The sequence below is a fragment of the Streptomyces scopuliridis genome, assembly GCF_042790125.1.
Taxonomy (GTDB): Bacteria; Actinomycetota; Actinomycetes; order Streptomycetales; family Streptomycetaceae; genus Streptomyces; species Streptomyces scopuliridis_A.
Genome location: NZ_JBHTZS010000010.1, coordinates 164,073 through 221,743 on the forward strand (window position 1 = coordinate 164,073; position 57,671 = coordinate 221,743).

Consider the following 57,671-nt stretch of genomic DNA (forward strand, 5'->3'; position numbering starts at 1 on the left):
GACGCCGCCGCCTACGACCAGGAGGAAAAAGACGGCAAACCGCACCACCCGCAGAAACTGACCATCACCACCAGCCAGGAATCCGGCGACGGCCCCGGTATCCAGACCGGCGCCGGAGCCAACGCCGGACCCGTCACCATCGACGTCGGCGGCGGCGGCGGAACCATCGAGTCCCAGATCCACACCGAATCCGCCGAGGTCACCCTCGACAACGACACCGACAGCACCGCCGTCGAGGACTGGCTGCGCGGACGCGGCGACGCCCCCGCCACCAACCCCCTGCCCACCCCCTCCGACGCCGCCGAAGCACTCGACGACGACGCCGGACCCATCGAACGCCTCCTCCACGACAAGGGCAAACTCACCCGCCTCGACTACAAAGCCAACACCGACTGGTGGAACGCCTCACTCGGCATCGGCTTCGGCATCTCCGCCGGACAAGTCAGCCTCGGCTTCAAACTCTTCGGCATCGACATCACCCACGAAGAGAAGAACCAGACCATCACCGGCGACCCGACCTACGCCACCGGCCCCAAAAGCGGCGGCGCCCGCCCCTGGGTGGAGTGGAAGAACTGCACACGGACCAAGCCGATCCCGACCTGATCGGTGACAGAGTGCCCGGGGGCCGTTCGTGAGCCGTTCGTGAGCTGTTCGTGGGCTGTTCGTGGGGTACTGGGGGCCCATGAACAGCCCCCTTTCAGGGCAGTACGGCGATACCGTCCAGCTCGACCAGCGCCTGTTCGTCCCAGAGCCGTACGACCCCGATGACCGCCATCGCGGGATAGTCGCGCCCGGCAAGCCGGCGCCAGATCCGGCCGAGTTCGGCGGCGTGGGCGCGGTAGTCCGCGACATCGGTCGCGTACACGGTCACCCGGGCGAGGTCCCCCGGTGCGCCGCCCGCCGCCGCGAGCGCGGTGAGGAGATTGCCGAGCGCGGTCTCGAACTGGGCGGGAAGGGTCTCCCCCACGACGGCGCCGGTCCCGTCGAGCGCGGTCTGTCCGGCCAGCAGGACCAGCCGCCCGCCGGTGGCCGTGACGGCGTGCGAGAAGCCGGTGGCGGGCGAGAGCCCGGCGGGGTTGAGGCGCTCCAGGCTCATCGCTCCCGCCCCCGCTCCCGCGCCTGCTCGCGTTCGCGCGCCCGCTCGCCGCGCGAGGGCCCGTACAACTCCCTGGCGATGATGGTGCGCTGGACCTCGGTGGCACCCTCGTAGATGCGCGGCGCCCGGACCTCGCGGTAGAGATGCTCCAGCGGATGCCCGCGCTGGAGGGCGCGGGCGCCGTGCAACTGGACGGCGGCGTCGACGACGTACTGCGCGGTCTCGGTGGCGAACAGCTTCGCCATGGCCGAGCGCCGGGGTACGTCGGGCGCGCCCGTGTCGTACGCCGTGGCCGCCGCGTACACCAGCAGGCGCGCCGCCTCGGTGCGAGTCGCCATCTCGGCGATCTGGTGTGCCACGGACTGGAGTTGGCTGAGCGGACCGCCGAACGCCCGGCGTTCCTCGGTGTGTTCCAGGGCCGCGTCCAGCGCGGCCTGTGCCATGCCGACGGCGAAGGCGCCGACGCTGGGCCGGAACAGGTTCAGGGTGCGCATGGCCACCCGGAAGCCGTGGTCCACCTCGCCCAGCACATCGTCGCCGGTCACGGGTACGGAGTCGAAGGCGAGGGCGCCGATGGGGTGCGGCGAGAGCATCTCGATCGGGGTGCCGGTGAGCCCGGGGCGGTCGGCGGGGACGAGGAAGGCCGTGACCCCGCGGGCGCCGGTCCCGGCTCCCGTTCCGCTCCCGGCGCCGGCTTCCGTGTCCGTGCGGGCGAAGACGGTGTAGAAGTCGGCCTCGGGGGCGTTCGAGATCCAGCGTTTCTCGCCGGTCAGCAGCCAGCCTTCGCCGTCCGGAACGGCCCGCAGGGCGAGCGCGGCGGCATCGGATCCGGCGCCCGGCTCACTGAGCGCGAAGGCCGCCACGGCGCGCCCCGCGCGCACCTCGGGCAGCCAGCGTGCGCGCTGCCCGCCGGTGCCCGCCAGGACGAGCGGGTACGTGCCGAGGCCCTGGAGCGCGAGCGCGGTCTCGGCCTCCGTACAGCCCTGGGCGAGGGATTCGCGCAGCAGACAGAGTTCCAGTGCTCCGGCTTCGAACAGCCGCTCCAGTAGGCCGAGTTCACCGAGGGCGGCGATCAACGGACGGTTCACCGCGCCGGGTTCGCCCTTCTCGGCGATCGGACGAAGCCGTTCCACGGCGAGGGCGCGCAGCCGCGCGCACCAGTCGGTCTGTACCGGATCGAGCGAGAATACGGGCATCCGGGCCCCCACTTCCAGCGCGTCTATCGCGGACCGTTGACTGTCGTCACCATCACGATACGCTCGATGCACGACCCCACCACCACAAGGGGGCGCACCATGGAGCTGACACCCTCGGCCCACCGGGACACTTTCGCGCGCGACCAGCTGCCGCCCGCGGACCAGTGGCCCCTGCTCCTTCCCGTCCCGCCCCCGCCGGACTCCGCCGGTGGCCCCGGCTGTCCTGGCTCCTCCGGTGGCCCCGGCCGTCCCGGCTCCTCCGGCTATCCCGACCGGCTGAACTGCGCGGCCGAGTTGCTGGACCGTACGGTCGACCGCTTCGGCCCGCACCGGCCCGCCTTCCGCGGGCCCGGCGGGGAGGTCTGGACGTACGGGGAGTTACGCGGGCGCGTCGACCGGATCGCCCATGTCCTCACCACTGATCTGGGCGTGGTGCCGGGCAACCGGGTGCTGTTGCGCGGACCGACCACGCCGTGGCTCGCGGCCTGCTGGCTGGCGGTGCTCAAGGCGGGCGCGGTGGCCGTGACCGTGCTGGCCCAGCAGCGGGCGGCGGAACTGGCCACCATGGGCGAGATGGCACGGATCGGCCATGCCCTGTGCGACATCAGGTCGGTGGACGAGCTGGTCCGGGCGGAGATACCGGGGCTGCGGATCACGACCTATGGAGGAGACGCACCGGACGATCTTCTGCGGCTGACGGACGACAAGCCGGCGCGATACACCGCGGTGGAGACGGCGGCGGACGATGTGGCGCTGATCGCCTTCACCTCGGGGACGACGGGCCGGCCCAAGGGGTGCATGCACTTCCACCGTGACGTTCTCGCCATCGCCGACACCTTCTCGCGACAGGTGCTGCGCCCCGGCCCCGACGATCTCTTCGCGGGCAGCCCGCCGCTCGGCTTCACCTTCGGCCTCGGCGGCCTGGTGATCTTTCCGATGCGGGCCGGGGCCTCCGCGCTCCTGCTCGAACAGGCCCGGCCCGCCCAGCTGTTGGCGGCGGTCGCCCGGCACCGGGTGTCGGTCCTGTTCACGGCGCCGACCGCCTACCGACTGATGCTGGACGAGCTGACCACGCACCCGTACGACATCTCCTCCCTGCGCCGCTGTGTCTCGGCGGGCGAGAACCTGCCGGCTGCCACCTGGCAGGCGTGGCGCGAGCGCACCGGGCTCCGGGTCATCAACGGCATCGGGGCGACCGAGCTGCTCCATATCTTCATCTCCGCGGCGGACGAGGCGATCCGGCCCGGCACCACGGGGGTTCCGGTGCCGGGGTGGCAGGCGCGCGTCGTGGACGGCTCGGGCGCGCCGGTACCCGACGGGGAGCCGGGACTGCTGGCCGTGCGCGGCCCGGTGGGCTGCCGGTATCTGGCCGATCCACGCCAGCGGGAGTATGTACGGGGCGGCTGGAATCTGACCGGGGACACATATGTACGGGAGCCCGACGGCTACTTCCGCTATGTGGCCCGCGCGGACGACATGATCATCTCGGCCGGGTACAACATCGCGGGCCCCCAGGTCGAGGAGGCGCTGCTGGCCCATCCCGATGTGGTCGAGGCGGCCGTGGTCGGGCTGCCCGACGAACTGCGCGGCCAGATCGTCGCGGCGTATGTCGTGGTCCGTGACGGCGTGGAGCGCGGCGAGACGACCGCGGCGGCGCTGCGGGAGTTCGTCAGGGCGCGGCTGGTGCCGTACAAATGCCCGCGCGAAGTGGTCTTCCTGGACGCGCTCCCCCGTACCCCCACCGGCAAACTCCAGCGCTTCCGGCTGCGAGTGCCGGGACCGGCACCGGCACCGGCGCCCGACGGAGCCGAGGCCCTCACCGACAGGGCCTAAAGTGATCACGTGGCCGAGCAGCACACCCCCCGATCCCTGATCGTCACTCTGTACGGCGCGTACGGGCGCACACCGGAGGACACCCCTCTCGCCGTGGCGGAGCTGATCCGTCTGCTGGGCGCCCTCGGTGTGGACGCGCCGTCCGTGCGCTCCTCGGTCTCCCGGCTCAAACGCCGTGGCCTGCTGGTCCCGGAGCGTACGGCGCGGGGCGCGGCCGGTTACACGCTGTCGGCCGAGGCGCGCCAGCTGCTCGACGACGGGGACCGCAGGATCTACGCTGGGCCCGCGCCCGAGCTGTCCGACGGCTGGGTCCTCGCGGTCTTCACCGTCCCGGAGTCCGAGCGCCACAAGCGCCATCTGCTGCGCTCCCGGCTGGGCCGGCTGGGTTTCGGAACGGCGGCGCCCGGCGTCTGGATCGCCCCGGGCCGACTGTACGAGGAGACCCGGCACACCCTGCGGCGGCTGGGGCTCGACTCGTACGTCGATCTGTTCAGCGGCCGGCACCTCGGCTTCGAGGCGACGGCCGACGCCGTGGCCCGCTGGTGGGATCTGGACGCGATCGCCACCCAGCACGAGGAGTTCCTCGACGCGCACGAGCCCGTGCTGCGCGCCTGGGACGGCCGGGGCGCGGGCTCGGACGGGGGCCCGGGAGTGGCGGAGGACGCGTACCGCGACTATCTGCTGGCCCTGGACTCCTGGCGGCAGCTGCCGTACGCGGACCCCGGTCTGCCCGCCGAACTGCTCCCGGAGAACTGGCCCGGCGAGCGGTCCGCGGAGGTCTTCGGCCGCCTGCACACCCGGCTGCGGGACCTGGGTCTGGCGTTCGTGGAACGGCCGGTCACCGAAGAGTGAGGCGCGGCTTGGGGTCGTCGGCGCGGCCGGCCGGGGGCGGGCGGCTGCCCGCGCGGTACGGCAGCGGCCAGGGCGCGGCCTGACCCTCGTACCCCTGGGCCCCGGCGGCGTGCAGCGTCCACTGCGGATCGTGGAGATGCGGGCGGGCGAGCGCGCACAGGTCGGTACGGCCCGCGAGCAGCAGGGAGTTGACATCGTCCCAGGAGGAGATGGCCCCCACGGCGATGACCGGCACGGACAGGGTGTTACGGATCAGATCGGCGAACGGGGTCTGGTACGAGCGGCCGAACTCGGGCCGTTCGTCGGCGACGACCTGACCGGTGGAGACATCGATCGCGTCGGCGCCGTGCGCGACGAAGGCGCGGGCGATCTCCACGGCGTCCTCCGGGGTCGTACCGCCGGGTGCCCAGTCGGTGGCGGAGATCCGGACCGTCATGGGCCGGTCGTCGGGCCAGTCCGCGCGGACGGCGTCGAAGACTTCGAGCGGGAAGCGCAGCCGGGCGGCGAGCGAGCCGCCATAGGCGTCGGTACGCCGGTTGGTCAGCGGGGAGAGGAAGCCGGACAGCAGGTAGCCATGGGCGCAGTGCAGCTCCAGCAGGTCGAAGCCGCTGCGCTGGGCCCGCCGGGCGGCGGCCGTGAACTGTTCGCGGATCGCGTCGAGTTGACGGCGGTCGAGCTGATGCGGGACCTCGCTGACGCCGGGCCGGTACGGCAGCGGTGAGGCGGCGACCAGCGGCCAGCCGCCCACGGGCAGCGGCTCGTCCGCGCCCTCCCACATCACGCGCGTGGCGCCTTTGCGCCCGGCGTGGCCGAGCTGGACGCCGATGGCCGTCCCCGGTGACCGCGTGTGCACGAAGTCGGTGACCCGTCGCCAGCTGTCGCCCTGTTCGCGGCTGTAGAGACCGGCGCAGCCCGGGGTGATACGGCCCTCCGGGCTGACGCACACCATCTCGGTCATGACGAGTCCCGCGCCGCCCAGGGCGCGCGCGCCGAGATGGACGAGATGGAAGTCGCCGGGGACGCCGTCCACGGCGGAGTACATGTCCATCGGCGAGACGACCACGCGGTTGCGCAGGGTCAGCCCGCGCAGCCGGAAGGGCGTGAACATCGGCGGGGTGCCGGGCGGGCAGCCGAAGTCCCGCTCCACCGCCCGGGTGAAGGCGGGGTCGCGCAGCCGCAGATTGTCATGGGTGACCCGGCGGCTGCGGGTGAGCAGCCCGAAGGCGAACTGGCGCGGCGGCTGATCCGTATAGGTGGCCAGCTCCTCGAACCAGCGCAGGCTCGCGGCGGCGGCGCGCTGGGTGGACTCCACGACCGGGCGGCGCTCGCTCTCGTACGCCGCGAGCGCCTCCGGCAGCTCCGGCCGCTCCTCGATACAGGCGGCGAGCGCGAGGGCGTCCTCGACGGCGAGCTTGGTGCCGGAGCCGATGGAGAAGTGGGCGGTGTGGGCGGCGTCGCCGATCAGGACCGTATTGCCGTGGCTCCAGCGGTCGTTGACCACGGTGCGGAACGCGGTCCAGGACGAGGCGTTGGCACGCAGCGGACGCCCGCCGAGCGCGTCCGCGAAGATCTCGGCGCAGCGTTCGGCGGACCGCCGTTCGTCGAGATCCTCGAATCCGGCCGCCCGCCAGACCTCTTCGCGCATCTCGACGATGACCGTGCTGCGCGCGCCGGAGGCCCCGTTCGCGCCGGCGGTCCCCTTCGCGTAGGGGTAGCCGTGGAGTTGCATCACGCCGTGCTCGGTCTCGGCGATCTCGAAGCGGAACGCGTCGAGGGCGAAGTCGGCCGCGAGCCAGACATAGCGGCAGCGGTGGGTGGTGATCGTGGGGGCGAAGACCCCGGCGTGGGCGGCGCGGGTGAGGCTGTGGACCCCGTCCGCGGCGATCACCAGGTCGTACGCGGTGGCGAGTCGGGCGGCGGGCGGCGCTTCGGTGCGGAACCGCAGCCGTACGCCGAGGGACGCGCAGCGCTGGTGCAGGATCTCCAGCAGCCGGCGCCGGCCGAGCGCCGCGAAACCATGGCCGCCGGAGGTGAGGGTACGGCCGCGGTGGACGATGTCGATGGTGTCCCAGCGCACGAACTCGGCCTGGAGCGCCCGGTGGACGACGGGATCCGCGTGCTCGATACCGCCGAGCGTCTCGTCGGAGAGCACGACGCCGAAGCCGAAGGTGTCGTCGGGTGCGCTGCGCTCCCAGACGGTGATCTCGCGGGCGGGGTCGAGCCGCTTGAGCAGGGCGGCGGCGTAGAGCCCGCCGGGTCCGCCGCCGATGACCGCGACGCGCGGGACGCGGGCCATCAGCGGCCCTGCCACTTCGGGGGCCGCTTCTCGGTGAAGGCGGCGTGGAACTCCCGGTAGTCCGCGCCGTTCATCAGCAGCGCCTGGGTGGCGGCGTCCAGTTCCACGGCGGCGGCGAGCGGCATGTCAAGCTCGGCGGTGAGCAGGGCCTTGGTCTGCGCGTACGCGAGCGCCGGGCCTTCCGCGAGCCGGCGGGCCAGCTCGGCGGCGCGCGCGTCGGCCAGGCCGTCGCCGGTGAGTTCGCTGATCAGCCCGATACGTTCGGCCTCGGCGGCGGCCACCGGCTCACCGAGCATCAGCAGCCGGGTGGCATGCCCGAGCCCGACCACGCGGGGCAGCAGATAGGCCGCGCCCATGTCGCCCCCGGAGAGGCCGACCCGGGTGAAGAGGAAGGCGAAGCGCGCGGAGGGGTCGGCGATCCGGAAGTCCGCGGCGAGCGCGAGGACGGCGCCGGCGCCCGCGGCGACCCCGTGCACGGCGGCGATCACCGGGAAGGGGCACTCCCGGATGGCCCGGACCACCTGGCCGGTCATCCGGTTGAAGTCGAGGAGCCGGGCGGTGTCCAGGGCGAGGGTGGCGCCGATGATCTCGTCGACATCCCCGCCGGAGCAGAAGCCTCGGCCCTCGCCGGCCAGTACGAGGGCGCGTACGGAGCGCTCCCGGGACAGCTCGGCGAGGAGATCGCGCAGATCGGCGTAGGCACCGAAGGTGAGCGCGTTGAGTTTCGCGGGGCGGGCGAGGGTGACGGTCGCGACGCCGACGTCATGGTCCCGGGTCAGCCGCAGATGGCGCCACTCCTCGGTGCGGGGCGCGGAACCGGTGAACGGGCTCATGGAGTGCGACCTCCTTCAGCGAACCTCAGCGGCCTCAGTGGCCTCCGTGGCCTCTGCGACCTGAGAGCCGGAGCGGCCTCGGCGAGCTTCAGCGTCCAGAAAACGTATCACCCAAATATGACTGCCGTCACGAGTACGCGATACGCCCGTGACAGGCCCGCGACGCGCCCGCGTCCCTTCCGTGACAATTCCGCGAGATACCGCCCGTAAGCCGCTAAAGGTCCCGGCAGGCAAGTGCCATTGGTCCCGTGCCCGGCAGGCAGGCGCCTCTTGTTAACCCGCTCACGCTCCGTATGTTTGAACGTGATAGCAATGACCCCCGCACCCCCCGGCCGCACTTGTGCCTTGATCGGACCGCCCGCCATGCCAGAAGCCGCAGACTCCTGCCCCCGGAGAGTCACGCTGCCCCACTCGGTCGAAGCCGTGCCCATCGCGCGCGCCCTCGTCCGTGACGCTCTGGCACATCTGGAGGAGCGGACGCACAGCGACACGGCGGAGCTGCTGACCGCCGAACTGGTCGCCAACGCCATTCAGCACACCCTGGGGGGCGAGCCGATCGAGCTGGTGGTGGAGCTGCTGCCGACCGGCTGCCAGGTCGAGGTGCACGACTGCGATCCGGCCCCGCCGGGCGATCTGTCGCATCCGGGGACGATGCCGGACCCCTGGCAGGAGGGCGGCCGCGGCCTGCCGCTGATCAGTACGCTCAGCTCGGCCTGCGGCCACCGCACCACGGACCAGGGCAAGGCGGTCTGGTTCACGCTTCCGGCGGTCTGACGCCACGCGCCCCCGGTCCTGGCGATCCGAGTCCCGGCGGCCCCGGTCCTGACGGTCCGAGGCCCGGCGGCCCGAGTCCCGGCGATCCGGGGCCTCGCCGCCCTACCGAGCGGTGCCGCTCGCGGCCAGCGTCGCCACCAGCACCGCCTTGATGGTGTGCAGCCGGTTCTCGGCCTCGTCGAAGACGACCGAGTGCTTCGATTCGAAGACCTCGTCGGTGACTTCCAGCTCCGTCAGCCCGTGCCGCTCATGGATCTCCCGGCCCACCTCCGTGTCCAGGTCGTGGAAGGCCGGAAGGCAGTGCAGGAACCTCACGTCGGGGTTGCCCGTCGCGCGCAGCACGTCCATCGTCACGGCGTACGGAGCGAGCGCCTCGATCCGCTCGTCCCAGACCTCCTTGGCCTCACCCATCGACACCCAGACGTCGGTGGCCACGAAGTCCGCGCCCGCCACACCCTCGGCGATCTCCTCGGTCAGCGTGATCCGGGCCCCGCTGCCCGCGGCGGCCTCGCGGGCCAGGGCGAGGATGTCGTCCGCCGGCCAGTAGGCACGCGGCGCGACGATCCGTACGTCCATGCCGAGCAGGGCGCCGGTGACCAGATACGAGTTGCCCATGTTGAAGCGGGCGTCCCCGAGATAGGCGAAGGCGATCTCCGTCAGCGGCTTGTCGGTGTGCTCGGTCATCGTCAGCACATCGGCGAGCATCTGGGTGGGGTGCCACGCGTCGGTGAGGCCGTTGAAGACGGGGACGCCGGCGTACGCGGCCAGTTCCTCGACGGTCTCCTGGGCGTCCCCGCGGAACTCGATTCCGTCGAACATCCGCCCGAGCACCCGGGCCGTGTCCTTCGCGGACTCCTTCTTCCCGATATGCGAGCCGGCCGGGTCGATATAGGTGGTGGAGGCGCCCTGGTCCGCCGCCGCGACCTCGAAGGCACAGCGGGTGCGGGTGGAGGACTTCTCGAAGATCAGGGCGATGTTCCTGCCGCGCAGCCGCTGGACCTCGGTGCCCGCCTTCTTCGCGGCCTTGAGTTCCGCGGCCAGTTCGATCAGACCGCGGAACTCACCGGCCGTGAAGTCCAGCTCCTTGAGGAAGTGGCGGCCTTCGAGGTGTATGGCCATGGGGCTGCTCCTGGGGCGCGAGTCGCGAAGTGTGGGGACGATACCGGATACTGGAACCATATACGATGACCTGCATCGCTATACAGCGTCACGTTCCACCGGACAGCTCATACAGCGCGGCCCGCCCCGGCCCCGGCCCAGCTCGCCGCCCGGGATCTCCAGCACCTCGATGCCCTGTTTCCGCAGATGCGTGTTGGTGGTGACATTGCGCTCGTAGGCGACGACGACGCCCGGCTCGACGGCGAGCACATTGCAGCCGTCGTCCCACTGCTCGCGCGCCGCGGAGTGCACATCCTGGGTGGCGGTCAGCACCCGGATGTCCGCCAGGCCGAGGGCCGCCGCGATGGCACGGTGCATATGCTCCGGCGGGTGGTCGGTGACCTTGAGTTCGCGGCCGTCGCCGCCCGGTTCGATGGTGTACGAGCGGAGCATGCCGAGGCCCGCGTACTGCGTGAAGGTGTCGCTGTCGACCATCGTCATCACGGTGTCGAGATGCATGAACGCCCGCCGCTTGGGCATGTCGAGCGCCACGATCGTGGTGGCGGAGCCGGCCGCGAAGAGCCCGCGTGCCAGCATCTCGACGGCCTGCGGGGTGGTGCGCTCGCTCATCCCGATCAGTACGGCCCCCTTGCCGATGACCAGGACGTCGCCGCCCTCGATGGTGGACGGGTAGTCGTCCTGCCCCTCCGACCAGTGGTGGAACGCCCCGGCGGCGGGCCCGGTGAACAGGGGATGGTGTTTGTAGATCGCCTCGAAGTGCACGGTCTCGCGCTGCCGGGCGGGCCAGCGCATCGCGTTGATGCTCACGCCGTCATAGATCCACGCCGAGGTGTCCCTGGTGAAGAGATGGTTCGGCAGCGGGTCGAGCAGGAAGTCGTCCAGCTCCATCGCGTGGAAGCGTACGGACACCGGCTCCGCGTGCTGCTCCAGGAACTCGCGCTTGGTCATCCCGCCGACCAGCGCCTCGACCAGCCGGTCCGTGGGCTGTTCGTCGAAGATCGCCCGGAGATGGCCGGTGGCGAGCGGGCCGTACTCCTTCTCGTCGAAGACCCGGTCCAGCACGAGCCGCCGGGCCGCCGGGAGGTCCAGGGACTCCCTCAGCAGATCGCCGAAGAGATGTACCTGGACTCCCCGGTCGCGCAGGAGCGCGGCGAACGCGTCGTGCTCCTCCTGGGCGCGGCGTACCCAGAGCACGTCGTCGAAGAGCAGTGTGTCCTTGTTGCCGGGCGTGAGGCGTTTCAGCTCCAGATCCGGGCGGTGCAGTATGACGCGGCGCAGCCGCCCGGTCTCGGAGTCGACATGGAATCCCATGTCTTCCATCCTCACCGCATGGAGCGCGGTTGACGCGGCGAACGACGGAGTTGGCCGTCAGAGCCGGGGGTCGACCGGTTCCGACTCCAGGGCCAGTACCGCGAAGACCGCCTCATGGACCCGCCACAGCGGTTCGCCGTCCGCCAGCCGGTCCAGGGCCTCCAGACCGAGGGCGTACTCCCGCAGCGCCAGCGAGCGCTTGTGGCCGAGGAAGCGGTCGCGCAGCCGCTGGAGATTGTCCGGGCGGGTGTACTCGGGACCGTAGATGATCCGCAGATACTCCCGGCCCCGTACCTTGACGCCCGGCTGCACGAGCCGGTCCTTGCCGTCCCGTACGAGCGCCTGGAGCGGCTTGACGACCATGCCCTCGCCGCCACGTCCGGTCATCTCCAGCCACCAGTCGACTCCGCCGCGCACCGACTCCTCGTCGCCGGTGTCCACGATCAGCCGGCGGGTGACCTGGAGCAGACCGGTCGGGTCGTGCTCGACCAGCCGGTCCAGCCAGGCCAGCTGCTGGTCGTGCGGGACTCCGGCGAGGTTGCGGCCCTGGACGGCGAGCAGCTGGAACGGTGCCAGGCGCACGCCCGCCAGCCCCTCCGTCGGCCAGCAGTAGCGCCGGTACGCCTCGGTGAACGCGGCGGCGTCGGCGGCGCGTTCACGCTGGGTGGCGAGCAGTCCCGCGGTCTCGACGCCCCGGGACGCGGCGGCTTCGAGCGCCTTCGTGACGGCGGGGAAAGCCGCCCCGGCGGCGGCGCCCACCGCGGCGTACTGGGTGCGCAGCAGACCGGTGGCCTTCAGCGACCACGGCATCAGCTCGGCGTCCAGCAGCACCCAGTCGGTGTCGAGTTCCCGCCACAGCCCGGCAGCGGTGACGGCGGTGCGCAGCCGGTCCAGGATCTCCTCGGTGACGGCCTCGTCGTCGAAGAAGGGCCTGCCGGTACGGGTGTGCAGCGCGCCGGTCGGGCCGGTCACGCCGAAGCGTTCGCGCGCCGCCGCCGCGTCACGGCAGACCAGCGCGACCGCGCGCGAACCCATGTGCTTCTCCTCGCACACGACCTGTCCGACGCCGTCCGCCCGGTACTGCGCGAACGCCTCGGCCGGGTGCTCCAGATAGCCGTCCCGCTCCGAGGTGGCGGTGGGCGCCATGGTGGGCGGGAGATAGGCGAGCAGCCGCGGGTCGACCGCGAACCGGCTCATCACCTCCAGGGCCGCCGCCGCGTTCTCCTCACGTACCGCGAGCCGTGCCATATGGCGGGTCTCCACGATCCGCTTGCCCCGCACATCCGCGAGGTCCAGCGGGCGGGCCTCCCTGCCGCCGGGCGCCTCCGTGACGAGCGGTCTGGCCGGCTCGTACCAGACCCGCTCGGCCGGTATGTCGACGATCTCGCGCTCGGGCCAGCGCAGCGCGGTCATCCCGCCGCCGAAGACCGCTCCGGTGTCCAGGCAGAGGGTGTTGTTGATCCATGAGGTCTTCGGTACGGGGGTATGGCCGTACACCACAGCCGCCCGGCCCCGGTACTCCTCGGCCCATGGGTAGCGCACGGGCAGACCGAACTCGTCCGTCTCCCCTGTGGTGTCGCCATACAGCGCATGGGAGCGGACCCGGCCCGAGGTGCGGCCGTGGTACTTCTCGGGCAGCCCGGCGTGACAGACGACCAGCTTGCCGCCGTCCAGGACGTAGTGGCTGACCAGGCCCTCGATGAACTCCCGCACCTGGGTGCGGAACGCGTCGTCCTCGCGTTCCAGCTGCTCGATGGTCTCGGCGAGTCCGTGGGTGTGCTGGACCTTCTTTCCCTTCAGCCAGCGGGCGAGCTTGTTCTCATGGTTGCCGGGCACACACAGGGCGGTGCCCGCCGCGACCATGCCCATCACGCGGCGCAGTACCCCGGGGCTGTCGGGGCCGCGGTCGACGAGGTCGCCGACGAAGACGGCCGTACGGCCCTCGGGGTGCGCGCCGTCCTCGTAGCCGAGCTTGCCGAGCAGGGTCTCCAGCTCGGAGCGGCAGCCGTGGATGTCTCCGATGATGTCGAAGGGGCCGGTGAGATGGGCGAGATCGTTGTAGCGGCGTTCGAGAACGATCTCGGCGCTCTCCACTTCCCGCTCGCCGCGCAGGATATGCACCTTGCGGAAGCCCTCGCGCTCCAGACCGCGCAGCGAGCGGCGCAGTTCACCGCGGTGCCGCTTGATCACATGGCGGGGCATCCCGGCCCGGTCGGGGCGGCCGGCGTTGCGCGCGGCGCACACCTCCTCGGGCAGGTCGAGGACTATCGCGACGGGCAGTACGTCATGCTCGCGGGCGAGTCGCACCAGCCGCTTGCGGCTCTCGGGCTGGACGTTGGTGGCGTCCACGACCGTGAGCCGGCCGGCCGCGAGCCGCTTGCCGACGATGTAGTGGAGTACGTCGAAGGCGTCGCCGGTGGCGCTCTGGTCGTTCTCGTCGTCCGAGACGAGACCGCGGCAGAAGTCGGAGGAGACGACCTCGGTGGGCTTGAACCGGCTTCGGGCGAAGGTGGACTTGCCGGAGCCGGTGGCGCCGATCAGCACCACGAGGGAGAGATCGGGCACGGGCAGGGGGCGCCGGGCCGCGGCGCCGTCGGTGGCAGTGGTGCTGGTGTTGGCGGTGGTGGTGGTGCTGGTACTGGTGCCGGTCATGCGGCCTTCTCCTCCTTCTGTGTGGTCAGCGGGTCGGTGACGGTGAACACCGCCATCTGCGTGGGCGGTCCCACCTCGGGATCATCGGGGCCGACCGGCCGGTACGCCACCTCGTAGCCATGGCACCGTCCCACCTCCTCGGCCCAGCCGCGGAACTCCGCGCGGGTCCACTCGAAGCGGTGGTCGCCATGGCGTACGTGGCCGGCGGGAAGCGTCTCCCAGCGCACGTTGTACTCGACATTGGGCGTGGTCACGATGACGGTCCCGGGGCGGGCCGAGCCGAAGACCGCGTACTCCAGCGCGGGCAGCCGGGGCGGGTCGAGATGCTCGATGACCTCGCTCAGCACGGCGGCGTCGTATCCCTTCAGCCGCTTGTCGGTGTACGTGAGCGCGCCCTGTGTGAGCGTGACGCGGTCGGCCTGGCGCTCGCTCAACCGGTCGAGCTTGAGCCGTCGCGAGGCGATCGTGAGCGCCCGTACGGACACGTCCACACCGACGACGCGCCGGAAGCGCGCGTCCTTCAGCAACGCCTGCACCAACTGGCCCTGGCCACAGCCCAGGTCGAGCACCGAGCTCGCGCCGGCGTCGCGCAGGGCGGTGAGGATCGCCTCGCGTCGCCGGACGGCGAGCGAGACCTCCGTGGACCGCGCGTCCTCGGCACCTTCCGCGCCCTCAACGCCGTCAACACCCTCGGCGCTCTCGGCGCCCGCGCCGCTTTCCGGGCCTTCGGGGGTCTCCTCGACCGCGTTGTCGATCGCCTCGACCTCGATGTCGTCGGCCTCGGCGAGCCTGACCAGCTCAAGCCGCTCCATGGCCTGCCGGGTCAGCCCCCAGCGACGGGCCAGATAGCGGCTGGTGATCAGCTTCTGCTCGGGGTGCTCGGCCAGCCAGCCGTCGCCCGCCCGCAGCAGCTTGTCCACCTCGTCGGGCGCGACCCAGTAGTGCTTCGCGTCATCGAGCACCGGCAGCAGGATGTAGAGGTGGCGCAGCGCGTCGGCGAGCCGCAGCTCGCCCTCCAGGACGAGCTGCACATAGCGCGAATCGCCCCACTGCGGGAAGCCCTCGTCCAGCGGCACCGGCTCCGCCTGTACCGAGGCCCAGCCCAGCGGTCCGAAGAGCGCCCGGACCAGCTCGGCTCCGCCGCGCGCGGGCACCGCCGGGATCTCGATCCGCAGCGGCAGCGGGCTCGCGGCCCGCTCCGGGAGCGCGGCGCACACACCGCGCAGGGCACTCTTGAAGACGGTGCTCAGCGCGACCGCGAGCAGTGAGGACGCGGCGTAGGGGCGGTCGTTGACATACCGCGCGAGGGCCGCGTCGGGGGCGCCGCCCCGGCCCTTCCCCTTGGTCCGTCGCACCAGCGCCACCGGATCGATCTCCAGCAGCAGGGCCGCCGTACAGCGTTCGGTGGACGCCTCGGGATAGAGCACATGGGCGGTGCCATGCGACGTGGAGAACGTCTGCGCCCGGTCGGGATGCTTGTGCAGCAGGAATCCGAGGTCGGTCGCGGGACGCTCCGGGGTGCCGGTCGTACTGATCGTGAGGAACACCTGACCGAGTATTGCCCGCCGGATCCACCACGACCAGGGGTTTTCCCGATAACTCAGCGCTCGGTCAGCGCGCTCAGCTCGGCGATCCGCTCCGGCCCGACCCGGCAGCAGCCACCGACGAGCCGCGCCCCCGCCGCCTGCCAGGACCGCACCCTGGACGCATCGAAGGTGGCGTCGCCGCGCCATCTCCGCGCCCCCGCGTCCCAGCCCTCCCCGCTGTTCGGATAGACGACGACCGGCTTGCCGGTCACCGAGGCGGCCAGCCCGACCGCGCGGTCCGCGTCCGCCGGCGCACAGCAGTTGATCCCGACGGCGATCACCTGCTCCTCGCCCGCGGCCAGGGCGAAGGCGTCGGCGAGCGGCTGCCCGGCCCGGGTGCGCTCGCCGTCGATGGAGTACGAGAGCCAGACCGGCACCCCGCAGCCGGCGGCGGCCCGCAGCAGCGCCTCCGCCTCGTCGGTGTCCGGGACGGTCTCCAGCGCGAGCGCGTCCGGACCGGCCGAGGCGAGGGTCTCGATCCTCGGCCGGTGGAACCGCTCCAGCTCCCGCACCGACAGTCCGTACCGGCCCCGGTACTCACTGCCGTCCGCGAGCATCGCGCCGTACGGACCGACCGAGGCCGCCACCCACACCTCGTCCCGCTCCGCCGCTCCCGCCCGGCGCGCCAGCTCCACAGCGCGGACCAGCAGCGCGCTCGCCGCGTCACGCGACACCCCGCGTCGCGCGAAACCCTCGTACGTCGCCTGATAACTGGAGGTGATCAACACCCGCGCGCCCGCCCGGACATACGCCGCGTGGGCCGCCTCGATCTGCTCCGGGCCGTCGGCGAGAAGCCGCGCCGACCAGAGGCTGTCGGTCAGATCGCAGCCCTGCGCGGCGAGCTGGTTGGAGAGACCGCCGTCGAGAACGACCGTCCCCCCGGCGAGCGCGGCGGCGAGTGTGCGGGTGGGTTTCACGGTGCTACCTCAGCTGGGACTGGACCTGCGAGGAGATCAGCTCCAGATGGTCGAGGTCGTCCAGATCCATCACCTGGAGATAGATCCGCGACGCGCCGACGGCGCCATAGCGGCCGATCTTCTCGACCACCTCGTCGGGCGTGCCCGCGAGCCCGTTGACCTTCAGCTCCGCCACCTCCCGTCCGATGGAGGCGGCCCGGCGGGCCACCTCCGCGTCGTCCTTGCCGACACACACGATCAGCGTGTTCGAGTACACCAGATCGTCCGGCTTGCGCCCCACGGCCTCGGCCGCGGCCCGTACCCGGCCGAACTGCCGCTCGGTGTCCTCGATGGAGGCGAACGGGATATTGAACTCGTCCGCGTACTGGGCGGCCAGCCGCGGTGTGCGCTTCGCGCCGTGTCCGCCGATCAGGACCGGCACCCTGCTCTGCGCGGGCTTCGGCAGCGCGGGTGAGTCGGTCAGCTGGTAGTACGTGCCGTCATAGGAGAAGGTCCGGCCGGTCTCCGTGGCCCAGAGGCCGGTCACGATCGCCAGCTGTTCTTCCAGCCGGGCGAACCTCTCCTTGGGGAACGGGATCCCGTACGCGTGGTGCTCCTCCTCGAACCAGCCCGCGCCCAGGCCCAGTTCGATCCGGCCGCCGGACATCTGGTCCACCTGGGCGACCTGGATGGCCAGCACGCCCGGCAGCCGGAACGTACCGGCCGTCATCAGCGTGCCGAGGCGGATCCGCTTGGTCTCCCTGGCCAGCCCCGCCAGGGTGATCCAGGCGTCCGTCGGCCCGGGAAGCCCGTCGGCCGACCCCATCCTCAGATAGTGGTCGGACCGGAAGAACGCGTCAAAGCCCAGGTCCTCGGAGGCCCTGGCCACGGTCAGCAGTGTCTCGTAGCTCGCCCCTTGCTGGGGCTCGGTGAAGATTCGAAGATCCATGTCCTCCATCCTGCACCTTGGGGCAGGGCTCCCCTCTGCCGTCCCGGCCGATCCTGTTCTCGCGCTCCCTCTGCCGCTGCCACTCCAGCCCCAGCTGCCGCTCCTCGCGCTGGCGCGCCCACTCCCGCTCCCGCTCACGGTCCCGCGCCACGAGCCGGCGCAGCATCACGCCCACCCGGTCGCCGGCCTCGTCCGCCGCGTCGATCGCGTCGATGCACTGCCAGTAGAGCCCCTCCTCGTCCGTAGCACACGCCACCGCCACCAGCGCGATCCCGACCTCGCCCAGCAGCGCGCCCAGCCCGGTCAGGGCCGCCCGGATGTCGGCCACCCCGGAGAGCTGTCCGGCCCGGACGCGACCGATGCGGGGCCCCGGACGGTCCGGTAACCCCGACAGCCCGTCGGGCGGTCCGTACGGTGGTCCGCAGTCGCGCCCGCCCCCCTCGGCCAGCTCCCGGGCGTCGCTCTTCAGCTCCTTCGGTCCGTTCAACGCCAACTGGACGCCGATCGCCTGGGCGAGGCTCTGCGCCTGCCAGGCCTCCGCGATGACGTCCCACTCGTCCGTGCTCTCGGCCAGGGCATGCCGACTCACTCCGATGAGCCGTTCCGCATCCATCCGCAGCCCCCGTTCGTACGACAATCCTGCCCACGCACTCCACTACCCAGAGTGAGGTATTGGCGACGGAAAGGCCAGAGCAATGCGGAAATCTCTGGACAGCAGGCTCGTTGTGCATAACGTGGCCACTCCGTAGAGTGACGATCAGGGCGAATCGCGGCCATCCGTCGGTCGCTTGGGCGGGTAGCGGACCTCATTCCGGTCCATCTTGGCGGCGAGCGCCGCGAGCGGGTCGATCCCCAGCACCTCACAGAACTGGAGCAGATAGGCGAGCACATCCGCGACCTCGTCCGAGACCCGGTGGGCCGACTCCGGGTCCTCCATCACCCGCGCCGACTGCTCGGGCGTCAACCACTGGAAGATCTCCAGCAGTTCCGACGCCTCGACGCTCAGCGCCGCCACCAGATTCTTGGGGGTGTGGTACTGCTCCCAGTCGCGCGCCGCCGCGAACCGCGCCAGCCTGCGCTGCATTCCCGCTACATCGAGTTCCGTCACGGGTCCAGGTCTACCACCGTCACCCCACCGGCCCCCCGCGCGCAGGAGGCGTCACCGACCGCCCCGACCAGTCCGATCCGCCCCTCAGCGCAGACCGCCGACGCCAGCGAGATGAGTTCGCGCGCCTGCCGCCGGTCCAGGCTGCGGTCGAATCCGTCCGCGAGGACGGTGAGCGACCGCAGCGACGGAGACACCTCTGGGGACTGGTCCGCGGCCAGTACGCCAGGACCGGTGAGCAGTACGAGCGCGAGCGCCAGATAGCGCAGTTCGCCCTCGCCGAGCCGGCCGACGGGAGTGGCCGCCCGGGCGCCCGAGGTGTCCCGGGCGAGCAGCGCGCGTACCGTGCCGTCGGCCAGCTGCTCCACGGCGAGTTCGGTCACCGGCCCCGCGCATCCGGCCCGCGCCGCCGCGGCCAGCCGGGCCCGCCGTCGGGCACAGCCGTCGCGCGAGCGGTCCAGCGTCCGGTCGAGCACCGCCGCCAGATTCTCGCAGCCACGGCGCAGCCGCCCCTGTCCGGCGGCCACCGGATGCCGCATGAGCTGGGGCTGCGGGTCGCAGACGAAGACGGACCGCAGAGCCAGCACGGTCTGTTCGGCGGCGGCGAGCACCAGCGACTCACCCGCCGTACGGCCCCCCACCCGCAGCGGGAGCAGCGCCGTGCCGAGCCGGTCGTCGGGCAGCGGGGCCCGGGTCACCGGCACGGCTCCCGCCGTGTGCCAGGCCGCCTGGACGGTGGGCCGCCCCGGGTCGCGCAGCGCCGTGGTGAGCAGCGTCTGCCCGCGGCCGGTCAGCCGTTCGCCGACGATGCGGAGTTCGGGCTCGGCCTGGACGGCGAGATCGAGCCGTACGGGACCGACCGGGCCGTCGACGGTGCAGCCGATCCGGAAGCCGCGCCGCCCCTGGGCGTCGGGCGCGGCCCGTTCGGGAACGCAGGCGACCGGATCCGGGAAGACATCGGCGAGCGGTGCGCCCGCGCCGAGCCTGGCGAGCGACTCGTAGGCCCGCAGCGCCGTGGACTTCCCGCTGCCGCTCGCTCCGGTGAACAGCGTCATGGGGCCCAGGGGAAAAGCCGCTCCGCGGTGCGAGGTGAAGGCGGAGAGCCGCAGTTCGGTGAGGGTGGGACGCGCGGGGGTTGCTTCCATGGCCGGACGGTATGCGGCGCGAAAGCTGCCGAACCGTTACGCCTTGGGCACCTTCCTACGATCGGGGGACGGCGTCGGCCGCGATCCCCTCGACCTCCGTGCCGATCGGGGCCAGCAGGAAGACGTTCTTGTCGACGCGGTGCATCCCGCTGCCGAGCCCGAAGACGACCCCGCTGCTGAAGTCCAGGATGCGTTTGGCCACCTCGGGCTCCGCGCCGGTCAGATCCAGCAGCACCGGAATCCGCGCGATCAGATGGTCGGCGACCTCCCGCGCGTCCGCGAACACCTGTACGCGCAGCACGATGAAGCGCCGGTTCTCCGCTGTGAAGTCCTGGGGGACGGTGCGGTGATCGACCCGCGAGGGCCACTCGTTGCGGCCGCGCAGCGGAACGACCTGGGCCAGGCCCTCCCACTGCTCATCGGTGGCGTCGTATCCGTACCTGCCGTAGCGGCTCATCCGACCACCCCGCCCGTGCACTCTGTCTGCATTCGGCCATCCTCCCGCGCCTCACCCGTTCGGCCCAACAGCGACACGGCCCGGCAGAGGACCGACTTCGCCGGCCATGACCGGAAACCACCGCCGGAGCGCCGCCGAACCGCCGCCGGAGACGCCGGAAACCGCCGCCGGAGCCACCGGAATCGCCGGAGACGCCGAAGGGACCCCGCCCCCAGGACGGGTGAGTCCGTCTCACCGGGGCCCCATCCTCACACCGCGCGTCCATGACCTCAACGGGGCGTCACGAACTCCCTCTTCACCTCCAGGCCCGCCGGCGCCTCGATGTGCGCCGTACCGTCGGCATCCACGGAGATGTCCAGGCGCCCGCCCGCGACATCGAGGCCCTCCACCTTCAGCGGCCGGTACGCCTCGGCGAACGCGGGCGCGACGGTCAGGGTGCCGCCGGGGACGTCGGCCGAGAGCCCCAGCGCGGACTGGAGGACCACGACGGACGAGGCGGCGGCCCACGCCTGCGGCCGGCAGGACGCCGGGTAGGGCGAGGGCAGCGCGTCGGTCGCCGCGCCATGGCCGGCGAACAGCTCCGGCAGCCGGGCGTCGAAGCCCGTGGAGGCGGTCAGCAGCCCCGCCGCCAGCCCCGCCGCCGCGTCCGGGAAACCCGCCCTGGTCAGCCCGTGCACCGCGATCGCGGTGTCGTGCGGCCAGATGGAACCGATGTGGTAGCCGTACGGGTTGTACCCCACGGAGTCGCTGCTCAGGGTGCGCAGCCCGTGGCCCGAGTCGAGGTCGGGCGCGCTGAGCCGGGCGGCCAGCAGGGCGCTCTCCTCGTGGTTGAGCAGGCCCGTGCCCAGCAGATGGCCGAAGCCCGAGGTGACCGAGTCCACCGGCCGCTGGTCCCGGTCGAGGGCGACGGCCGGGTAGGCGCCGCGCTCGTCCTCCACCCAGAAGTGCCTGCGGAACCGGTCGGAGAGCCGCTCGGCCCACTCCTCCCAGTCGTCGGCGCCGGGCCGGCCGAAGGCGCGCAGCAGCGCGGCGCCGCCGCGGGCCGCCTCGTAGGCGTACGCCTGGACCTCGCAGAGCGCGATCGGGGAGGCGGCGAGGCGTCCGTCGCGGTGCCGGATCGCGTCGCCGGAGTCCTTCCAGCCCTGGTTGGCCAGGCCGCGGCCGGTGCCGTCGATGTACTTCAGGAAGCCGTCGCCGCCGGCGTCGCCGTAGTCGCGCATCCAGGCGAGGGCGGACTCGGCGTGCGGCAGCAGCTGTTCGACCTGCTCCGGGGCGAGCCCCCAGCGCCAGGCATCGTGCAGCAGCGTGATCCACAGCGGGGTGGCGTCGACCGTGCCGTAGTAGGACGGCGGCAGCGAGAAGTCCTCGCGGAAGTCCTGCGTGCCACGGCGCACTTCGTGCAGGATCTTGCCGGGCTGCTCCTCGGTGCCCGGGTCGGACTTCACGCCCTGGCGGCGCGCGAGCGTACGCAGCGTACCGGCGGCGAGTTCGGTCCCCAGCGGCAGCATCATCCGGGCCGCCCACAGGGAGTCGCGCCCGAAGAGCGTGAGGAACCAGGGGGCTCCGGCGGCCAGGAACTGGTCGGCGGGCTCCTCGGAGTCGGTCAGGCGCAGCCGGTCGAGGTCGGCGGCCGACTGGCTGAGCCAGTGGTCGAAGCGCCGGTCGGCGCTGCGCAGCACCGGCGTGCGCCAGGGCACGCTGTCCGCCGTCGGGGCGGGGAACTGGTCGCCGTCCTCGTGCGCGGCGTCACAGTGCAGCACGGCGGTCCAGACCTCTGCCGGTGCCAGCTCGATGTCGTACGCCAGCCGCCCGGACGCCGGGTCGACGGCGGCGGGTGCCGGGGTGGAGGTCAGGCGTACGGCGAACGCCCCCGTGGACCAGTCGAGTCCGTCCGCGGTGGCGGTCGCGGGGACCGGGCTCTGCGCCTGCCCGGTCTTGACGCGCTCCATCGCGGCGAGGTCGGTGGCGGCGGTCACGATCAGCCGGACGGAGACGTTCTGCCGTCCCGCGTTGGAGACTTCGAGGGTCTCCTCCAGCCGCCCGGAGGTGACGCGCCGCTTGCGGTGCAGGGTGACCGCCGGGTCCGCGGTGTCCTCGCCGAGGCCGCGCAGCACTCCGCGGAAGGCCGCCCGGTCCGCACCGTCAAGGGCTCCGCGCACCGGCGCGATGGCGATCCCGTCGGCCTCGACCGTCAGCCGGGCCAGCGCTCTCCTGTCGGCGTGGTAGAAGCCTTCGGCGCCACTGGCCATCTGTCCGTCCGCGTGGGAGATCGCGAAGCTCGGCGCGTACAGCGTCACACAGGCGTCGTGCAGGAACGGCTGGAGGCCCTCGGCCGAGGGGACCGCCGCTGCGACGGAGTTCATAGTGTCGTGGGTCTTGACAGTAGTGGACAACAGAGCAGAACCTCTCAGTCATTGGAGCGTTCCAAGAACCCTAACGACGACTTCAGCTCGTTGACAATGGCATTTGAACGTTCCAATCAACTCGTCGTTTCGCACAAACCGTTCCGGAGACAGCTATGCCCCGCTCCCCCAACGCGCCCTCGCCCAAGGCCGGTCCAGTGACACTGGCCATGGTCGCGCGGCGCGCCGGGGTCTCTCCGCAGACGGTGTCAAATGCCCTTAATTCGCCCGAACTGCTGCGCTCCGAGACGCTGGAGCGGGTCCAGCGCACCATCGACGAGATGGGGTACCGCCCGCACCGGGCGGCGCAGACGCTGCGTACCCGCTCCAGCAAGCTCATCGGCTACGGCATACGTCCCGCGCCGGGACACTCGGCGCCGGTCATGGACCGCTTCCTGCACGCGCTGTCCCAGGCGGCCGACGAGGCCGGCTACCGGATCCTGCTGTTCGCCTCGCCGCCCGGCAATGCCAGTCTGGACGGGCACGAGGAGCTGATCGATCTGCACAGCGTCGACGGTTTCGTGCTCAGCGGCACCGACCGCGGCGACCCCCGTCAGGCCTGGCTGACCAAGCGCGGCATACCCTTCGTGGGCTTCGGGCGGATGTGGTCGGGCCGGCAGATAGGCGACTGGGCGGATGTCGACGGTGCCTCGGGCACGGACGCCGCGGTCGAGCATCTGGTGTCCCTGGGGCATCGCAGAATCGCGTTCCTCGGCTGGCCGCGCGGCTCCGGAGTCGGTGACGACCGTGCCGAGGGCTGGCAGCGCGCCATGCGCCGGAACGGGCTGCCGGTACGCGGCCGGCGCGCGCAGAGCGTCGACGACACCGCATCCGCGCGGGCCGCCGTGGCACCCCTCCTCGACACGGGGGCGACGGCCGTGATCGCCGCCAGCGACATGCTCGCGCTGGGCTGCTACCAGGCGCTGCGCGAGCGCGACGCCACGCCGGGCAAGGACGTCGCCGTCATCGGCTTCGACGACTCCCCCACCGCGGCCCTGCTCTCGCCCGGTCTGTCCACCGTCGCCCAGCCGCTGGAGGCCGCCGGCCACGAGTGCGTACGGCTGCTGCTCGCCCGGATGTCGGAGCCCGGTGCCCCGCCCGAGCGTGTCCTGCTCGAACCGTCCCTTGTCGTCCGCGACAGCACACCCGCACCGGGAAGCTGACCGCGCACACCACCGCCCGGGGCGCGGAACGCTCCCGGGCCACCGATTCCCGGCACGCCCTTCCCGGGCCACTGAGCCGCACGTCTCATCTCTTTCATCTCTACTGGAGGAATTCATGGTCACCCGCACGGCCGCCGCCGCCGCACTCGTCACCTGCGCGGCGCTCCTGGCCGCCACAGGCTGCTCGTCCAACTTCGACAGTGGCAAGGACCAGGCGCAGGACAAGGCCGAGAAGCAGAAGCTGACCGTCCTGATCGCCACCTCGGGTGACGCCGAGACCCAGGCGGTGAAGGCCGCCGCCGCCTCGTACGAGAAGAAGTCCGGCAACACGGTGACCGTCGAGGTCGCCAAGGACATGAACCAGCAGCTGGCGCAGTCCTTCGCCGGGCACAAGCCGCCGGACGTCTTCTACGTCAACTCCGACCAGTTCGCGAACTACTCCAAGGGCGGCTCGCTGTACCCGTACGGCGACCAGATATCCGACTCCTCGGACTTCTCCGAGCAGCTGCTCACGTCCTTCTCGTACGGCGGGAAGCAGATGTGCCTGCCCAAGGACACCTCCACCCTCGGTCTCGCCATCAACACCGACCTGTGGAAGAAGGCCGGGCTGACGGAGAAGGACTACCCGAAGACCTGGAAGGAGCTCCAGAGCGTCGCGGACAAGCTCACCGCCAACGGCGTCACCGGCCTGGTGACCAGCGACGAGTACCAGCGCCTCGGCGTCTTCATGAAGCAGGCGGGCGGCTGGCTCACCGACGCGGACCAGAAGAAGATGACCGCCGACACCCCGGAGAACGCCGAGGGTCTCTCCTTCGTCCAGTCGATGCTGAAGTCGGGCTCGATGAAGTTCGCCAAGCAGGTGGACACCAGCTGGGGCGGCGAGGCGCTCGGCAAGGGCAAGGCCGCGATGACCATCGAGGGCAACTGGCTCGACGGCGGTATGAAGCTCGACTACCCGGATGTGAAGTACGCCGTCGCGGAGCTGCCGGCGGGTCCGAAGGGCAAGGGCACGCTCGCCTTCAGCACCTGCTGGGGCGTCGCCGCCGAGAGCACCCACCAGGCGGCAGCCGTCGACCTCGTCAAGCACCTGACCTCGGCCGACCAGCAGCTCGCCTTCGCCGACGCGTTCGGTGTCATGCCGTCGCGGACCAGCGCGCTCACGACGTACGCCGAGCGGACGCCGCAGGCCAAGGCGTGGGTGGACGGCAGCGCGTACGCGCAGGGCCCGGTCACGATCGCCGGCTTCGACAAGGTGCTGAGCCAGCTCAACACCGACCTCCAGTCGCTGCGCACGGCCGACCCGAAGAAGATCCTCGCCGACCTCCAGCGCAACGGCGAACAGGCCATCGCGAAGGGCAACTGAGCCCCATGCCCCTCCGTACTGTGCGCGCACACCGCGCACACCGATCGACCGGCACACCGGGCGAACCTGACACGCCCGGTGTGACCGGTACGACCGCGACGGCCCGCGCCCGCGCCCCGCGCGCGGGCCGTCGCGGGGACCAGCGCCGGGAAACCGTGTGGGCCTGGCTGTTCGTCAGCCCCATGATGGTGGTCCTCGGATGCTTCCTGGTGCTGCCCATCCTCATGGCGCTGTGGGTGAGCCTGCTGCACTGGGACGGACAGTCCAATCCGTTCAGCGCCGACGCCGACTTCGTGGGCCTGGACAACTACCGGACGCTGTTCACGCAGGACGGTCTCGACCGCACGCTCTTCGCGACCGCCCTGCGCAACAACGCCTACTACGTCCTGCTGACCGTTCCCCTGCAGACCGGACTGGCGCTGGGCCTGGCCCTGATCGTCAACCAGAAGCTGCTGCGGGCGCGCAGTGCGCTGCGTACGACCTTCTTCTTCCCGTCGGTCACCAGCTCCATCGCCGTCTCCACGGTCTTCCTCTTCCTCTTCCAGGGCAGCGGGGCCGTCAACTCCCTGCTTTCTTGGATCGGGGTGAAGGGACCGAACTGGTTCGCGGACCCGCGAGGGGTGCTCTCCCTGATCCTGGGCGGCTTCGGGATCGTCGATCCCGAACGGCCCTCCGGGATGCTGGCGGACCACTCCTTCATGGGGCTCTCGTGGTTCGAGTGGCTGTCCGGCCCCTCGGTCGCGATGTGCACGATCATCCTGCTGTCCGTGTGGACGACGTCGGGCACGTTCATGCTGATCTTCCTCGCGGCGCTCCAGGACATCCCCCGGGAGCTGGAGGAGTCGGCCGCCCTGGACGGGGTCAACCGCCGTCAGCTGCTGCGGTACGTGACGCTGCCCGCCCTGCGTCCCGTGCTGTTCCTGGTGCTCACGCTGGGGCTGATCGCCACCTGGCAGGTCTTCGACCAGGTGTATGTGATGGGCCAGGGCGCCCCGGGCAATACGACGCTCACGCCCGCGTTCCTGTCGTACTCCGCGGGCTTCGACAACGCGGACTTCGGCCAGGGCGCGGCGATCGCGTTCGTCCTGCTCGCCCTGATCCTCTGTCTGACCGCGTTCCAGCGCTGGGTCCTGCGGGAGCGCGGCGCTCGTAAGGGGAGGAAGCGATGAGCGCCGGTGGTACGGCGATACGCGACCGGGTCGAGCGGGCCCGGCTCCGGCGCGCCGCGCGCAACGCCGCCCGTCCGCCGGTGCTGGGACGGTTCGCGGTCCCGTGGCGGGTGGTGGGGTACTCCCTGGTGGTGGGGGTGGCGCTGCTCTATCTGCTGCCGTTCCTCCTCCAGTTGGTGACCGGTTTCAAGACGGATCCGGACGCGGCGGCGAACCCTCTCTCCCTGGTGCCGGCCACTCCCACGACGGCTGCCTACCAGCGGCTGTTCGGGCTGAGCGAGTCGGTGGACGGGGTGCCCTTCCTGCGCTGGCTCTCCAACTCGACGCTGGTCGCGGTCCTCGTGACCACCGGCCGGGTGCTGTTCAACTCGATGGCCGGGTACGCGCTGGCGCGGCTGCGTTTCCGGGGCCGCTCGCTGCTGTTCGGCTTCGTGCTCGCGGTGATGGCGGTGCCCGGGGTGGCGCTGCTCATCCCGAAGTTCCTGGTGCTCAACACCTTCGGGATCTTCGACACGTACACCGGCATGATCCTGCCGCTGCTGGTGGACGCGGCGGGCATCTTCATCATGAAGCAGTTCTTCGAATCGGTGCCGCGCGAGGTCGAGGAGGCCGCGCGGGTCGACGGGGCGGGGGTGTTCCGGATCTTCTGGTCCGTCGTCCTGCCGATGGCCAGGCCCGCGCTGATCACGCTGACGATCCTGTCGTTCCAGGGGTCGTGGAACGAGTTCACGCACTTCCTGGTCGCCACCCAGTCCGGTCAGTACGAGACGCTCACCACGGGTCTGGCCCGCTTCATCTCGGGCGGTCTCGGCGGTGGCACGCAGTATCCGCTGAAGCTGGCGGCGGCGCTGCTCTCCACCCTGCCGGTGGCCGCGCTGTTCTTCTGCTTCCAGCGCTACTTCGTCAACGGCGCCAACTCGGGCGCGGTCAAGGAGTAGTCGGGGAGCGGTCGGAAAGCGGCGGAAAGACCGCCGGAGTCCGCTCCGGCACCGCCCCGTCGCCGGGTACGGCGACGGGGCGGTCGCGTACTGCGCCGAAGAGGTGAAACACCCCGGACCCTCGCGGATGTCCCACCGTCCGGCGGCCCCCGCGTCGCGAATGTGTCGGTGACACAGAGAGCACCCGCGGCGGTGCGGGCGCCGAGGACAGAGGGGGCGTGATGGACACGGAGCACATCGACACCCGGCTGCTGGAACCCACGGCACGGGACGACATCATGGCGCTGCAGACCGCGGCGTCACTGGAGAACCTGGCGGTGAGCGTCTACCGGACCGCCGCCGCGCTGCCGTTCATCAAGGACGGCAACGCGACGCTCCAGGAGTTCATCGCCACGACCACCCTGCACCACGAGGAACACGCCAAGGCCTTCAACACGGCGGCCGTCCAGGCCGGCGGGCAGCAGCAGACCGGGACCGACCCGAAGTACGCGGCCGTCGTCCAGCGGGCACTGCCGGCCGCCAGGACCCCCGAGGACCTGGTCGCGCTCGCGCTCTCGCTGGAGGACGTGGCCGCGCAGACGTACGCCAAGGACGTGGGCCTGGCCGGCACCGCGCGACTGCGCCGGCTCTTCGGCTCCGTCGCCCCGGTCGAGGCACAGCACCGCGCCACCCTGCTGGTCATCCGGTCGCTGCTCGGCTCGGGCGGCAGCGATCTGATCGCGATCCCGACGGACGCCGCCGCGCTGCCCGCGGCCGTCGGAACGGCCGGACTCCCCGACTCCTTCTATCCGACGGGCAACGCCTCACCGATCTCCGAAGGGGCCGTGCGGTGAGTGCCGTACCCGGACGAGGCGGCTGGGAGCCGCCCCCAGGTCCTGTCCACGAGACCGACGCGCCCGGCCCGGGGCGCCGGACATTCCTGCTGGGCGCGGGAGGCGCCGGGGCCGCGTTCCTGCTGACGGCCTGTTCCGGTGAGAACGACCTGTCCGCGCGGTCGCCCGTCGACCAGGCCAGCGTGATCGCGCACCGGGTCTCCTACCCCGGCGATCTGCGGACGGTCGCGCTGGCGGTCGCGCTGGAGAACCAGGTCGTGGGCGTCTATACGTCGGCGCTCGCCGCGGCCAGGGCGGGCAGGCTCGGGACCGTACCGCCCGCGCTCACGAGCTTCCTCACCCGGGCGGCGGCCCATCACACCGACCACGCCAAGGCGTGGAACGCCGTCCTGACCCGCGCCGGCAAGCCCGCCCTGACGGGGGTGCCGCTCTCCGACCAGCGGGAGGTCACCGCCACCCTGGCCAAGGCCACCAGCGCGGCCGACGCCGCCGCGCTCGCGCTGCGGCTGGAGGAACAGGCCGCGCAGACCTATCTGATGGCCACCTACAGCGTGGAGGGCGCCTCGGAGACCGAGACGGCGGCCACGATCGCGCCGGTCGAGGCGATGCACGCCTCGATCCTGCACTTCCTCCTGGGCCAGTACCCGGCGCCGGACGCGTTCCTGCGCGTCGACCGGGCGGCCAGGCCGAGTCTCCTGACGGTGTGAGCGGCGGCCCGTTCAGGCGAGAGTGCGTGCCCCACGGGCGGGCACGCACCGGCTCCGGTGCGAAACTTGCCGGGTCCGTCACACCGCTCCGGAAGAGAGACGCCGCCTTGCCGTTCGCCCCCGCCGCCCGTATATCCGTGGCTCCGCTGCTCGCGCTGGCGCTGGCGCTCTCCGGATGCGCCGCCTCCGGCACGGCCGACGACTCCGGCGCCTCGGCCACCCCCAAGGGGGCGGAGAGCTCCGCCGCCACCGGTCACTCGGTGCGCGGGCCCCGGGCGAACGAGCCCTTCGACTACCAGCTCGGCGGAGCGTACGACCCGCCGGACGGGGTGCGGACGGTGATCAGGGACCGTACGGCGGCCCCCGACCCGGACCCCGGCATCTACAACATCTGCTACGTCAACGCGTACCAGACACAGCCCGACGCCGTGGCGTGGTGGCAGAAGAACCACCCCGACCTGCTGCTGCGCGACGCGGACGGCGCGACCGTCGTCGACGAGGACTGGGCGGAGCCCCTCCTGGACATCTCCACCGCCGACCGCCGCGACCGGCTGGCCGGCATCGTCGGCGGCTGGATCGACGGCTGCGCCGACCGGGGGTTCGACGCCGTCGAGGCGGACAACCTGGACTCGTATCTGCGCTCGGACGGCCTGCTCGACCGCGAGGAGGCCGCCGTCTTCGCGGGGCTGCTGGCCGAGCGCGCCCACCGGGCGGGGCTGGCGATCGGCCAGAAGAACGCGGCGGAGATGACCGGGGTACGGGACGAGACCGGCTTCGATTTCGCCGTCGCCGAGGAGTGCGCGCGGTACGAGGAGTGCGACGCGTACGCGGACGCCTACGACGACACGGTGCTGGTGATCGAGTACCGGCGGGCGGACCTCACCGTCGCGTGCCGGGAGTGGGGCGACCGCCTCTCGATCGTGCTGCGGGACCGGGACGTCGTACCGGCCGGAGAGCCCGGCCATGTCAACGCGCGCTGCTGAACGGCGCGTTACCCGGGCGGCGGTGCCGCCTGTCAGGCGTCCCGGCCCCGCTCCCGCCGCTGTGCCAGCAGCTCCCTGCGGCGTGCCTCCTCCTCGTTGAAGAGCGCCGCCAGCCGCTGGGTGTCCTCGTCGAGTTCGATGGGGGCGTCCTCGTCGTCGTCCTCGGAGATCAGCCCTTCCGCGACGGCCCGCTGGTGCTGCACCATCACGGGAGGCTGCGGGTCGGGGTCGGAGGGGCGCGGGCCCTCGGGGCCGTCCGGCCCGATACGGACCAGGCGTTCGATCCGTACCACCCTGAACCGCCGTCCCTCCACCTCCACTTCGTTGCCGCGCTCCGCGTCGAGCCGGTCGGCGGCGGCCAAGAACGGTGCGCGCCCCTCCGGATCGAGGTCGAGCTGCCACGGGATCATGACGCGCAGCGCGACGGCGAGGGTGTCCCGCGCGCCCTGCGGTGTGGTGCACGTCCCGGTGGAGTCGGGCCGCCACCGCCCGGACTCCTTCTCCGCCGTCATGAAGGTCGCCGGAAGGAGGATCCCACCGGGGTGCGTCCGCGCCGCGATCCGGGAATCGTCCCGGACATCGTCCGGTACGGTGCCCGACTTCCGTACGAGGGAGAGCAGTTCGACCTTGAGGATGCCCTCGGACATACCGGTGGCGATGACGGGATCGAAGACGAACCCGGCCGTGGGATCCGGGGCCTTGTGCGACTCGCCGGACGCCATCGGGTCCGGGTCGGTCGGCCGCGGGGGCTCCGGTCCGTCGGCGCCCGACCGTACGTAGCACTCCGCCCGCGCGACCCGGTGGCGGACGCCGAGCACGGTCAGCTCGTCGAGGGTCTCCCACTCCATCCGCTCGGCGGCCCGCATGCACTCCTCGTACCCGGCGCGGTCACCGGCCTTCTCGCGCTCCTCGGCCCGTTTGCGGAACTGCGAGCCCATGTTGTCGCGGCCGTCCTGCGGGGCCAGTCCCGAGAACGACGAGACCAGCTCCCAGCCGCCGGCCTCGCGTTCGCGCACCACTCCGAAGAGCGGACCGCCCGCCGAGAGGATGTCCGGGTAGCTCTCCCGCGCCTGCCATGCCGCCACATCGGCCACCGCCTCGACCGGCCCCTCCGGGCCTGACACCCGGATCGTCCGGTACGCGGGCACGTTCTCACCAAGCTCAGCCATGCTCCCGAGCATGCCCCTACGGCCGGGGCGCTCGGGGCGATTACGTGGAAAGAACCACCGACCGCGTGACACGGTGCCGTACCCGCACATCCGTACGCCCATCCGGGCGGGTGCGGAGCCGAACCGGCGTACGGGTCATCCGGTCATTTCGGCCGGCGGGGGCGCCAGGGAAGTCTGAGTCCGCGGCGTGCGGCCCACCGCGGCAGCGCGGGGCCGGAGAACCGGCGGCCGTACGGTCGTGGGCCGCCGGCGTCCGTGCCGACACCGTCCGGTGCGGGGCTTGAGTCCACCGGAGGGCGCAGGCCCTCCTTGTCGTACCGAGTGGCGGCGATCGCCGCCACAAGCTGTTCCTCGGTGAAGGTCTCGGAGCCCCGTACATGCGGGACGAATCCCACCAGGACACCGTCCTCGACGACCTCGGCCCGCAGCCCCAGCACCCCGTCGATGTCCCAGATCGCCTCACCGCCCTCGACGAGCACGATCTGCACCCCGCACTGGTAGACCCCCAGGTGCGCCAGATGGGCCATCACCCCGCGGGCCCGCAGCGACGACACGAGACGGCCGGCACGATCCTCATCCATCCGATGGCCATCTCCCTGTGCGGCAGCTTCTGGACGGATATGTCCTCTGGCACTCATGGTAGGCCGATTTCCGGGGAGGGCGACTTCCGGGAAGTGTTCGTTCCGGCCCCGCCGGGCCGCGCGACGACCGACGGGGCCGGCGTTCAGTGCGAGTACTGCGGCGGTACGCGCCCGGTGGCCCAGCCGGAGACTTCCGGCTCGTCCAGCGAGCGGACCCAGAGGTCCACCAGCGCGACCGTCCGCGCGTCGGGCCAGGGGCCGACGCCCATGATCCGCATCCCGGCCTGGTCCGCGGCCTGGATACCGCAGTGGGAGTCCTCGATCGCGAGGGTGTCGGCCGGGTCGGCGCCGCAGAGCCTGGCCGCGGTGAGATAGACGTCCGGATGCGGCTTGGGCCGCATCTCGTTCTCGGGCACCACGACGTACCCGAAGAGGTCGAGCAGGCCCGCGGTGTCGAGGCAGGACTCGACAACCTCCCGCGGGCAGTTGCTGGCGACGGCGAGCGGCGCGAACTGCGCCGCCGTTTCCACGAGTTGGCGCGCGCCGGGCATGGTCATGGGGTTGTCGGCGACCAGCGCGCGGAAATGCGCGAGCAGCCGGTCGGTCATCTCCTCGACGAGGTCCGGGCGCCCCGCCTCGTCCGCCATCAGGCGTCCGCATTCGCTGTAGTGGAGCCCTTTGGCCCGCTCCGCGAAGCCGGTGGCGGGGGTGAATCCGTACTCGCGCAACGCCAGAATGCGCGCGTCCTGCCAGTGGCATTCGGTGTCCATGAGAGTGCCGTCGCAGTCGAAGACGATGGCTGAGGGAGTCCAGGAAAGGATGCGTTGAGCTGTCATCCGCGTGCTTCCGTTCAGGAGTGCCCTAAAAGCGGCAGCGCTGGCCGCCGCAACGGTGCGAAACACCGCGGGCGTGTTGGTCACCCGTTGTCGGACGGGTGCGATCCCTGGCGGGCGCGGCCTTATGGAGAAGGCCAGTTCCGGCGACCGCCAGGAACATAACGATCGCTACGCTAGAGAGGACCACTCTCGGCAGTCAAGCGATTGCATTTAGTGTCTAAATCTGTTTATTGGTAGCGGAGGACGCCAAAGGCCTTCTGTTCGCCGTCCTGGAGAAAGCGGAAGACGCAGGTCGCGTGGTGCGGCACGCACAGAACGCGGGCGGGCGGGCTGTATTCGATGAAGCGCGCCGTTTTCAGCCGACCGGCGGTAGGCCGCAGCAGCCTTCCGCCGCTTTCGAAGGCCGCCGCCTGCCGCGCGGCCTCCAGCACGATCATGCCCGGGACATGATCCGTCGCATGGTCGAAGAAGAAGGGATGCCGCATATCGGCGGGATCCACCAGCAGGGCGCCGCCGTCGGTCCCGATCACGACATCGTGCGCGCCGGTCACCCCCAGCCGCCGGGCATCGGGACGGGTCCGGCCGTCCGCGCGCACGGCGAACGGGGCGGCGGCCCCCGCGCGGCCCGCCCGTACCGTGTCGTACTGCTCGGGCCCGAGGAACCGCGCACCGCCGCCGGCCAGCGCGAACAGTGCACCGCCGGCCAGATAGGAGACCTGGAGACGCAGTCCGGTCGCGGAACCGTCAGGACCGCGGCGCACCTGGGCGACCCGCACCCGGCAGGTGACGCCGGTGGCGCCGGAGACCGCGCGCGGCTCGGACACGGGGTCGAGTTCGTAGAAGAGATCGGTGATGATCAGACTCGCGGCGGATGAGACGCCGAAATACCGCAGCGGAATGTAGATCCCGAGCTGACGCAGTGTCTCGACGATCATCAACGGGCTGTGCAGATCGGCGCCGTCGCGCGGAAAAGTCGGATGGGAGCGCGGCCAGGAGGCGGCGGCTTCGAAATCGCCGCTTTCGGTCTGCCGTACGTCGGTGAGCAGTACCTCCGCCACCGAGGCGCGGTGCACCAGCTCGCGGGCGACGGTGCGCGACCAGGAGAGCGGCCGGACTTCCCCGGCGAGGTCACCAACCGATGTATTCATGCGATAAGAACATCGCAATTCTCCGGTACGCGCACCCCAGCCCGCCCCCGCCAGACGCCGCCACGCCTCACGGGAAAAGCCGCTACATTGCGTGCTGTCATTTAACGGAACGGGAATCCGGGGTACACGTGCAGGTTCGGGCGGAGCAGGTTCGGGCGAAAGCGACACGCAGGTTTCTCCTGGAAGCCGCGGCACATTTGTTCGATGAGCGCGGCTATGCCGGTACCAGTATCAGCGATATCAGCGCGCGGTCCGGCCGCACCAGCGGGGCCATCTACTTCCACTACGCCAGCAAGGAGAATCTGGCCCTGGCCATTGTGGAGGAGCATTTCGCGACCTGGCCCGAGCTGATCGGCCGTTACAAGGCGGCCGACCGTCCGGCGCTCGAAAGACTGGTCGCCCTGAGCTTCGATGTGGCCAGAGCCTTCCGCGACGATGTCGTGATCCGCGCCGGATCCCGGCTGTGGTCGGAGCGCGCGGCCATCGATGTCACATTGCCCCGGCCCTTCGTCGGCTGGCTGGAGACGGTCACCGCGCTGCTCGAAGAGGCCCGCGCCGAGGGAGCGCTCGCGACGGGCGTGTGCCCCGAGGTGGCCGCGCACGGACTCGTCTGCGCCTTCTTCGGGCTGCACACGGTCTCCGACGCCCTGGAGGGCAGACGGCAGATCGAGGAGGGGCTGTCGGACCTGTGGCGGCTGCTCCTGACCGCGCTTCAGACGGACCCCGATCCGGCGCGGCTGCTCGCGCGGGTACGTGAGCGGGAGCGCCAGGAGGGGGCGCCGGACGAGCGCCGGGCGCGGTTCGGGGACCGGGTCCTCACGAAAAGCGGCTGACCGCGCGTGCGCCGCGGGTCCGGCGGCCGACGACCACCACCGCGCCGCGGCGGCCGAGTTCACCGGGCCGGGGCTGCTCGGCGTGGGGACCCAGAAGGTTCAGCGCCTAGGCCCTGTCTGACAAATCCCGCCTGGCTCGCGACGCCTGGCACGCACGCTCGCTGCGTTGTCGGGATCACCCCGGTACGTCCAGTACTGGGGAGACCCTCCGCCTTGCGATCGCACGCACCAGACGCCGCGAGCCCCGCCCTCCGGGCGGACGGCGCTATTTGTCAGACAGGGCCTAGCGGCGATGGCTCAACAGCGCCTCCACGGCCTTGCGTTACTTCGTGACACCGCACGTACCGGAGACCCGCGGCCGGTCGCCCGCAACCCTCCAGACCGGGCTTCAGGCCCGCCGCACCCGGCCTTCCGACCCGGCTCCGGCCGGCTGAGCCCGAAAGGGAATCCCCCATGACTGTGCGTATCGGTGTGATCGGCACCGGCATGATCGGCCAGGACCATGTCCGTCGTCTCACGCGGGTGATCAGCGGTACCGAGGTGACGGCGGTGTGTGACCTCGACACCGCGCGGGCCGAGGAGGTCGCCGCGTCCGTCGGCGCCCGCGCCCTGCCCACCGGTGGCGCGGTGATCGACGCGGCCGAGGTCGACGCCGTCGTCGTCACCTCCTGGGGCCCGACCCACGCCGGGCATGTCCTCGCCGCCATCGCCGCGGGCAAGCCGGTCTTCTGCGAGAAGCCGCTGGCCACGACGGCCGAGGACTGTCTCAAGATCGTCTCCGCCGAGACCGCGCACGGCTCCCGGCTGGTCCAGGTCGGCTTCATGCGCCGGTACGACGCCGGCTACCGCGAGATGCGGCAGGTCATCGCGTCGGGTGCGATCGGCGCGCCGCTGATGGTGCACTGCGCCCACCGCAACGCGACCGTGCCCGCGTCGTACACCTCCGCGATGGCCGCCCAGGACACGGCGGTCCATGAGATCGACGTACTGCGCTGGCTGCTGGACGACGAGATCCGCTCCGTACAGGTGCTCAGGCCCCGGCGGACGAGCAAGCGGTACGCGCATCTCCAGGACCCGCAGATCATGCTCTTCGAGACCGCCGAGGGGGTCAGGATCGACCTGGAGGTGTTCGTCAACTGCCAGTACGGCTACGACATCCAGTGCGAGACCGTCGGCGAGGAGGGCCTCGTCCGGCTGCCCGACCCGGCCGGTGTGGCGGTACGGAGCGCCGGCCGGCGCTCCACCGCCGTACTCCCGGACTGGAAGCGCCGCTTCGAGAACGCCTTCGACGCCGAATTCCGCGAGTGGGCCGACGCGGTCGCGGCGGGCACCGAGCCCACCGGGCCCTCCGCCTGGGACGGTTACGCCGCGACCGTCATCACGGACGCGCTGGTCCGGGCCCTGGAGTCGGGCGAGATCGTGCGCGTCGACGCCCTGAAGGAGCGTCCCGCCTTCTACGGAGGAGCGTCCCGGTGAAGATCGGCCTCGATCCGTACATGTTCCGCGCGCCGCCGCTCAGGCGGATGGTGCGCGCGGTCGCGTTCACGCTGGAGCGCGTGACGAAGGAACTGGCGCGGTAGCGCCCGGCGTTCCGCCGGCCGGGCCTCACGGTTCCGGCCGGCGGAACGGCCGAGGACCGGCCGGCGGATCAGCCGCTCAGGACTCCTCGAAGTAGGCGTCCAGCACGGCGTCGAGTTCCGCGGTCCATTCCTTGAGGCGGTCCCTGGTGTCGGCCTCGACCTCGGCGTCGAACCAACGGCGCTCCGACACATGCACCGTGACGGTGAACCGGCGCCCGAACCGAGGGGTCTTGATCTCGACCGCGCCGATCTCGTCCCACCAGAAGTCGGCCTCCTGGTCGTCCAGCCGGAACCGGACACCCTCGCTGTCCGCGCTGATCGCGCCACGGCGGTCGGTGGCCTCGAAGACGGGGCCGTCCTTGGCGGGGGCGCCGTCCTCCGCGGAGGGGGCGTCGGTGGCGGCGTCCTCCTCCGAGGCCGTGGGCTCATCGGGGACGTCCTCCGGGAGGGCGTCCGAGGGGGCGCCGCCTTCGGGCCCGCGCTCCTCGGTCTCCGCCTGCTCCGGGTCCGTGTCCGCTGTGCCGACGGGGGGAACCATGAGGCCGGGAACGTACGCCGGGTCTTTCCCCACGGCACGCTCGGGCCAGATATTCGAGTCTATGCGCTGCTCCACGTCCGGAAGTATGGACGAGAATCCTGTGCGAGCCCAGCCCGGCTCGCGTCCGGCCGCCGGCGCGCGGCATCCGGCCGCCCGTACAGACGCACCTCATTCGAACAGCAACTGCCCCCATCACATACGCTGTTACCGCTCGCCCCACCCGGAGCACCCGAAACGGGTATCCCGGCGTCGCGGTCTCCTTCACCAGGTTCTTTCCCCGCCTCCACTCCATGGGAGCGTTCAATGACGGCCGACATGCCCAAGCCCCAGATCGACACGAGCAAGCCCCATCCGGCACGTGTCTACGACTATCTCCTCGGCGGCAAGGACAATTACGCCGTCGACCAGGCGGTGGGGGCGAAGCTGCCGGTCGAGGCGAGGGCCGCCGCGCGGCAGAACCGTGCCTTCATGCGCCGCGCGACCGCCTGGCTGGCGCACCACGGGGTCGATCAGTTCCTCGACATCGGCACCGGCATCCCGACCGAGCCGAACCTGCACCAGATCGTCCAGGAGATCAACCCGAAGGCCCGGGTCGTCTACACCGACAACGATCCCATCGTCCTGCGGCATGCCGAGGCTCTGCTGATCAGCACCCCGGAAGGCATCACCGACTACATCCAGGCGGATGTCCGCGAGCCGCGGGCGATCCTGGACCACGCCCAGGGCTTCCTGGACTTCAGCCGCCCGATCGCTCTCTCCCTCATCGCCCTCATGCACTTCATCCCGGAGGACGAGAAGCCGTACGACATCGTCGGCACGCTGGTGGAGGCCCTTCCCACCGGCAGCTATCTGGTGCTCTCGCACGCCGCGTCCGATCTCTACCCCGACCTGGTGGAACAGGTGGTCGCGCAGTACAAGCGGGGTGGGATCACGCTGGGCTTCCGCACGCACGCGGGGGTGGCGCGCTTCTTCGAGGGCATGGAACTCGCCGAGCCGGGACTGGTCACGGCCCCTCACTGGTACAAGGGCACGGCCGCGCCGACGGAAGAGGAGAGCGGCGGATACGACAGCGGGATCTACGCCGGGGTCGCCCGCGTGCGCTGACCTGCCCGTCGTCCGTCGGCACGGGCCCGTTTTGCCTGGGAGGGCGTGGTCCGGGGAGACTGCGGGAGACTGCGGGATACCACAGATCCCCCCACAAGCCCCGAAGGCAGCCTGACCGCTCATGCACGACCAGACCCCGCCCGACACCCCGGCCCGGACCGATACCGATACGGCCCCGGGCACCGACTCCGACACGGCTCACATACCGCTCGCCGGTGGGCTCAAGCAGCGCCATCTGACCATGCTCGGCCTCGGCGGGGTCATCGGCGCCGGGCTCTTCGTCGGGTCGGGGGCCGGGATCGCGATGGCCGGGCCCGGGATCGTCGTCTCGTATCTGATCGCGGGCGCGCTCGCGATGTGCGTGATGCGGATGCTCGGCGAGATGTCGGCCGCGATGCCGGCCTCGGGCTCGTTCTCCGTGCACGCCGAGCGGGCGCTCGGCCGGTGGGCCGGGTTCAGCGCGGGCTGGCTGTACTGGTTCCTGCTGGTCGTCGTCCTCGCGGTGGAGGCGACGGGCGCCGCGCGGATCGCGAACGGCTGGCTGCCTTCCGTACCGCAGTGGGCATGGGTGCTGGTCTTCATGGTGTTCTTCACCGGCACGAACCTCGCGGCCGTGAAGAACTTCGGCGAGTTCGAGTTCTGGTTCGCGGCCCTGAAGGTGTTCGCGATCGTCGCGTTCCTGGTTCTTGGGCTGCTCGCGGTCTTCGGCCTGCTGCCCGACACCGACCCCGTCGGCCTCACCCACCTCGCGGGCCAGGACGGCTTCCTGCCGGGCGGCTGGCAGGGCGTCATCTCCGGTGTGCTCGCCGTCGTCTTCGCCTTCGGCGGTCTGGAGGTCGTCACGATCGCGGCGGCCGAGTCCGACGACCCGGTGCGCTCGGTGTCGCGGGCGGTGCGCAGCGCGGTGTTCCGGATCCTCTTCTTCTACGTCGGATCGATGCTGGTCATCGTGACGGTGCTGCCGTGGACGGCACAGCAGGCGGGGCTGAGCCCGTATGTCACCGTCCTCGACGCGATCGGCATCCCGTCCGCCGGGCAGATCATGAACATCGTGGTGTTCGTGGCCCTGCTGTCGGCGCTCAACGCCAATCTCTACGGATCGTCCCGGATGGTCTTCTCGCTGGCCGGGCGGGGCGAGGCGCCGAGGTCCCTGCTGAAGGTGAGCGGCGGGGGCGTACCCCGGCGGGCGGTCCTCGCGTCCGTGGCGTTCGGCTTCGTCTCGGTGCTGCTCAATCTCAAGTGGCCCGACTCGGTCTTCCTGTACATGCTCAACGCGGTCGGCGCGGTGCTCCTCTTCGTCTGGGCCCTGATCGCGGTGTCGCAGCTGCGTCTGCGACGGCGTATCGAGCGGGAGGCACCGGAGCGGCTGGTGCTGAGGATGTGGCTCTTCCCGTGGCTGACCTGGGCCACGCTCGCCGCGATGGCGGTCGTGTTCGGTCTGATGCTGACGAATGACGCGGCGCGCCCGCAGCTGCTGTGGTCGCTGGGCGCGACGGCGCTCGTCCTGGCGGCGGCGGGGGTACGGGAGCTGCGCGCGCGGCGGGCCTAGGGCCTGTCCGGCGGATCTTCGTGGATCAGCCCGCGGCAGTCTGGTGCAGGGGGTACCCCCGTGCCGTTCAGGCCACGGGGGAGCATCGCAAGGCGGAGGATCGCCCATGTACTGGACGTACTTGGGCGACTCCGACAACGCGGCGAGGTGCGGTGCCAGGCGTCGCGGGCCCGCGAAGATCCGCCGGACAGGCCCTAGGCGGAACGCGGAAGGGCCGGACCGCCCCCGATGAGGGCTGTCCGGCCTGCCGCGAGCGGTGGGAGACCTGTCAGTAGGGGCCGTTCACGTTGTCGATCGAGCCGTACCGGTCGGCCGCGTAGTTGGACGCGGCGGTGATGTTGGCGACCGGGTCGTAGCTGTCCGTCGACGTACCGGGCACGTGGTAGGCCTGGAACGTGGGGTCGATGACCTGGAGGAGGCCCTTGGACGGGGTACCGGCGGCGGCGTTGGAGTCCCAGTTGTTGATCGCCCACGGGTTGCCCGAGGACTCGCGCATGATGTTGCGGTAGATGCCGTCGTACGAGCCGGGGATGCCGTGCGCCGCCATGACGTCCAGCGATTCCCGGATCCAGCCGTCCAGGTCGTTGGTGTAGGTGTTCGAGGCCGTCTGGGTGGCGGCGCCCGTGTCGGCGGAGGCGCTCTCGTCGGCGGAGGCACTCTCGTCGGTGGACGCGCTCTCGTCGGCGGTGGTGTCGGCCGGGGCCTGCGACGCGGACTCCGAACCGAGCGTCAGCGTGAGGCCGGGGAGGATCAGCGACGGGTTGCCGCCGATGGCGTCGCGGTTGTTCTCGTAGAGCTGCTGCCAGCCGCCGCTGAGCGAGTACACGTCCGCGATCTTGGACAGCGAGTCACCCCAGACCACGGTGTAGGTCGCCGGGGTGTCCTCCTGGACGGCGGCGGCCGGAGCCAGGTTCACCTTGGCGGTGGCGGCGGTGTGCGCCGCCGGGGCCGCTTCCGCGGTGGTCGCGGCCAGCAGGGGGAAGGCGAGTACGGCACCGCCCGTGCCCGCGGTCACGAGACCTCTGGCGACGGGGTTCTTCTTGGGACGACGGTGCTTAGCCTTTGAGGCCATGACGAATTCCTCTCCTCCGCCTGCGAGGTGAGCTGTCGGGTTCGGACTGGAGATGTCCGGCCGCACGGTGAATGCGGCTTCACCCCAAGCCGGTCCTGAGTTCGGACCGGCGACTTACCTGGGTCCCCCGCTCCTGCCGTACGTGGGTGGGTGTGGGTTACCGGACGGCGGCAGGATTCGGCGTTCCATCCGGAGTGACGAGAACGTAAGCGAGGACGCCCGGGCGAAACAAGCCCGGAATTCACAACGGAATCCGATTCATGAATCCGGACCCGAAAAATCCCGTTACCCACTCGATACCGGAGAACTCAACTCGCCTTCCCCGCGTGGGAAATGGGCGAGGAGGCGGCCCCCGCGACCCGGCACTTACGTGACACACATCACGCGCATGACGGAAATGTCCAGATCACAACACTCCCCAGAGAGTGGAAAGTCGCATGAATACTACAGAAATGGACTTCGGGGAGAACCGAGATAAATCGCCCATAAAGGCACCCTTGTGCCGCACTGGATCCGAACCCGGCGACCCGGCCCGTGCGGGCCCTTTCGCGGTCCTTTCGCGGTCCCTTCACAGGCCCTTCTCGCTGACCCTTCTCGCGGGCAACCGAGCCGCTCAACGCCATTTAACCGGCGGAGCCGTGCGTGTTCCTGACTCTCTTTCGCGTCCGAACAACCGTGGGGCGGGCGCCAGTTCCGTATCTACATTTCCCTGAATAGAAGATCGGCAGTCCCGCGGCACTCCCGCGTTTAGCGCGGGTATTCGGCACGGAATTCCCAACTCGGGGAGCGGGCACACCTGTTCATTCCCGGATGTCGCCACGTCCCGCCGCGGTGAAACCGAGGAGGGCCCGGCCGCGGGTGGTGTCGAACAGCGAGGCGTGTCCGTCGAGCGCGCCCCGGATCTCGCTGCCGGGGTGGTATGTCTCCAGCAGTTCGCGGGTGGGTTCCAGGGCCGCGCTGTCGGGCGCGGCCACATTGACGACGTGATGGCCCGTGAGATCCGCCGTCAGCGCGGCCCGCACAGCACGGGCGGCGTCCGGGGTGTGCAGCCAGCCCCACAGTTCACGGCGGTTGGACGCGGGGTCGCCGTGCACCTCGGCCAGCCGTTCGCGCAGCCGGTCTCCCGACCCGACGAACGGGAATCGCAGCATGACGGTGACCGTCCCGTAGCGCCGGGTCGTGAACTCCGCGGCCTTCTCCGACATGACCTTGGACAGACCGTAGGAGTCGACGGTGAGATCGGGGTGGTCCTCGTCGACGGGGACGTACACCGGGTGCAGATCCCGGTCGGCCCACGCGATGCCGACGGCCGCCGCGCTGGAGGCCGCCACGACGCGCGGCACACCGAGCCGGCCCGCCTCCTGGAACACCAGATAGGCGGCGAGGACGTTCGCGCGCAGCGTCTCGTCCTCGGACACGATGCCGGGCGCCGGGTACGCCGCGAGATGCACGACCCCGGCGACCACTCCGTCCTCCCCCGCCGCCTCCCGAGCGGCGGCGAAGCACTCCGTGACCGTCTTCGCCTCGCTGAGGTCGCCGGTGACGAACCGGGCACAGCCGTCCTCGCTGTCGCCCCGCGCCAGATCGGCGCCCACGACGCGGAAGCCCGCGCCGATGAGGTCGGCCACGACGGCCCGGCCGATCCCGCCGGCCGCCCCGGTCACCAGTACCGTCCGCCCGCTCATCCCTCGACCGCTCCCATCAGTCCACTGACGACATAGCGCTGGGCGCACAGCTCCGCCACGAACAGGGAATCTAAATCGACTTGATGTACGGTGTCAACAGTTGTCACGGCCGGAAAACCCGGACGTGTCACCACCTCGGAGGGGACCCATGACGACAGCGAAGACAGGGGACACGGCACGGAGGGCGGAGACGGCGGAGGTGCTGGCCCCGGCCCCCTGGGCGCGATCCGCCCCCTCGCGGGGATCCGACCCCTCGCGGGGATCCGACGCCTCGCGGGGATCCGACGCCTCGCAGGGCTCCGGCGCCTCGCGGGACTCCGACTCCCTGCGGGTGACGGCGGTCCGTACCTTCCTGTGCGCCCCACAGGGCTGTCCGTACGTGATCGTGCGCGTGGAGACGAACCAGCCCGGACTGTACGGTCTCGGCTGTGCCGGCGACCCGCAGCGCACCCTCGCGATCCGCTCGGTCGTCGACGACTACTTCGGTCCGATGCTGCTGGGCCGCGACCCCCACGACATCGAGGACCTGCACCGGCTGCTGCTCAACAGCGGCTACTGGCGCGGCGGTTCGATCGCGCAGAACGCCCTGGCGGGCGTCGACGTGGCGCTCTGGGACATCAAGGGCAAGGCGGCGGGACTGCCGCTGCACCAGCTGCTGGGAGGCAGGGCCCGGGAGGCCGCCGAGGCGTACACGCATGTGGACGGCCACGAGGCGGGCGAAATCGCCGAACGGGTGCTCGCCGCCGCCGAGCGCGGCTACCGCCATGTCCGCGTCCAGGTCGCGGTCCCCGGCACGGACACCTACGGCACGGCCCCGCGCGACGAGGCCGAAGCCCGCCGGCGCCGGCTGCGCGCGGGGAGCTGGGACTCCCTGGGCTATCTGCGGCATGTCCCGCCCGTGCTGCGCGACATCCGTGAGCGGGTCGGGACGGGTGTGGAGCTGCTCCACGACGCACACGAGCGGCTGACGCCCTCGCAGGCCCGTGAGCTCGTGCACGAGGTCGAGGACGCGCGGCTGTTCTTCCTGGAGGACGCCCTCGCCCCCGAGGACGCGGCCCACTTCGGCCAACTCCGCCGGGCCGGCTCGGTCCCGCTCGCGGTGGGCGAGCTGTACCACGACATCACGATGTATCTGCCACTGCTGGAACAGCGGGTCATCGACTTCGCCCGGATACGCGTCCCCACCCTGGGCGGCCTGACGCCCACCCGCAAACTCGTCGCGGCCTGCGAACTGTTCGGCGTACGGACGGCACCGCACGGCCCCGGCGATGTCAGCCCCGTCGGCATGGCCGCCAACCTGGCCCTGGACATCAGCTCGCCGGCGTTCGGCGTCCAGGAGGCGGCAGCCTTCAAGGAAGCCACCCTGGAGGTCTTCCCCGGCGCGCCCGTACCGCGCGAGGGACGCCTGTACCCCTCCGAACTGCCGGGCCTGGGAGTCGACTTCGACGAATCGGCCGTCCGCAGGTATCCGGTGACCGGTCCGCTGGAGCACGACCGCTGGGCGCTGCTGCGCAACGTGGACGGAAGCGTGCAGCGCCCCTGATCAGCGCCGTATACGAGTGGGGCCCCGCCGGGCAGGCGGGGCCCCTCGCACATGCCGGTCTCAGCTCAGCAACAGGGACTTCGGCTGCGCGGAGAGCGTCCGGTCCAGGACCAGCGACGCCGCCCCCACGGCCGCGACGTTCTCGCCGACGGCGGTGGTGATGACCAGCGTGGGATGGGTCGGCTTGACGAACGGGGACTGCGCGACCATCGGCTCGATGAGCGCGAGGAGCCGGTCGGCGAGCAGGTGCCATATCGGGCCGCCGAAGACGATGGTGTCCACGTCCAGGAGGGTGGCCGCCGCGCAGACACCCCGGCCGATCCTGATCCCCCAGCGGTCGACGACGCTGCCGGCCCGCTCCTCGCCCCCGGCGGCGAGGACCGCCAGCTGCTCCAGGCCGCGCTGGGCGTCCCCGGGATCCATGGGGGTGAACTCCCCGCCGAGCACGCCGAGCGCGATGGCCTCCTCGACCAGGACCCGGGTCGAGCAGGCCGCGCCGAGACCGCCGACCTCGCCCGCGTTGCCGGAGACGCCGCGCAGCACGGTGTCGTCGACGACCAGCCCCATGCCGGAGCCCGTGCCGAGGTAGAAGAAGAGGAAGTTCCGGCTCTCGGTGGCCGCCCCGGACCAGCGCTCTGCGACGACGGCGGCGATCACGTCCTTGTCCAGCAGGGCCGGGAGGCCGGTGGCCTCGCTGAGCTGGTCGCGCAGCGGCACGCTGCCCCAGCCGGGCAGTTCGGGCGGGTCCACGACCAGCCCGGCCGCCACGTCGATCGGTCCCGGCGCGGCGATCCCGAGGCCCAGTACGCGTTCCCTGTCGACCCCCGACTCGGCCACCAGCGCGGTCACCGAGGCGGCGATGCCCGCCACGACCTGGTCGGTGTCACCACCGCGCGGGGTCCGTTCGCTGCGCTGGGCGACGACCGTACCGAGCAGGTCGAGCAGTACGTACGTGATGACGGCCGGGTCGAGATGCACGCCCACGGCGTACCGGGCCCCCGGAGCGATCCGCAGGAGCGTACGGGGCTTGCCGCTGCCCGTGCTCTGCTTCCCGGACTCACGGGCCACGCCCTGGTCGAGCAGCCTGCGGGTGATGTTGGAGACGGTCTGTGCCGACAGCCCGGTGGCCTGGGCGAGTTCGACCCTGCTCAGGCCCGCGGAGTGGCGCCGGATCGCATCGAGGACGACGGATTCGTTGAAGTCACCCATGCGCGGCAGGTTCGTGCCGCGTCTGATCGTCGCCTTTCCGGCGCTCGCTTTCCTGCTCGTCACCATGTGTCTCCCGGCCCCGGATAGGGACGGCGGTCAGCTGCCGCCGTTCCCTGGGTGCGTCAAATCGATGGAATCGTACCGGCTGGGCCGTACGACGTGTCCGCGAAGCCCGCTTGTGCCGGTGCCGGCGGTACCGGTGTCAGCCCAACTGCTCGATGAGGACGAGCGACCAGGGACTGACGGAGGTGTCGAGCCGCAGCACCCCGTCCGCACCGGCGGCGACGGTCCGTACCTCGGTGGCACGGGCCAGCCGGTCGAGATGGGCGAGCTGCTCACGGGTGGGCGCGGCCGGTGAGCCGAGGGCCCGCCAGGCCCCGATGGCGTCGCCGTGCGCGGAGTCCAGCACCTCGACACGGAAGGAGGCGCCCGCCGCGAGCGCGCCGATCTCCAGCGTCAGCCGCCGGGGCCGCCCCTTGGCCTGGGTGGCCTCGGCCGTGGCCCGGCCGTCGAAGGAGGCCGGCACGGACCTGGGCTCCTCCTCCGGGTAGTGGTGGACGAGCGCGCTGATCCGTCCGGTGGCCGCCGAGCGGGTCACGACATGGTCCTCGCCGCGCGCGATCAGCTCGTCGCCCAGGGCGTGCAGCATGCGGTACGCGTGGAACGCCGGCTTGGGGACACCGGGCAGCGTGATCATGCCGAAGCCGCCGTGGAACAGCTCGTCGCCCGCCCCGCCCTCCTCGAAGACGTCCGTGAACGTCCAGTACGCGAGCGAGTCGACCGTTCCGAGCGAGTGCAGGACCGAGCGCGTGACGTACGTGGCGGCGGGCAGCGTGTCATGGGTGTGGTCGCGCGGCGAGGAGGACGAGGACCACTCGGTGAGATGGATCTCGGCGTCCGGATACGGACTCGTGGCCATCAGATCGCGCAGCTGGGCCAGGTCGGCCGGGGTGGCGTCCTTGCCGCGGGTGAGCTTCTGGCCCCGGCCGTGTTCGTCCAGCGCCCAGTCCGTGGGGTACGGGTGGGTGGAGACGAAGTCGACGGGCAGCCCTTCCCCGGCGCAGAAGTCCAGGAAGGTCTCCATCCACACCGGGCGCCATTCCAGCTCGTCGATGTCGTCGCGGCCGACGACGATACGCCGGGAGACGTCCTCGGACTCACCCCCGAAGCGCTCGTCGGGTACGAAGTTGGAGGTGGCGGGGCCGCCGACGCGCAGCCGCGCGTCCACGTTCTTCACCGCGCGCGCGGTGACCTTGTACAGCTCGAAGTACTCGGAGCGGGTGCCGCGGAAGAAACCCCGGAGGTTGGCCTCGTTCCACACCTCGAAGTACCACCGGCGCACTTCCTCGATCCCGTACCGGGTGATCCAGTGGCGGGTGATGCCGTCGATCAGCGCGGCCCACTTGTCGAGGTCCACGGGCGGGGCGCCGTGCGCTCCCCACCAGAAGACGGTGCCGGTCTCCCGGGCGAGGGCACGCGGACTGAAGCCGAACTCCACGAACGGCCGGACCCCGAGGTCCAGGAGGAAGTCGAAGAGCGCGTCGACGTACTGGAAGTTATGGACGGGCGTGCCGTCCTCACGCTCCGTGTACACGAACATGTCGTCGTGGAAGAGCCCGTGGAAGCGGACGTACTCGAAGCCGCACGCCTCGTGAACCTCGCGGAGCTGGCGCTGCCAGTCGGCACGCAGCCCCTCGTTCGCGCGCCCCGCCCCGACGACGCGGCTCCAGAAGTGCGGCAGCGGGGTCGCGGGGGCGTTCGCGAGGGCGCTGACGAGGATGTCGCGCGACATGGTGGTTCCTTCCGTCCCGGTACGGCAGGCAGCGGTGCGCGGTGGTGCTGTGGTGCTGTGGTGCTGTGGTGCTGTGGTGCTGTGGTGCTGTGGTGCTGTGGTGCTGTGGTGCTGTGCGAGAGACGATAAATCAAAATGATTGATATATCTAATCCCCGAGATTCCCGCGCCGAGACCCCGGTGATACATAGGTTGGATCCATGTACTCGACGCGAGTCTCCCGCCGCGTGAACGCCCCCCGTGCGTCCGTCTACCGAGCGCTTCTCGACCCGGACGCGATCGCCGGCTGGCGCGTGCCCGACGGCATGACCAGCCACGTGCACGCCTTCGACCCCCGCGAAGGCGGAACGTTCCGCGTCTCCCTCACCTACGACACCCCGACCGGCACCGGCAAATCGGCCGCGCACACCGACACGTACCAGGGCCACTTCGCCCGCCTCGTGCCGGACGAGCAGGTGACGGAGGTCTTCGCCTTCGAGACGACGGACCCCGGCTTCGGCGGCACGATGACGATGACGACCACACTCACCGACGCGGACGGCGCGACGGATGTCCTGATCGTGCACGAGGGAATCCCCGACGACGTACCCGCCGCCGACAACGAGCTGGGCACCCGCATGGCCTTGGCGAACCTGGCCCGTCTGGTCGAGGGGGAGGAACGGCGGGACGGCGGGAACGCGGAGCCCGGGTAGAAGTCGGCCTCACCCTACGGGTCGTTCCTCGATCTCAATCCCTACAGGCGGTGCTCACCCCGCAGACCGTCCATGTGATCAAAAGCGAGGCCCATCAGACTCTCACGAGCCAGCTTCACACTCGACATCTCCTGAGCGAGCTCGGACACGGTCCGTTGGCGTACGGCGCTGTTCAGACGATTCGGATCAACAGTCTCCACCTCCCCATCGCCCTCGCGGATTTCACGGATGAGGCCCGAGATGTTGTACGCGTGACGCAGCAGAAGCTCAAGGCATCTGTTTTCGGGCGAGGACACCTCGCGACTGCTGGTGGACAGGGTGAAGTGAAGTCCGTCGATCGCGAGGTTGTCCGCTGCCTCTCCTACCGCGTCAAGGGCCGCTTGCAGAGCCGGCCAGGACACATCGCGGACGACGACCCGGCCGGCCAGCACCGACGCGTATTCCTCATCGAGGAGTCCGACCAGTTCTCGCGTGCTCTTACGCAGCGCCATCAGCCGGTTGAACTTGGCCTCCGCGCGAGACTGCCGTCGCGCACGATCCGCATTCCTGTTCTGCAGTACGGGCACGGCGAAGGTCGCCGCACCTCCCAGGAGGGCTCCGCCTATCACACCGACCAACCCGTAGACCGCCGCAATGTCTGCCATACGGATATCGTCGCCGGGCGATGACCCGGCTGCTCGGTATCTTCACATGATCCGTCCCGGCGTCGGGTGGCATCCAGGAAAACCCCGGGACAGGACGCACCGCTCCGGGCCCCGCCATAGTCTGTGGGCGAACCCAGGCAGGAGGCCTGTGCATGGAGGACCTCGGCGCCGCGGACCCGCGGCAGGTCGGCCGGTACACACTCATCGGCCGGCTGGGCACGGGCGGGATGGGTTCGGTGTACCTCGGGCGCTCGGCCGGCGGCCGTACCGTCGCGGTGAAGGTGGCGCAGGCGGAGCTGGCGCGGGATCCCGGCTTCCGGACGCGGTTCGCGCGCGAGGTCGCGGCGGCGCGAATGGTCTCGGGCGCTTTCACCGCGGCGGTGGTGGACGCCGAACCACAGGCCGAAATCCCTTGGATGGCCACCGCGTTCGTCGTCGGGGTCTCGCTGCACCAAGCGGTCACCACGCACGGCCCGCTGCCCGAGGACGCGCTCCGGACGCTGACGGCGGGCCTCGCCGAGGCGCTCATCTCCGTACACGGCGCCGGGCTGATCCACCGCGACCTCAAACCCGCGAATGTGATGCTGACTCTGGACGGGCCGCGCGTCATCGACTTCGGGATCTCGCGCGCGGCCGAGGGCACGACGCTGACCCGCACCGGGGCGGTCATTGGCTCGGTGCCCTACATGTCGCCGGAACAGACGCTCGGCCGGGCGCTCAGCCCGGCCAGCGACATGTTCTCCCTGGCGTCCACCATCGCTTTCGCGGCCCTGGGCTCGCATCTGTACGGCGATGGCCCTGCGGCCGGGGTCGGGTACCGCATCGTGCACACCGAGCCGGACATCGAGGCCGTTCCGGCGATTCTGCGTCCCCTGATCGAGGCGTGTCTGGCCCAGGATCCTGGTGCGCGGCCCACCCCGCGGCAGGTGATCGAGCACGTCGAGCGCGAGAACCGGCCGCTGATGCCCGGCAGTTGGCTGCCCGGGGCGGTCATCGCGGACATCATCGCCGTACGTGGCCTCATGACGACCCTCACCCGCAAGGCCCCCGGTGAGGCCCCCGGTGAGGGCCCTGGTCCGGCCCCCGGTACGGCAGAGGAGCCCTCGGCGGTCAGTCGTCGCACGCTGCTCCTCGGAGTGGGCGGCGCTGTGGTCTCGGCGGTCGGGGCAGGGGCCGGCCTCTGGCTGACCAAGGACGATGGCGACGGTTCCGGGGGGACCGGGACATCCGTCACGGACAAGGGATCCGCCCAGCCGCGCCGTATCCGGCGCCCCTCGGGTGATGTGTCCGAAGGCCAGCTGGCCTGGAAGGTGAACCAGCCCGCTGCCGGCCCGCAGGTGCTCTCGGCCAACGGAGTTGTGGCCTGCGTATCCGGAGAGGCCGTCTGGGGAGTCGACGAGAAAGGCGACAAGAAGTGGACGGTGAACAGCGAGACCCGCGGGTACGGCAGGAGCTTCGCGGTGCACGACGCCACGCCCAAGAACGTCGCCGCGGTGCACGGGGGTCTGCTGTACGTCGCGGGGTCGCAGGGCCTGAAGAGCGCGGTGACCGCGATCGACATGGTCACCGGGGAGGTCGTTTCGACGACGACCCTGGACCGGCCGTACGCCAAGGGGCTGATCAAGTTCTGCGGAATCCGGGAGGGCCGGGCCTATCTCACCGGCCTGGGCGGCGAACAAGGCCCGGCGCCCAAGGGGTATCACGTGTGGGCACTGGACCTCGCCGACCGCGGCACGGCCTGGGTGCACAGCGAAGCGGATCTGCTCATCGGCTCGGCCCTGCCGTTGACCAGTGACCACATCGTGTTCACAACTGAGGGCAATCTGAAGGCACTTGACGGCAGCGGCAAGCTCCACTGGGAGCAGAAGCTCGCCGCCACGCTCGCCGCCACCGAGAAGCACGTCATCGTCTTCGGCGACCGCGACACCCTGTACGCCCTGGATCCGGCGACAGGGGACAAGGTATGGAGCGCCGAGGGCGCCGTCGAGCCCTCCGCCCATGGCGACGGCATCGCCACCAACAAGGACGGCACGCTCCTGTACGGCCTGTGGCAGGACGAGGACGGCGGGCACTCACTGCGTTGCCTGGACAGCGCGACCGGCGAGACCCAGTGGCAGGCTCCGGTCCCGGCCGGGCCGGAGGACGCCACGGGCTCCGGCGCCCGCCTGCTGTACGGGGACGGAAACCTGTACTGGATGGCGTCGGACGCTGTCGTCTGGGCCGTCGATCCGGCACACGGCAAGGCTCGGTGGAAGTACACCGGGTTACGCGGAAAGAACCCCATCGACCTGGCGTGGAGCGCCGGTGACGGCCGTCTGTGCCTCTCGGATCCGACCGCCAACACGGTCGCCGCGCTCCATGCGAACGGAGCGTAGGAATGGAGCCGTTGGAGCACGCGGACCCACGGCAGGCCGGCCCCTACCGGCTTCTCGGCCGCCTGGGGGCCGGAGGCATAGGGGTGGTCTATCTGGGACGGTCGTACGGCGGCCGTACGGTCGCGGTCAGACTGGTCCGCGCGGAGCTCGCCCACGACGCCGGGTTCCGAGCCCGCTTTCGTGCGGAGGTCGCGGCGGCGAGGGCGATTTCCGGAGCCTTCACCGCCCCGGTCGTCGACGCGGACCCGGACGCCGTCACCCCGTGGATGGCGACGGTGTTCGTGCCCGGCGTCTCCCTGCACAAGGCCGTACGGCTCAATGGGCCGCTGCCCAGGGCAGCGTTGCTCGCGCTGGCGACCGGGGTCGCCGAGGCGCTTGCCGGCATCCATGCGGCGAGCCTCGTCCACCGGGATCTGAAGCCGGGCAATGTCCTCCTCGCCCTGGACGGGCCGCACCTCATCGACTTCGGGATCGCACGGGCCGCCGACGGCACGAGGCTCACTGGCCGGCGTCCTGCCCTCGGCACGACCGCGTTCATGCCGCCGGAGCAGACGACGGGGCAGCCGCTCACGCCCGCCTGCGACATGTTCTCCCTGGGCGCGGCCCTCGCGTTCGCCGCGAGTGGGTCGAGTGTGTTCGGCGAAGGGCTCGGCCCGGACGTTCGGCGGCGCGTCGTCGGCGGTGAACCTGATCTTTCGATGGTGCCTGACGAGCTGCGGCCGCTGGTCGCGGCCTGTCTGGCGAGGAATCCCGCGGACCGCCCGACCTCCCGGCAGGCGATCGCGTTCCTCCCCCGAGAGGTGCCGTCGGTAGTGACCGGTGCGTGGCTGCCCGCCCCTCTGATCACCGCCATCGAGCGGGCGGCGGCGGTCATGGTGCCCTCGGCGCTGCCCACCGAGCCGGCTGAACCGCGGTCCGCACAAGCGCCGTCAAGCCCCCCTGCCGGGCAGCCGGGCGCCTCCGCGGCCGACGCGATCGCTGTTCTGCCGCCGCCCCTTCCCCCGGCGCCGCCCCTTCCCCCACCGTCCTCGCCGGGCTCCGTGCCGGCCCCGGGCCCCAGCCGCCGAAGGCTCGTACTGGGTCTGGCGGGCGGCGCGCTGGCGGGCGGCGGCACCATGCTCGCGCTGGCACTGCGCGGCCGTCCCTCGGACCGGGCCGCCGACGACGGGGACGGCAGGAGATCCCCGGGTTCCCCGGATCTGAAGGACCCCGAGCGCGTGCTCACCACCAAGACCGCCGCGACCCCGCTGTGGACGGCCGAGACCGGCGAACGGCTCCTCCATCTGGTGGGCACGGACGAGACAGTCGTCGCCGTCGACAGCAAGAATCTGCGGGCCTTCGACCGGGACGGGAAGCCCCGCTGGGAGCCGCTCCCCCACACGACGAGCCCGGCCACCGACGACCTGGGCGGCAACCCGGTCGTCCTCGGCGACGGCGTGGCGTTCGCCGTGGACCACACGGACCAGCTCAGGCCGACCGGACGGACCCTCATACTCAGGGCCTTCGACCTCGCCACCGGGACGGAGAAGTGGTCTCTCGACCGGCCGGCCGACGGGGTCAGGATCGCCGGCGCACATGCCAAGCCGGACGGGTTGGTGTACGTCACCGGGTACTCGTCTTCGATGACCGCGTTCGTCTGGGCCGTGGACCCCGCGATACGGAAGATCCGCTGGACGAAGGCATTCGATGACGTGGCGAGCCAGTTTCTCCTGATGGTGCCCTCGTCCGGCGAGCGGTTGCTGTGGCGCGGCAGCACCAGTGCCGATCAGAGCGCACCGAGGATGTCCGCGCTGGACGCGGACTCGGGCGGCGAAGTCCTGTGGCAGCAGCCCGTCCCGGGCAGCGGCGGCATCCTCACCCTGTTGATCGACTCACTGCGCGTCCGCTGGTCCGACGGACCGCACTGCTCGGCCGGCGGGTTCTTCCTCCACCTGGCTGACCGCCTGTACGCGGTAGATCCCGCGAACGGGCAGGTGGCCTGGCGCTCTCCCGGCTCGCTGCCGGTCATGGCGGTCACTGCCTCTCCGGACGGGGAGACCGTGTACGACGCCAGAGTCGACGAGAACAACAGAGTCCTCGTCCGCGCCTTCAACGCGCTTACCGGCGCGGTGCGTTGGGCCGGGACGCTGCCGGGGGCCGTGGACGAACCGGTCGGGCTCCGGTGCGCGGACGGCAACCTCTACGTCTGGTCGACCGGGCTCGTGCGGGCCTTGGACGCGGACAGCGGTACGGCGCGGTGGAATTACGAGTTCCCGGCGAGCACCGACGCGCTGTGGCAGACATACGTCCCGATGTGGGCGGGCGGCGGACGGCTCTACGCCGGGGCGGACCAGGGCCTGATCGCACTGGACGCCGAAGGCGGGTGAGCGGGGCTACGAGTAGCTGACCACGCTCCGCGACGGCCCCCATGGGGCCCGAGGGCCGGCACGGAGAATTCGCGTCGAACGCGAGAGTGAGAGTGCTGCGCGACTCAATCCATCGGGTAGAAGTCAGGCTGCGGAAACAGCCGTGCGATCGAGAACGGCTCGAACTCCGGATCCGTCAATACCCGGTAGACGAACTCGGAGGTGGACATGCTCACTTGTTGCCAGGGGTACGGATCGCCCTGCGTAACGATGGGCCAGTTCGCCGGGTCTTCCTCCGCGGACGCCAGCCAGAAGTAGTTGCACTCCATCTCACCGAACGCCCAGGGAATGAGACCACGCCGACCGGGCCGGTACATCTGGTACGGCTTGAAGACAGGGTCGGGCCCGTCCTCCGGGCTGAGATCGAGGTATTTGTGCCAGATGCGGGCCAGGTCGAACTGCCCCGTGCTGTCAACGGAAAGCACGTTCAAGAATTCCGAGAATTCTCCCTTGCCAAACGTCTCGGCAAGTTCCTTGTAATCCTCGGGCAGTGCCGTACCGAGATCTGCCTCAACGCTGTTCCATGAAATATCGAGCCGAAGTGGCTCCCAGTTCACGGCCTCAGCGATTCGCTCGATCCACATTCTGTTCACATTCCGATCGAAGACTTGGGCCCGGGGGGCGCGCCAGGTATCCGGCACGCCCCCCGGGCTCACTCTATGGGGTGTTGTAGATCGGCACCGATGCGCTGGCGCCGCTCGAACTGCTCCAGGTTATGTCGAAGCGGTCCGGCATCGGATCGGTGGGACTGGGGTAGTGGGCCATGACCTGATAGAAGACGGTGTTTCCGCTGTTGATCTCTTCGGCCACCGCGTCCTCCACCGTCGACATCGCCTTCCGGTTCACGTCGCGGTACATCGGCGCCAGGTTCCGGATGTCCTCACCGGAGCCGCCGAACCGGTTGGCGATCAGGTGGCCCCGGTCCAGTCCCTTCCGATAGAGCGGACCGCCCTTCTGCATCGCCTTCGGGATGTACAAGGGGTCATCGGTGGGCCAGACCGTCGGGCTGCCGAAGATCCCGCCATCGCCGTAGATCTCACCGGTCTTCTTGTCCACGTTGTTGGTGTCGTGCCAGTTCAGGCAGGCGATCCCGCCCTGAGCACGTCCCGCACCGTCGAGCGGCATGTAGTAGATCATGCTCTGACGGTTCTCTTTGCAGCCCTGATCCTGGAACGGGAAGCGGCTGGCGCCGCCCTGCCACTCCTTCTCGTCGTCGGGCTTGACGAGCAGACCCTTGTCGTAGTCCGGCTGGGCACCGGGCTCCGATTCGTACCCGTTGGACGCCGTCTGGTTGTACCACCCGATGCCCGTGAGGAACGTGTCGGCGACGGACAGCCAGCCGCCCCTGGCCTTCTTGACCGTACCTTCGACCACGGATCCGATGCTCTTGAGGACGGAACCGCAGACGTCACACCCGAAGATATGACCGTCCAGCTCGACAAAGCTGACGGGATTGCCACCGGTAAAGGCGTACCGGTTCCCCGTGTAGGGGTCCGACCCGAGGCTCATGTCCGCGAGGGCCCCGTTGTACATGTCCCGGCTGGTGAACCGGTTGAGCCCCGGGCTGTAGTTCCGGAATCCCATGTCGTAGGTGCCGGACTGCGCGTCCCAGCGCTTGGCGTTGAACCGGTAGGGGTTGTACGCCTCCTTGGTCGGGTCGGCCGCTTCCGGCTTGTCGATGCCGGTGAACTCGTCCTTGTCGTCGGAGCCGTAGGCGGTGTAGCCGTAGGTGGACTTGGTGTCGCCGTTCTTGTCGGTCAGCGTCTCGACGTCCGTGTGCGAGTTGTAGCCGTAGAAGCCGTCCTCGCTGGTTCCGTCGGTGTTGTGCTTGACCTGGGAGAGGCGCTCGCCCCACGGGCTGTACTGGTAGGACTTGGTGAGCTCGCCGGCGACTTCCTCACCCAGCACCTCGCCGGACATGCCGAGGTAGTGGAAGTCGGTCGTCTTGCCGTCCGCCGTCTTCGACGCGGTGCGGTCCAGCGGGTCGAAGGTGTACTTCGTCGACTTCAACGCGCCCGTGTCGTCCGTCTTCTGGGACTCCACGACGTGGTCGAACCCGTCGTAGACGCTGCGCTCAATGACCTTTCCGCCCGCGGTGACCGACTCCTGGCGGCCGAACGGGTCGTAGTTGTAATTGGCGGTCGAGCCCGCCGAGCTGGCGGTCAGCAGCCGGTTGCGGTCGTAGTCGAACGTCGTGGACACGCCCTTGACCGACTGGCTGATGACGTTGGCGTTGTCGTCGTGGACATAGGTGTCGGTGCCCGCGCCCGTGCCCGTCTTGACCGACTTGGCGAGCCGGTCGGCCGGGTCGTAGGTGTAGTCCGTGGTGGATTCGAGGTACGCCGCGTGGTTGTCGGCGTTCATCTTCTTCACCACGTCCTGCGCCTTGTTGCCGTTGGCGTCATAGGCGTAGGCGTGCGAGGAGACGAGGGTGCCGTTCGGCTTCTTCTCCGTCGTCGACTTCAGGGCGCCGTTCAGGTAGTAGGTGGAGTCGACCGTGTTCTTGTTGGCCTTGGTCTCCTGGAGCTTCTGGCCGCGGTCGGTGTACGTGTACGAGCTCACCTTCGGTGAGGCATCGGCCGCCGTCTTGCCGACCGACACCGTCTTGACCTGCTCCCGCAGGTCGTAGGTGTACGTGGAGAACTGGTCGGGGTGGCTGACCGTCTCCGTCTGGCCGTTGGCGTCGTACGTGTACGACGTGACCTTCTTCTCCGCGCCGGCCAGCGCCTCGGTCACCTTCGCGACCTGGTTCAGACCCGTGTACGCCACCGTGTACGCGTCGATCTTCGCGCCGGACGAGGTGTCGTCGATCGAGGTGAGGTTGCCGTTGACGTCGTAGGCGTAGGCGAAGGTGTGCTTTTCGTTGTCGGTCTCACCGCTGGTGTCGCGCACCAGCTTGACCGCGTCCGCGACGACCGCACCACCGCTGTTCTGGTCCAGTCTGAGCTTGCTGTCCTCCCCCTGCTTGAGGGTGTAGCTGCCCAGGCTGACCCAGGTGCCGGTGTTCGCCGTCTGGTCCTTCGTCGCCGAAGGCTCGGTCGTCGTGCCGTGCGTGAGGGTGTACTTGGCGGTGGTGGCGGCGCCGGTCACCTTCGGGTACTTCACGTACGCCGTGTACGTGCCGTCCTTGGGGATGTTCAGCGTCCAGGTGAACGCGTCCGTGCCGGTGCCCGCCGCGTGCGTGCGGTGGTTGTAGCCCTGCTGGCCGGTGAGGTCTCCCGTCGCCCACGTACCGGTGGAGGAGGTGTGCTGGGTGTCGGAGTTGTCGACGAGCACGACCGACTTGCCGACCGGCACACCGTCGTCGGACTTCGACTTGAGCTTGCCGTCGGGGTAGTACGACCACGTCATGGTGCGGTCCGAGGAACCGCCCGCCGAGGTCAGCGTGCGGGCCTTCTGCTGACCGGTCTCGGTGTAGTCGTAGGTGGTGGTGATGTCCCACGGATCGGTGGACTTCCTCGTCCAGCCGTTGTCGAAGTACTCGTAGGTGGTGTCGTTGCGGACCGTCTCACCGGCGGAGGGCGGCAGCGAGGTCTTCGCCACCCGGCCCACGGCGTCGTACGACGTCTGGGTGTAGACGTCCGCCTTGTTGTAGCGGCTGTCCGCCGGGTCGTACGGCTGGAACTGCTTGACCGGACGGTTCAGCGCGTCGTACTCGGTGCGCTGCGCGAAGTCGTCCGCCGTGCCCGTCGTCGCGGTGCCTCGCGGTGAGATGACCTTGGTGGTGTTCCCGACCTGGTCGTACTCGAACTGGGTCTTGAGGATCGTGGTCCCGGAGTAGGGGGCGCGGATCTCCTTCTGCTTGCCGCGCTTGTCGTAGTCGTAGAACGTGGAGTTGTTCTCGGCGTCCTTGGTCTCGACGACCAGCGAGTCCTTGTTGTACGTCCGCGAGGTGAACTTGCCGGCCGCGTCCGTGACCGTCGTGACCCGGTGGTTCAGGTCGTAGGCGGTCTTGGTCATGTAGTCGTCGGGGTCGGCGGTGGCGTTCTTCTTCGGGTCCACCACCTTGGTGAGGTTGCCGACGTTGTCGTACGTGTAGGAGATCTTGTCGCCGTCCGCGTTGACCGCCGAGAGGAGCTGGTAGATCTCGTCGTACGTGTTGGTCGTGACGTAGTCCGTCGCGTCGGACGTGGTCAGCGAACCCTTCGGCTCAGTCGTCGTCTTGAGGTTGCCGACCTTGTCGTAGGTGTACGTCGACTTCCGCTCGCCCGATGTGGAGGTGTCCTTCGGTGCGGTGGCCGAGGTGATCTGGTCCGCCGCGTCGTACACCGCCGTGGACACCGCGCCGTTGGGCGAGGTCGACGTGGTGGTGTTGTCGTTGGCGTCGTACTCCGGCTCCGGGGTGGTGATCACGACCCCGGCTTCCTTGGGCACCGTCGCGACCTTGGGACGCCCGAAGGTGTCATAGGTCTGGGTGACCTTCTTGCCGAGCGCGTCCGTGACTTCCTCGACCTGCCCACGCTCGTCGTACACGTAGGACGTCGGGTTGCCCAGCGCGTCGGTGATCTTCGCCGGGTAACCCGTGGGGCCGAAGTCGCTGTTGGTCGTCGGGTTGCCCTTGGCGTCGGTCACCTTGGTCAGCTGACCGTAGGCGTCGTACTCGTACGTGGTGGTGTAGTCGCCGGCCGTCGTGGTCGCGACGCCCTCGGGGTCGGTGACCGTCTTCAGATTGCCGAACGAGTCATAGCCGAACTGCCACGTGTTGCCCTCGGGAGAGGTCTTCGTGGCCAGGTCGGCGGAGAAGCCGTCCAGGCGGGTCCGGTAGCTGTACTGCTGCGAGTTCGCCGGGTACTTCCCCGGAGCGCAGTCGGCCGCGGGCGGCACGCCTGCCTTGTTGTTCTCGGCGTCACGCTGCCAGAGCGGGTAGCCCGTCTTCTGGTCGTAGCAGTAGGCGGTCTTGGCGCCGTTGTCCTCCTCCAGATACGTGACGTTGTTGTCCGCGTCCCAACTGATCTTGGTTTTCTGGGACTTGGCGTTCGTGGTCTGCACGGGGCGGCCGAAGTCGTCCGTCACGTGGGTCGCCGTGTGGGACTCCGCGTCCGTGACCTTGGTCTCGGTGAACTTCGCGTTCGACGCGTCGACCGCGTAGCCGAAGCCGGTCGCGCCGTTCAGCCGGTCCGTGACCGTCTTCGTCCACCAGTGGTACTTCGGGTCGTCACCGGACTGCGGTGCGTGGTACGCCAGGGACGTGCCGTTGCCGCGCGGGTCGGTGACCTTGACCAGCTTGACGTTCTTGTTGCCCTGGGTGGCGTCGTATG

General features: G+C 70.6%; 45 protein-coding genes, 1 pseudogene and 1 riboswitch (2 of these 47 cut by a window edge). Of the genes and pseudogenes, 19 read left to right on the plus strand and 27 right to left on the minus strand.

Annotated elements, in window-relative coordinates; all coding sequences use genetic code 11:
• On the plus strand, window positions 1-603 hold the end of the coding sequence (locus ACFRKB_RS18035; protein WP_383106841.1) for a hypothetical protein. It extends 1,116 nt beyond the left edge of the window; 603 of the gene's 1,719 nt are visible here — the last part of the coding sequence; the start codon falls outside the window, past its left edge; its stop codon occupies window positions 601-603.
• Window positions 604-697: 94 nt separating this feature from the next.
• On the opposite strand, the gene ACFRKB_RS18040 is transcribed toward ACFRKB_RS18035, so the two are convergent.
• Complete coding sequence (locus ACFRKB_RS18040; RefSeq protein ID WP_383106842.1) at window positions 698-1,096, minus strand: RidA family protein; 399 nt, start codon at window positions 1,094-1,096, stop codon at window positions 698-700.
• Window positions 1,093-2,292: an acyl-CoA dehydrogenase family protein gene (locus ACFRKB_RS18045; RefSeq protein WP_383106843.1), complete on the minus strand. Its 1,200-nt coding sequence runs from the start codon at window positions 2,290-2,292 to the stop codon at window positions 1,093-1,095. The genes ACFRKB_RS18040 and ACFRKB_RS18045 overlap by 4 nt, the downstream gene beginning before the upstream one ends.
• A 99-nt stretch (window positions 2,293-2,391) precedes the next feature.
• On the opposite strand from ACFRKB_RS18045, the gene ACFRKB_RS18050 reads away from it, so the two are divergent.
• Window positions 2,392-4,125 (plus strand): AMP-binding protein, encoded by a 1,734-nt coding sequence (locus ACFRKB_RS18050; protein ID WP_383106963.1) that lies wholly within the window; start codon window positions 2,392-2,394, stop codon window positions 4,123-4,125.
• Between the two features lie 9 nt (window positions 4,126-4,134).
• Entirely contained in the window at window positions 4,135-4,977 is an 843-nt protein-coding gene (locus ACFRKB_RS18055; protein ID WP_383106845.1) for a PaaX family transcriptional regulator, read from the plus strand.
• On the opposite strand, the gene ACFRKB_RS18060 is transcribed toward ACFRKB_RS18055, so the two are convergent.
• Both ACFRKB_RS18060 and ACFRKB_RS18065 read right to left on the minus strand, forming a co-directional pair.
• Window positions 4,964-7,273 carry a bifunctional salicylyl-CoA 5-hydroxylase/oxidoreductase gene (locus ACFRKB_RS18060; RefSeq protein WP_383106964.1) on the minus strand — a complete coding sequence of 770 codons (2,310 nt, stop codon included), beginning with the start codon at window positions 7,271-7,273 and terminating at the stop codon, window positions 4,964-4,966. The two genes, ACFRKB_RS18055 and ACFRKB_RS18060, sit on opposite strands and share 14 nt — an antisense overlap.
• The gene (locus ACFRKB_RS18065) at window positions 7,273-8,106 is read right to left on the minus strand and encodes an enoyl-CoA hydratase family protein (protein WP_365974285.1); all 834 of its coding nucleotides are present in this window, start codon (window positions 8,104-8,106) and stop codon (window positions 7,273-7,275) included. Before ACFRKB_RS18065 ends, ACFRKB_RS18060 begins: the two co-directional genes overlap by 1 nt.
• A 363-nt stretch (window positions 8,107-8,469) precedes the next feature.
• Here ACFRKB_RS18065 and ACFRKB_RS18070 point away from each other — a divergent pair, with 363 nt between their 5' ends.
• A complete protein-coding gene (locus tag ACFRKB_RS18070) occupies window positions 8,470-8,880 on the plus strand; it encodes an ATP-binding protein (RefSeq protein WP_383106846.1) in 411 nt (136 codons plus the stop codon).
• 102 nt (window positions 8,881-8,982) lie between these two features.
• Here ACFRKB_RS18070 and argF read toward each other — a convergent pair whose 3' ends face one another.
• The 11 genes and pseudogenes from argF to ACFRKB_RS18125 form a co-directional block, all read right to left on the minus strand.
• Window positions 8,983-9,999: an ornithine carbamoyltransferase gene (gene argF, locus ACFRKB_RS18075; protein ID WP_383106848.1), complete on the minus strand. Its 1,017-nt coding sequence runs from the start codon at window positions 9,997-9,999 to the stop codon at window positions 8,983-8,985.
• A gap of 78 nt (window positions 10,000-10,077) precedes the next feature.
• Entirely contained in the window at window positions 10,078-11,310 is a 1,233-nt protein-coding gene (locus ACFRKB_RS18080; RefSeq protein ID WP_383106849.1) for an arginine deiminase, read from the minus strand.
• A 57-nt stretch (window positions 11,311-11,367) separates the two neighbouring features.
• Window positions 11,368-13,962 (minus strand): polynucleotide kinase-phosphatase, encoded by a 2,595-nt coding sequence (locus ACFRKB_RS18085; RefSeq protein ID WP_383106851.1) that lies wholly within the window; start codon window positions 13,960-13,962, stop codon window positions 11,368-11,370.
• Window positions 13,959-15,509 (minus strand): 3' terminal RNA ribose 2'-O-methyltransferase Hen1, encoded by a 1,551-nt coding sequence (locus ACFRKB_RS18090; protein ID WP_383106853.1) that lies wholly within the window; start codon window positions 15,507-15,509, stop codon window positions 13,959-13,961. The genes ACFRKB_RS18085 and ACFRKB_RS18090 overlap by 4 nt, the downstream gene beginning before the upstream one ends.
• 53 nt (window positions 15,510-15,562) lie before the next feature.
• Complete coding sequence (gene mmuM / locus ACFRKB_RS18095; protein WP_383106855.1) at window positions 15,563-16,465, minus strand: homocysteine S-methyltransferase; 903 nt, start codon at window positions 16,463-16,465, stop codon at window positions 15,563-15,565.
• A gap of 4 nt (window positions 16,466-16,469) precedes the next feature.
• Window positions 16,470-17,393 (minus strand): LLM class F420-dependent oxidoreductase, encoded by a 924-nt coding sequence (locus ACFRKB_RS18100; RefSeq protein ID WP_383106856.1) that lies wholly within the window; start codon window positions 17,391-17,393, stop codon window positions 16,470-16,472.
• A gap of 103 nt (window positions 17,394-17,496) precedes the next feature.
• Window positions 17,497-18,006 (minus strand): annotated as a pseudogene (locus tag ACFRKB_RS18105) (DUF6099 family protein); the annotation flags it as partial.
• 144 nt (window positions 18,007-18,150) lie between these two features.
• Window positions 18,151-18,501 (minus strand): nucleotide pyrophosphohydrolase, encoded by a 351-nt coding sequence (locus ACFRKB_RS18110; RefSeq protein WP_365974277.1) that lies wholly within the window; start codon window positions 18,499-18,501, stop codon window positions 18,151-18,153.
• Window positions 18,498-19,643: an AAA family ATPase gene (locus ACFRKB_RS18115; protein ID WP_383106857.1), complete on the minus strand. Its 1,146-nt coding sequence runs from the start codon at window positions 19,641-19,643 to the stop codon at window positions 18,498-18,500. Before ACFRKB_RS18115 ends, ACFRKB_RS18110 begins: the two co-directional genes overlap by 4 nt.
• Window positions 19,644-19,698: 55 nt before the next feature.
• A complete protein-coding gene (locus tag ACFRKB_RS18120) occupies window positions 19,699-20,100 on the minus strand; it encodes a cell division protein SepF (RefSeq protein WP_383106858.1) in 402 nt (133 codons plus the stop codon).
• 269 nt (window positions 20,101-20,369) lie between these two features.
• Window positions 20,370-22,463 carry an amylo-alpha-1,6-glucosidase gene (locus tag ACFRKB_RS18125; RefSeq protein ID WP_383106859.1) on the minus strand — a complete coding sequence of 698 codons (2,094 nt, stop codon included), beginning with the start codon at window positions 22,461-22,463 and terminating at the stop codon, window positions 20,370-20,372.
• 155 nt (window positions 22,464-22,618) lie between these two features.
• Here ACFRKB_RS18125 and ACFRKB_RS18130 point away from each other — a divergent pair, with 155 nt between their 5' ends.
• From ACFRKB_RS18130 to ACFRKB_RS18160, 7 genes are all read left to right on the plus strand, one after another.
• The gene (locus ACFRKB_RS18130) at window positions 22,619-23,665 is read left to right on the plus strand and encodes a LacI family DNA-binding transcriptional regulator (protein ID WP_383106860.1); all 1,047 of its coding nucleotides are present in this window, start codon (window positions 22,619-22,621) and stop codon (window positions 23,663-23,665) included.
• Window positions 23,666-23,780: 115 nt separating this feature from the next.
• Entirely contained in the window at window positions 23,781-25,028 is a 1,248-nt protein-coding gene (locus ACFRKB_RS18135; protein ID WP_383106861.1) for a sugar ABC transporter substrate-binding protein, read from the plus strand.
• Window positions 25,029-25,108: 80 nt separating this feature from the next.
• Window positions 25,109-26,197: a carbohydrate ABC transporter permease gene (locus tag ACFRKB_RS18140; RefSeq protein WP_383106862.1), complete on the plus strand. Its 1,089-nt coding sequence runs from the start codon at window positions 25,109-25,111 to the stop codon at window positions 26,195-26,197.
• Window positions 26,194-27,135: a carbohydrate ABC transporter permease gene (locus tag ACFRKB_RS18145; protein WP_383106863.1), complete on the plus strand. Its 942-nt coding sequence runs from the start codon at window positions 26,194-26,196 to the stop codon at window positions 27,133-27,135. The genes ACFRKB_RS18140 and ACFRKB_RS18145 overlap by 4 nt, the downstream gene beginning before the upstream one ends.
• Window positions 27,136-27,356: 221 nt before the next feature.
• On the plus strand, window positions 27,357-27,968 hold the full coding sequence (locus tag ACFRKB_RS18150) for a ferritin-like domain-containing protein (protein ID WP_383106865.1): 612 nt from the start codon (window positions 27,357-27,359) through the stop codon (window positions 27,966-27,968).
• Complete coding sequence (locus ACFRKB_RS18155; RefSeq protein ID WP_383106866.1) at window positions 27,965-28,675, plus strand: ferritin-like domain-containing protein; 711 nt, start codon at window positions 27,965-27,967, stop codon at window positions 28,673-28,675. Before ACFRKB_RS18150 ends, ACFRKB_RS18155 begins: the two co-directional genes overlap by 4 nt.
• A gap of 107 nt (window positions 28,676-28,782) precedes the next feature.
• Complete coding sequence (locus ACFRKB_RS18160) at window positions 28,783-29,658, plus strand: endo alpha-1,4 polygalactosaminidase (RefSeq protein WP_383106867.1); 876 nt, start codon at window positions 28,783-28,785, stop codon at window positions 29,656-29,658.
• Between the two features lie 32 nt (window positions 29,659-29,690).
• On the opposite strand, the gene ACFRKB_RS18165 is transcribed toward ACFRKB_RS18160, so the two are convergent.
• The 4 genes from ACFRKB_RS18165 to ACFRKB_RS18180 all read right to left on the minus strand — a co-directional run bounded on the left by ACFRKB_RS18165 (window position 29,691) and on the right by ACFRKB_RS18180 (window position 33,392).
• Window positions 29,691-30,827 carry a DUF5954 family protein gene (locus ACFRKB_RS18165; protein WP_383106868.1) on the minus strand — a complete coding sequence of 379 codons (1,137 nt, stop codon included), beginning with the start codon at window positions 30,825-30,827 and terminating at the stop codon, window positions 29,691-29,693.
• Window positions 30,828-30,970: 143 nt separating this feature from the next.
• A complete protein-coding gene (locus ACFRKB_RS18170) occupies window positions 30,971-31,408 on the minus strand; it encodes a hypothetical protein (RefSeq protein WP_383106870.1) in 438 nt (145 codons plus the stop codon).
• A gap of 143 nt (window positions 31,409-31,551) precedes the next feature.
• Window positions 31,552-32,244: an HAD family hydrolase gene (locus tag ACFRKB_RS18175; RefSeq protein WP_383106871.1), complete on the minus strand. Its 693-nt coding sequence runs from the start codon at window positions 32,242-32,244 to the stop codon at window positions 31,552-31,554.
• Window positions 32,245-32,471: 227 nt separating this feature from the next.
• Complete coding sequence (locus ACFRKB_RS18180) at window positions 32,472-33,392, minus strand: ScbA/BarX family gamma-butyrolactone biosynthesis protein (protein ID WP_383106872.1); 921 nt, start codon at window positions 33,390-33,392, stop codon at window positions 32,472-32,474.
• Window positions 33,393-33,589: 197 nt separating this feature from the next.
• Here ACFRKB_RS18180 and ACFRKB_RS18185 point away from each other — a divergent pair, with 197 nt between their 5' ends.
• Both ACFRKB_RS18185 and ACFRKB_RS18190 read left to right on the plus strand, forming a co-directional pair.
• A complete protein-coding gene (locus ACFRKB_RS18185) occupies window positions 33,590-34,225 on the plus strand; it encodes a ScbR family autoregulator-binding transcription factor (protein ID WP_383106874.1) in 636 nt (211 codons plus the stop codon).
• Between the two features lie 453 nt (window positions 34,226-34,678).
• On the plus strand, window positions 34,679-35,701 hold the full coding sequence (locus ACFRKB_RS18190) for a Gfo/Idh/MocA family protein (protein WP_383106875.1): 1,023 nt from the start codon (window positions 34,679-34,681) through the stop codon (window positions 35,699-35,701).
• A 180-nt stretch (window positions 35,702-35,881) separates the two neighbouring features.
• On the opposite strand, the gene ACFRKB_RS18195 is transcribed toward ACFRKB_RS18190, so the two are convergent.
• Window positions 35,882-36,418, minus strand: coding sequence for a hypothetical protein (locus ACFRKB_RS18195; protein WP_383106876.1), 537 nt, complete (start codon window positions 36,416-36,418; stop codon window positions 35,882-35,884).
• 228 nt (window positions 36,419-36,646) lie between these two features.
• Here ACFRKB_RS18195 and ACFRKB_RS18200 point away from each other — a divergent pair, with 228 nt between their 5' ends.
• Complete coding sequence (locus ACFRKB_RS18200) at window positions 36,647-37,447, plus strand: SAM-dependent methyltransferase (protein WP_383106878.1); 801 nt, start codon at window positions 36,647-36,649, stop codon at window positions 37,445-37,447.
• Between the two features lie 121 nt (window positions 37,448-37,568).
• Window positions 37,569-38,996, plus strand: coding sequence for an amino acid permease (locus tag ACFRKB_RS18205; protein WP_383106879.1), 1,428 nt, complete (start codon window positions 37,569-37,571; stop codon window positions 38,994-38,996).
• Between the two features lie 268 nt (window positions 38,997-39,264).
• Here the strand turns inward: ACFRKB_RS18205 and ACFRKB_RS18210 are convergent, their stop codons facing one another.
• Together ACFRKB_RS18210 and ACFRKB_RS18215 are read right to left on the minus strand one after the other, a co-directional pair.
• Window positions 39,265-40,068, minus strand: a complete 804-nt coding sequence (locus ACFRKB_RS18210) for a LysM peptidoglycan-binding domain-containing protein (RefSeq protein WP_383106880.1) — start codon at window positions 40,066-40,068, stop codon at window positions 39,265-39,267.
• Between the two features lie 4 nt (window positions 40,069-40,072).
• Window positions 40,073-40,231, minus strand: a riboswitch (cyclic di-AMP (ydaO/yuaA leader).
• A 637-nt stretch (window positions 40,232-40,868) separates the two neighbouring features.
• Window positions 40,869-41,753, minus strand: coding sequence for an NAD-dependent epimerase/dehydratase family protein (locus ACFRKB_RS18215; protein ID WP_383106882.1), 885 nt, complete (start codon window positions 41,751-41,753; stop codon window positions 40,869-40,871).
• Window positions 41,754-41,901: 148 nt separating this feature from the next.
• On the opposite strand from ACFRKB_RS18215, the gene ACFRKB_RS18220 reads away from it, so the two are divergent.
• A complete protein-coding gene (locus ACFRKB_RS18220) occupies window positions 41,902-43,296 on the plus strand; it encodes an enolase C-terminal domain-like protein (RefSeq protein ID WP_383106883.1) in 1,395 nt (464 codons plus the stop codon).
• 60 nt (window positions 43,297-43,356) lie between these two features.
• Here ACFRKB_RS18220 and ACFRKB_RS18225 read toward each other — a convergent pair whose 3' ends face one another.
• Both ACFRKB_RS18225 and ACFRKB_RS18230 read right to left on the minus strand, forming a co-directional pair.
• Window positions 43,357-44,568 carry an ROK family transcriptional regulator gene (locus ACFRKB_RS18225; RefSeq protein ID WP_383106965.1) on the minus strand — a complete coding sequence of 404 codons (1,212 nt, stop codon included), beginning with the start codon at window positions 44,566-44,568 and terminating at the stop codon, window positions 43,357-43,359.
• Window positions 44,569-44,707: 139 nt separating this feature from the next.
• Window positions 44,708-46,297 (minus strand): GH39 family glycosyl hydrolase, encoded by a 1,590-nt coding sequence (locus tag ACFRKB_RS18230; protein ID WP_383106884.1) that lies wholly within the window; start codon window positions 46,295-46,297, stop codon window positions 44,708-44,710.
• 200 nt (window positions 46,298-46,497) lie between these two features.
• Between ACFRKB_RS18230 and ACFRKB_RS18235 the strand changes: the two genes are divergently transcribed.
• The gene (locus tag ACFRKB_RS18235; RefSeq protein ID WP_383106886.1) at window positions 46,498-46,989 is read left to right on the plus strand and encodes an SRPBCC domain-containing protein; all 492 of its coding nucleotides are present in this window, start codon (window positions 46,498-46,500) and stop codon (window positions 46,987-46,989) included.
• A gap of 41 nt (window positions 46,990-47,030) precedes the next feature.
• On the opposite strand, the gene ACFRKB_RS18240 is transcribed toward ACFRKB_RS18235, so the two are convergent.
• Window positions 47,031-47,633, minus strand: a complete 603-nt coding sequence (locus ACFRKB_RS18240; RefSeq protein WP_383106887.1) for a hypothetical protein — start codon at window positions 47,631-47,633, stop codon at window positions 47,031-47,033.
• A 152-nt stretch (window positions 47,634-47,785) separates the two neighbouring features.
• Between ACFRKB_RS18240 and ACFRKB_RS18245 the strand changes: the two genes are divergently transcribed.
• On the plus strand, window positions 47,786-50,008 hold the full coding sequence (locus ACFRKB_RS18245; RefSeq protein ID WP_383106888.1) for a protein kinase domain-containing protein: 2,223 nt from the start codon (window positions 47,786-47,788) through the stop codon (window positions 50,006-50,008).
• Window positions 50,009-50,010: 2 nt separating this feature from the next.
• Complete coding sequence (locus ACFRKB_RS18250) at window positions 50,011-52,374, plus strand: protein kinase domain-containing protein (RefSeq protein WP_383106889.1); 2,364 nt, start codon at window positions 50,011-50,013, stop codon at window positions 52,372-52,374.
• Window positions 52,375-52,478: 104 nt separating this feature from the next.
• On the opposite strand, the gene ACFRKB_RS18255 is transcribed toward ACFRKB_RS18250, so the two are convergent.
• Both ACFRKB_RS18255 and ACFRKB_RS18260 read right to left on the minus strand, forming a co-directional pair.
• Window positions 52,479-53,054: an SMI1/KNR4 family protein gene (locus tag ACFRKB_RS18255; RefSeq protein WP_383106890.1), complete on the minus strand. Its 576-nt coding sequence runs from the start codon at window positions 53,052-53,054 to the stop codon at window positions 52,479-52,481.
• A 16-nt stretch (window positions 53,055-53,070) separates the two neighbouring features.
• Window positions 53,071-57,671: the 3' portion of a golvesin C-terminal-like domain-containing protein gene (locus ACFRKB_RS18260; RefSeq protein ID WP_383106891.1), read on the minus strand. Its footprint extends 4,021 nt past the window's final position; 4,601 of the gene's 8,622 nt are visible here — the last part of the coding sequence; its start codon lies off the right edge, out of view; its stop codon occupies window positions 53,071-53,073.

Bases quoted from the DNA above. Each gene is read 5' to 3' on its own strand.
- ACFRKB_RS18040 (WP_383106842.1), bottom strand. From the start codon at position 1,096: ATGAGCCTGGAGCGCCTCAACCCCGCCGGGCTCTCGCCCGCCACCGGC.
- ACFRKB_RS18045 (WP_383106843.1), bottom strand. From the start codon at position 2,292: ATGCCCGTATTCTCGCTCGATCCGGTACAGACCGACTGGTGCGCGCGG.
- ACFRKB_RS18050 (WP_383106963.1), top strand. From the start codon at position 2,392: ATGGAGCTGACACCCTCGGCCCACCGGGACACTTTCGCGCGCGACCAG.
- ACFRKB_RS18060 (WP_383106964.1), bottom strand. From the start codon at position 7,273: ATGGCCCGCGTCCCGCGCGTCGCGGTCATCGGCGGCGGACCCGGCGGG.
- ACFRKB_RS18065 (WP_365974285.1), bottom strand. From the start codon at position 8,106: ATGAGCCCGTTCACCGGTTCCGCGCCCCGCACCGAGGAGTGGCGCCAT.
- ACFRKB_RS18070 (WP_383106846.1), top strand. From the start codon at position 8,470: ATGCCAGAAGCCGCAGACTCCTGCCCCCGGAGAGTCACGCTGCCCCAC.
- argF (WP_383106848.1), bottom strand. From the start codon at position 9,999: ATGGCCATACACCTCGAAGGCCGCCACTTCCTCAAGGAGCTGGACTTC.
- ACFRKB_RS18080 (WP_383106849.1), bottom strand. From the start codon at position 11,310: ATGGGATTCCATGTCGACTCCGAGACCGGGCGGCTGCGCCGCGTCATA.
- ACFRKB_RS18085 (WP_383106851.1), bottom strand. From the start codon at position 13,962: ATGACCGGCACCAGTACCAGCACCACCACCACCGCCAACACCAGCACC.
- ACFRKB_RS18100 (WP_383106856.1), bottom strand. From the start codon at position 17,393: ATGGATCTTCGAATCTTCACCGAGCCCCAGCAAGGGGCGAGCTACGAG.
- ACFRKB_RS18115 (WP_383106857.1), bottom strand. From the start codon at position 19,643: ATGGAAGCAACCCCCGCGCGTCCCACCCTCACCGAACTGCGGCTCTCC.
- ACFRKB_RS18120 (WP_383106858.1), bottom strand. From the start codon at position 20,100: ATGAGCCGCTACGGCAGGTACGGATACGACGCCACCGATGAGCAGTGG.
- ACFRKB_RS18125 (WP_383106859.1), bottom strand. From the start codon at position 22,463: ATGAACTCCGTCGCAGCGGCGGTCCCCTCGGCCGAGGGCCTCCAGCCG.
- ACFRKB_RS18130 (WP_383106860.1), top strand. From the start codon at position 22,619: ATGCCCCGCTCCCCCAACGCGCCCTCGCCCAAGGCCGGTCCAGTGACA.
- ACFRKB_RS18135 (WP_383106861.1), top strand. From the start codon at position 23,781: ATGGTCACCCGCACGGCCGCCGCCGCCGCACTCGTCACCTGCGCGGCG.
- ACFRKB_RS18145 (WP_383106863.1), top strand. From the start codon at position 26,194: ATGAGCGCCGGTGGTACGGCGATACGCGACCGGGTCGAGCGGGCCCGG.
- ACFRKB_RS18150 (WP_383106865.1), top strand. From the start codon at position 27,357: ATGGACACGGAGCACATCGACACCCGGCTGCTGGAACCCACGGCACGG.
- ACFRKB_RS18165 (WP_383106868.1), bottom strand. From the start codon at position 30,827: ATGGCTGAGCTTGGTGAGAACGTGCCCGCGTACCGGACGATCCGGGTG.
- ACFRKB_RS18170 (WP_383106870.1), bottom strand. From the start codon at position 31,408: ATGGATGAGGATCGTGCCGGCCGTCTCGTGTCGTCGCTGCGGGCCCGC.
- ACFRKB_RS18175 (WP_383106871.1), bottom strand. From the start codon at position 32,244: ATGACAGCTCAACGCATCCTTTCCTGGACTCCCTCAGCCATCGTCTTC.
- ACFRKB_RS18180 (WP_383106872.1), bottom strand. From the start codon at position 33,392: ATGAATACATCGGTTGGTGACCTCGCCGGGGAAGTCCGGCCGCTCTCC.
- ACFRKB_RS18190 (WP_383106875.1), top strand. From the start codon at position 34,679: ATGACTGTGCGTATCGGTGTGATCGGCACCGGCATGATCGGCCAGGAC.
- ACFRKB_RS18200 (WP_383106878.1), top strand. From the start codon at position 36,647: ATGACGGCCGACATGCCCAAGCCCCAGATCGACACGAGCAAGCCCCAT.
- ACFRKB_RS18205 (WP_383106879.1), top strand. From the start codon at position 37,569: ATGCACGACCAGACCCCGCCCGACACCCCGGCCCGGACCGATACCGAT.
- ACFRKB_RS18210 (WP_383106880.1), bottom strand. From the start codon at position 40,068: ATGGCCTCAAAGGCTAAGCACCGTCGTCCCAAGAAGAACCCCGTCGCC.
- ACFRKB_RS18215 (WP_383106882.1), bottom strand. From the start codon at position 41,753: ATGAGCGGGCGGACGGTACTGGTGACCGGGGCGGCCGGCGGGATCGGC.
- ACFRKB_RS18220 (WP_383106883.1), top strand. From the start codon at position 41,902: ATGACGACAGCGAAGACAGGGGACACGGCACGGAGGGCGGAGACGGCG.
- ACFRKB_RS18230 (WP_383106884.1), bottom strand. From the start codon at position 46,297: ATGTCGCGCGACATCCTCGTCAGCGCCCTCGCGAACGCCCCCGCGACC.
- ACFRKB_RS18235 (WP_383106886.1), top strand. From the start codon at position 46,498: ATGTACTCGACGCGAGTCTCCCGCCGCGTGAACGCCCCCCGTGCGTCC.
- ACFRKB_RS18240 (WP_383106887.1), bottom strand. From the start codon at position 47,633: ATGGCAGACATTGCGGCGGTCTACGGGTTGGTCGGTGTGATAGGCGGA.
- ACFRKB_RS18245 (WP_383106888.1), top strand. From the start codon at position 47,786: ATGGAGGACCTCGGCGCCGCGGACCCGCGGCAGGTCGGCCGGTACACA.
- ACFRKB_RS18250 (WP_383106889.1), top strand. From the start codon at position 50,011: ATGGAGCCGTTGGAGCACGCGGACCCACGGCAGGCCGGCCCCTACCGG.